This is a genomic window from Flavobacterium cupriresistens (assembly GCF_020911925.1).
Taxonomy (GTDB): Bacteria; Bacteroidota; Bacteroidia; order Flavobacteriales; family Flavobacteriaceae; genus Flavobacterium; species Flavobacterium cupriresistens.
In genome coordinates this window covers 4,727,904-4,785,574 of record NZ_CP087134.1, presented here as the reverse complement: position 1 = coordinate 4,785,574, position 57,671 = coordinate 4,727,904, and the positions used below count along the sequence as shown (strand labels likewise).

25 protein-coding genes (2 of these 25 cut by a window edge) are annotated in these 57,671 nt (G+C 36.2%); 20 read left to right on the top strand and 5 right to left on the bottom strand.

Going from position 1 to position 57,671, the window contains the following annotated elements:
- From LNP23_RS19075 to nagB (LNP23_RS19030), 10 genes are all read left to right on the top strand, one after another.
- Positions 1-1,084: the 3' portion of a RagB/SusD family nutrient uptake outer membrane protein gene (locus LNP23_RS19075; RefSeq protein ID WP_230002437.1), read on the top strand. It extends 488 nt beyond the left edge of the window; the window shows 1,084 of its 1,572 coding nt (coding positions 489-1,572); the start codon falls outside the window, past its left edge; its stop codon occupies positions 1,082-1,084.
- A gap of 111 nt (positions 1,085-1,195) precedes the next feature.
- Complete coding sequence (nagB, locus tag LNP23_RS19070; RefSeq protein WP_230002436.1) at positions 1,196-3,133, top strand: glucosamine-6-phosphate deaminase; 1,938 nt, start codon at positions 1,196-1,198, stop codon at positions 3,131-3,133.
- A gap of 159 nt (positions 3,134-3,292) precedes the next feature.
- Entirely contained in the window at positions 3,293-5,377 is a 2,085-nt protein-coding gene (locus LNP23_RS19065; RefSeq protein ID WP_230002435.1) for a beta-N-acetylhexosaminidase, read from the top strand.
- A gap of 470 nt (positions 5,378-5,847) precedes the next feature.
- Positions 5,848-10,842, top strand: coding sequence for a glycosyl hydrolase family 18 protein (locus LNP23_RS19060; protein WP_230002434.1), 4,995 nt, complete (start codon positions 5,848-5,850; stop codon positions 10,840-10,842).
- Between the two features lie 301 nt (positions 10,843-11,143).
- Positions 11,144-11,503 carry a helix-turn-helix domain-containing protein gene (locus tag LNP23_RS19055; RefSeq protein WP_230002433.1) on the top strand — a complete coding sequence of 120 codons (360 nt, stop codon included), beginning with the start codon at positions 11,144-11,146 and terminating at the stop codon, positions 11,501-11,503.
- A gap of 432 nt (positions 11,504-11,935) precedes the next feature.
- The gene (locus LNP23_RS19050) at positions 11,936-19,036 is read left to right on the top strand and encodes a glycosyl hydrolase family 18 protein (protein ID WP_230002432.1); all 7,101 of its coding nucleotides are present in this window, start codon (positions 11,936-11,938) and stop codon (positions 19,034-19,036) included.
- A gap of 265 nt (positions 19,037-19,301) precedes the next feature.
- Positions 19,302-20,000, top strand: a complete 699-nt coding sequence (locus tag LNP23_RS19045; RefSeq protein WP_230002431.1) for a DUF3592 domain-containing protein — start codon at positions 19,302-19,304, stop codon at positions 19,998-20,000.
- A 669-nt stretch (positions 20,001-20,669) separates the two neighbouring features.
- Positions 20,670-23,708: a SusC/RagA family TonB-linked outer membrane protein gene (locus LNP23_RS19040; protein WP_230002430.1), complete on the top strand. Its 3,039-nt coding sequence runs from the start codon at positions 20,670-20,672 to the stop codon at positions 23,706-23,708.
- Between the two features lie 148 nt (positions 23,709-23,856).
- On the top strand, positions 23,857-25,440 hold the full coding sequence (locus LNP23_RS19035; RefSeq protein WP_230002429.1) for a RagB/SusD family nutrient uptake outer membrane protein: 1,584 nt from the start codon (positions 23,857-23,859) through the stop codon (positions 25,438-25,440).
- Between the two features lie 112 nt (positions 25,441-25,552).
- Positions 25,553-27,490 carry a glucosamine-6-phosphate deaminase gene (gene nagB, locus LNP23_RS19030; RefSeq protein WP_230002428.1) on the top strand — a complete coding sequence of 646 codons (1,938 nt, stop codon included), beginning with the start codon at positions 25,553-25,555 and terminating at the stop codon, positions 27,488-27,490.
- A 140-nt stretch (positions 27,491-27,630) separates the two neighbouring features.
- Here the strand turns inward: nagB (LNP23_RS19030) and LNP23_RS19025 are convergent, their stop codons facing one another.
- Positions 27,631-28,551: a hypothetical protein gene (locus LNP23_RS19025; RefSeq protein ID WP_230002427.1), complete on the bottom strand. Its 921-nt coding sequence runs from the start codon at positions 28,549-28,551 to the stop codon at positions 27,631-27,633.
- A gap of 120 nt (positions 28,552-28,671) precedes the next feature.
- Between LNP23_RS19025 and LNP23_RS19020 the strand changes: the two genes are divergently transcribed.
- Both LNP23_RS19020 and LNP23_RS19015 read left to right on the top strand, forming a co-directional pair.
- The gene (locus LNP23_RS19020; RefSeq protein ID WP_230002426.1) at positions 28,672-29,445 is read left to right on the top strand and encodes a TlpA disulfide reductase family protein; all 774 of its coding nucleotides are present in this window, start codon (positions 28,672-28,674) and stop codon (positions 29,443-29,445) included.
- Between the two features lie 469 nt (positions 29,446-29,914).
- On the top strand, positions 29,915-31,534 hold the full coding sequence (locus LNP23_RS19015; protein ID WP_047773313.1) for an ABC-F family ATP-binding cassette domain-containing protein: 1,620 nt from the start codon (positions 29,915-29,917) through the stop codon (positions 31,532-31,534).
- Between the two features lie 86 nt (positions 31,535-31,620).
- Here LNP23_RS19015 and LNP23_RS19010 read toward each other — a convergent pair whose 3' ends face one another.
- Positions 31,621-31,794, bottom strand: coding sequence for a hypothetical protein (locus LNP23_RS19010; RefSeq protein ID WP_165579342.1), 174 nt, complete (start codon positions 31,792-31,794; stop codon positions 31,621-31,623).
- Positions 31,795-32,046: 252 nt separating this feature from the next.
- On the opposite strand from LNP23_RS19010, the gene LNP23_RS19005 reads away from it, so the two are divergent.
- The 8 genes from LNP23_RS19005 to LNP23_RS18970 all read left to right on the top strand — a co-directional run bounded on the left by LNP23_RS19005 (position 32,047) and on the right by LNP23_RS18970 (position 41,020).
- Entirely contained in the window at positions 32,047-33,252 is a 1,206-nt protein-coding gene (locus tag LNP23_RS19005; RefSeq protein WP_230002425.1) for a DUF418 domain-containing protein, read from the top strand.
- Positions 33,253-33,405: 153 nt separating this feature from the next.
- Positions 33,406-36,150, top strand: coding sequence for a fibronectin type III domain-containing protein (locus LNP23_RS19000; RefSeq protein WP_230002424.1), 2,745 nt, complete (start codon positions 33,406-33,408; stop codon positions 36,148-36,150).
- Positions 36,151-36,337: 187 nt separating this feature from the next.
- Entirely contained in the window at positions 36,338-36,877 is a 540-nt protein-coding gene (gene pyrR, locus LNP23_RS18995; protein WP_047773308.1) for a bifunctional pyr operon transcriptional regulator/uracil phosphoribosyltransferase PyrR, read from the top strand.
- A gap of 50 nt (positions 36,878-36,927) precedes the next feature.
- Positions 36,928-37,851: an aspartate carbamoyltransferase catalytic subunit gene (locus LNP23_RS18990; RefSeq protein ID WP_230002423.1), complete on the top strand. Its 924-nt coding sequence runs from the start codon at positions 36,928-36,930 to the stop codon at positions 37,849-37,851.
- A 126-nt stretch (positions 37,852-37,977) separates the two neighbouring features.
- Positions 37,978-38,310, top strand: coding sequence for a hypothetical protein (locus tag LNP23_RS18985; protein WP_047773303.1), 333 nt, complete (start codon positions 37,978-37,980; stop codon positions 38,308-38,310).
- A gap of 382 nt (positions 38,311-38,692) precedes the next feature.
- Positions 38,693-39,598, top strand: coding sequence for a ribonuclease Z (locus LNP23_RS18980; RefSeq protein WP_230002422.1), 906 nt, complete (start codon positions 38,693-38,695; stop codon positions 39,596-39,598).
- Between the two features lie 100 nt (positions 39,599-39,698).
- Positions 39,699-40,343 carry a pyridoxamine 5'-phosphate oxidase gene (gene pdxH, locus LNP23_RS18975; protein ID WP_230002421.1) on the top strand — a complete coding sequence of 215 codons (645 nt, stop codon included), beginning with the start codon at positions 39,699-39,701 and terminating at the stop codon, positions 40,341-40,343.
- A 170-nt stretch (positions 40,344-40,513) separates the two neighbouring features.
- Complete coding sequence (locus tag LNP23_RS18970; RefSeq protein ID WP_230002420.1) at positions 40,514-41,020, top strand: CAP domain-containing protein; 507 nt, start codon at positions 40,514-40,516, stop codon at positions 41,018-41,020.
- 451 nt (positions 41,021-41,471) lie between these two features.
- Here the strand turns inward: LNP23_RS18970 and LNP23_RS18965 are convergent, their stop codons facing one another.
- From LNP23_RS18965 to LNP23_RS18955, 3 genes are all read right to left on the bottom strand, one after another.
- Positions 41,472-43,397 carry an OmpA family protein gene (locus tag LNP23_RS18965; RefSeq protein WP_230002419.1) on the bottom strand — a complete coding sequence of 642 codons (1,926 nt, stop codon included), beginning with the start codon at positions 43,395-43,397 and terminating at the stop codon, positions 41,472-41,474.
- An 11-nt stretch (positions 43,398-43,408) separates the two neighbouring features.
- Entirely contained in the window at positions 43,409-44,326 is a 918-nt protein-coding gene (locus LNP23_RS18960) for a PorP/SprF family type IX secretion system membrane protein (protein WP_230002418.1), read from the bottom strand.
- 66 nt (positions 44,327-44,392) lie between these two features.
- Positions 44,393-57,671: the 3' portion of an HYR-like domain-containing protein gene (locus LNP23_RS18955; protein ID WP_230002417.1), read on the bottom strand. 2,660 nt of this gene lie beyond the right edge of the window; 13,279 of the gene's 15,939 nt are visible here — the last part of the coding sequence; the start codon falls outside the window, past its right edge — the gene reads right to left on this strand; it ends in the stop codon at positions 44,393-44,395.

Sequence of the window (57,671 nt, the reverse complement as noted above, 5' to 3'; positions counted from 1 at the left end):
TAATCCGGAATATGATTCTCAACAGCAAGTTTATACTCAGATGTTTAGTGAGTTAGATTTTGCAGTTGCTGAACTAACAAAGAGAATAGATGCTGGTGAAGCAACTTCTTTTAACAAAGGTTCTGATTTATCTAATTATAATGGTGATTATACCAAATGGGTGAAATTTGCTAATTCATTACGTTTAAGATTAGCTATGCGTATTGTTAAGGTTGCGCCGGCATTAGCAAAAACGGAGGCAGAAAAAGCAGTTTCTCATAAGATAGGGGTAATGACTGCTGTTGAAGACACATTTGTAGTAAATACGCCGAATTACAGTAATCCTGTTACTGCAATTTCTCAAGGATGGGGGAATATTTCAATGTCCGCTGATATAGAATCTATTATGGGAGGTTACGAAGACCCAAGATTGGGAGCATTTTTCACAAAATCAACTAGATATAATTCTAACGGAGAGTATATCGGGGTTCGTACAGGGATTAATATTATTAATGATTCTGATCACGCAAATCTTTCAAAAGTTGATATTGATAAGACAATTTGGATGACAGCGGCAGAATCTTATTTCTTGAGAGCTGAAGGTGTTTTAAGAGGTTGGAATATGAAAGGTACTGCACAAGATTTGTATGAAGCAGGTATTAAAGCATCTTTTGATCAGCATGGAGTTTCAGGCGCAGCGACTTATACTGCGGATAATGTTAAAACAGCTAAGAATTATGTTGACCCGGCTGATGCTACAAATAATGGTATAGCAGTAAATAATGTAACGGTTGCTTGGGATGGTGCTGCAACAAATGAGGTGAAACTTCAAAAAATTATTACTCAGAAGTGGATTGCAAACTTCCCTGAGGGACAGGAAGCTTGGTCTGAATTTAGAAGAACTGGCTATCCAAAGAAGTTTGATGTTCTTAAAAACACAAGTGGTGGAGTGATCGATTCACATTTAGGAGTTAGAAGAGTAAATTTTGTTACGTCTGAAAGAAATGCAAATCCAGGTGGTGTGGCATCAGGAGTTGCGAAATTGGGAGGGCCTGACAATGGTGCAACCAGACTTTGGTGGGATGTTAACGCACCTAACTTTTAATACAAGCTAAAAAAAAGAGAATATTAAGTTTGGTTAGTAAATGGTATGGGTGATGAAAGTTGCTTATACCATTTCAAAAACCAAAAGGGTAAATAGTATAAAAGAAAAGAAATGAAAAGTGCTTTAGAAATAAAACCTGATATCAGCTATAAAAGCGCGGGGAAATTTGAAGAGACAAGATTTGAAAAAATTCACAACGAAATCTTCAAAAATTCTACCGAAGCTTCCCTAATTGTAGCACAGGAAATCGCTCAATTAATCCGATCGAAACAAGAGAAAGGAAAATCTTGCGTTTTAGGTTTAGCGACAGGTTCCTCTCCTATAAAAGTATATGAGGAATTAGTAAGAATGCACAGAGAAGAAGGGCTAAGTTTTAGCAATGTAATCACTTTTAATTTGGATGAATATTATCCGATGACCAAAGAGAACAATCAGAGCTATCATCATTTTATGCATCAGCATCTTTTTAATCATATTGATATCAATCCTGATAATGTTAATATTCCAGACGGTACAATCGCTATTGATGAATTAAATCAATATTGTATCGATTATGAAATGAATATTAAAAATGCAGGAGGTCTTGATTTTCAATTATTAGGTATCGGTCGTACAGGTCACGTAGGTTTCAACGAACCGGGATCCCATATCAACTCCGGTACTCGTATTATTACACTGGATCACATTACAAGAGTAGATGCTTCGTCCGATTTTAATGGTATAGATAATGTTCCTAAAAGAGCTATTACCATGGGAGTTTCTACCATTATGAGATCTAAAAGAATTGTATTAATGGCGTGGGGTCAGAACAAAGCTGACATCATAAAAAGAACAGTTCAAGGAGATATTTCTTCAGAAGTTCCGGCCACCTTTTTACAAAATCACCCTAATGCGACTTTCGTATTAGACCAATCCGCAGCTTCAGAGCTGACACGTTTCAAAACACCTTGGTTAGTCGGAGAATGTATTTGGACACAAGAATTAAAAAGTAAAGCGATTGTTTGGTTGTGCCAAAAAACAAAACAATCCATTTTAAAATTAACAGACCGTGATTACAACAATAACGGTATGTCAGATCTTTTGGCGCAAGAAGGTTCTGCTTATGACTTGAACATCAACATGTTTAATGTTTTGCAGCATACCATTACAGGATGGCCAGGCGGAAAACCCAACACGGATGATTCGCATCGTCCTGAAAGAGCCGATCCTGCAAAAAAGCGAGTAATCCTTTTTAGTCCGCACCCCGATGACGATGTTATTTCAATGGGAGGGACTTTTTCAAAATTGATAAAACAAGGACATGATGTACATGTTGTATATCAAACCTCAGGAAATATTGCAGTAACAGATGATGAAGCTTTAAAATTTGCAGAAGTTGGCAGCGACTTTATTGGTACCGGAGCAGCGGATATTAATTTTAAATCCGTAATTGAATTTTTGAACAACAAATCAGAAAATCAAATCGATTCATTAGAGGTTCGAAAATTAAAGGGACTTATCAGAAGAAGAGAGTCTTATGCTGCCACAAGATACATCGGTTTAAAAGATGAAAACACTCATTTTTTAGATCTTCCTTTTTACGAAACAGGACAAGTTAAGAAAAACCCATTGGGACCTGATGATATTGCGATCGTAAAGGATATCATTGCTAAAATAAAACCACACCAGGTTTTTGCAGCAGGAGATCTAGCAGACCCGCATGGAACACATGAAGTTTGTCTAAATGCTATTTTTGCCGCAATGGCCGCTTTGAAACCACAAGCTTACATGGATGATTGTTGGTTGTGGCTGTACAGAGGAGCGTGGCACGAATGGGATATTCACGAAATTGACATGGCCGTTCCGTTGAGTCCATCAGAAGTATTATTAAAACGTCATGCGATTTTATACCATCAATCACAAAAAGACAGAGTTATGTTTCAAGGAAATGACTCGAGGGAATTTTGGGTTAGGGCAGAAGATCGCAACAAAAATACAGCTGTCCTTTATGACGATTTAGGTTTGGCTGAATACGAAGCAATCGAAGCCTTTAAACGTTTTGATTATTAGCGTTGTTTTTTAAAGATTCGGTTAGAGCGAATCAAATGACAAAATTCAGATTGATTTTATTGTAATTAGTGAGGTTCAATTGAAGTCCTTCTGAGTTTTGTCTCTATTATCTATTTATTAATGTTGTCTCAGGATAACATCTTTACAAAAAACATTAAAATGAAATATTTACTAGTCCTACTATTAGCGGGTTTGACCTCTAGTGCTCAAGTTCAAAAAGAGCAGCTAAATCTTATGCCGTGGCCTCAAAGTATCGTATTAAACGATGGAAGTTTTACTTTAACTAAAAATTTTAAAGTAAACATTACCGGAAATCCAAATCCAAGAATTTTTGGTGGTGTCACTCGTTTCTTGCGTCGCTTAGATGGTAGAACAGGTATTTTTTTTGAACAAGGTTTTATTACAAAACTAAATGAATTTCCTACTGCTGAATTACAGATCAATTGTGATAAAAGTGGTAAAATTGGTTTGTACGAAGATGAAAGTTATCATTTAGATATTAAAAAAGACAAAATTACAATTAATGCAACCAGCGATTTAGGGGCTTTACATGGCCTTGAAACGTTATTGCAAATCATGCAGAATAATAACACTTCGTTCTTTTTTCCAAATGCTCAAATTTCAGATTTTCCAAGATTTACTTGGAGAGGTTTAATGTTGGACGTTTCAAGACATTTTCAGCCTGTAGATGTTGTTAAAAGAAATTTGGATGGATTGGCCGCTATGAAAATGAATGTTTTTCACTGGCATTTAGTAGACGATCAGGGATGGAGAATTGAAATGAAAAAACACCCAAAGTTAATAGAATTAGCTTCAGATGGGATGTATTACACACAAGAGGAAATAAAAAATATCGTTAAATATGCTGATGAGCGCGGTATTTTAATAGTTCCGGAAATCGATGTTCCGGGCCACGGATCAGCCATTTTAACTGCTTACCCCGAAATTGGCAGTAAATTGATAACGCTGACTGGCGGAACTACAGAAAAAAATATTCAGGGAACTGCTATTGCAACCTATGGAATTGAGAGAAATGCGGGTATTTTTTCACCAACATTAGACCCTACAAATCCTAAAACCTATCAATTACTAAGTGAATTGTTTGACGAAGTATGTCCCCTATTTCCCGGGTCTTATTTTCATATCGGGGGAGATGAAAACGAAGGGAAAGACTGGGACTCAAATCCTAAAATTCAAGAATTTAAAAAGAAAAATAACTTAGCAACCAACCACGAGTTACAAACTTATTTTACCATGAAATTGATACCGATGCTTAAAAAACACGGTAAGCAATTAATGGGTTGGGAAGAGATTTTGACTAAAAACATGTCAAAAGAAGCTATTATACATGCCTGGAGAGGTCCTAATGAAGGAGTTGTGGCAGGTCAGTCTTTGATTGATGCCGTAAAAAAAGGATACAAATCAGTTATGTCAAATGGTTTTTATATCGATTTGATGTACCCAATCGAAAGTCATTATTTGAATGATCCGATGCCCAAGGGAGCCAATTTATCAGCAGAAGAAAAAGCAAGAGTGTTAGGAGGCGAAGCTACAATGTGGTCCGAACTTGCAACACCAACAACTATAGATTCAAGAGTTTGGCCTAGAACAGCTGCAATTGCAGAAAGACTTTGGTCATCAGAGAATATTACAGACGTAGCCAATATGCGCAAGCGTCTTGAAGTGGTTTCATTCAGACTGGAAGAACTTGGATTGACACACATTCGTAATAAAGATGTTATTTTAAGAAATATCGCTAACAATCAGAATGTAGAAGCATTGAATGATTTTAGTAATGTTTGTGAACCATTAAAAGGATATAAAAGAAATAAAGGCGGAACAGAATATCAGATGTATTCTCCGTTTACACTTTTTGCAGATGCTTGTACTCCGGATGCCAAAGATGCTTTAGCTTTTGATGCTACAGTAGATCAGTATTTGGGAAATAAATCACTGGAAAATAAAATAAAAGTAACTGCATTTTTAAATAAATGGATTGCAGTGAATAAAGGATTAAATGAATTGAGTGCAAATGCACCTTTAGTTCAACCCATTTTGCCTTTAGCTAAGAAATTGAGCGATGCATCAGAACAATTAGTACTTGTTTTAGATAATAAATCAACTTTAAAAGCAGAAGAATTGAAAAATCTGATCGAACAATGTGATGCTAAAGATCATGCCGATGTTGAATTGGCAGTTTTTAAAAGTTTGAAAAAATTAATGCAAAATTTTGATTTGAATTAGGAGTTAGTAAGTTTAGTTTAAGTTACCAAGATTGTTCCTGTCTCTGCCAGAAGTTTTCTGGTGGAGATGATTTTGGTAAACTGCTGAGCTAATCCGTTAAAGAATTAATAAGAGTAACCAAATAAGTATTTACATTTAAAACCAAATAAGAGAATATAACAAAACATGACAAAAAGTAGAATTTTAGATTGATGAATTACCCCCCAAATTTATCCATTTTATTTATTACAATTTTTTTAAAAAAGAAGTTATACATAAATATCAATCAATGCTATTCGCTAATGATTATGGTCGAAATCAGTAATAGTAATATTTATTTATAGAAATGAATCGAATTAAAGTACAACGATTGCAATGTTTTCTATTTGCAATTGATTGAACCCTGATTGTTGTTTGTCAGATGCTGATTTTCAGTAGCTGATGTATTGCGATTGGAATATTTACTTTCTATTAACCAATATTTATTAATTATGAAACATTATTACAGATTACTGTTTTTGTTCTTGTTGTTTCCCTTACTTGCGTTAGCCCAACCAGCTCACGGTAAAAAAGTAGTAGGGTACTATGCACAATGGGCCATTTATGCCCGGGATTACAACGTTCCCAAGATAGACGGGAGCAAGTTAACCCATTTAAATTATTCTTTTTACGGGACCACTTTTGATCCTGCCCGTCCGGAGAATACAAAGTTAAAATGTTTGGATACCTATGCTGACTTTGAGCATACAGAAGGTGGAATTCCATGGGATGCTCCTGTAAAAGGGAATTTTTATGACTTGAAAAAGTTAAAAGAAAAGTATCCGCATTTGAAAATATTAATTTCTGTTGGAGGATGGACTAAAGGTCAGGATCTTTCTCCAATTGCCGCAAGCCCGGTGGCAAGAGCTGCTTTAGCTGCAGATATGGCAAACTTCATTGTAACGTATCCATTTATTGATGGATTTGATATTGACTGGGAGTATCCGGTTATAGGAGGGACAGACGGAACTGAAGTAATTAACGGAGCTCCTATTCCTCCACAAAAACACAGTCCGGACGACAATAAAAACTTAGTTTATTTATTGAAAGCAATGCGCCAGGCAATGCCAAATAAATTAGTTACTATCGCAGCAGGAAATAACGTTAGAAATGTTGTTTCTCAGTATTTAGGACCTTTGAACAGAGGGCAATACGGAATGACTGAAGATATTTCGACTTATTGTGATTACATTACTTATTTTGGATATGATTTTGGTGGAAACTGGTACGATAAAACCTGTTACAACGCTCCTTTGTATGCAAGTGGAAATCCAAACGATCCTTTGTACGGTGCAAGCCAATCTGAATCATTAGATGAGTTAACCAATCAGTATTTGAATGTGATCGGTTTCCCTGCGAACAAATTGATCATGGGATTACCTTATTATGGTAAGATTTTTAAGAATGTTGCTAATAATGGAACTACACCTAATTTTCCGGGTTTATTTGTTGCAGCACCAAGAGATGCTACTTCGGGATGTGCTAATCCACAACCACCGGCAGGAACTTGGGATGGTCCTGCAGCCTGTGAAAAATCAGGAAGTATAGAGATTTGTGATTTAGTTGGAAATCCGGTTACAAACTCACACCCTTATCTGGATCCGAATACCATGATGGTTACACCAACTGCAGCAGCTGCAGGATGGGTTAGATATTTTGATAATACTACCAAAGTTCCTTATTTATACAATGCTGCTTTAAAACAGTTTATCACCTATGAAGATAAACAATCGATGGACTTAAAAGTGCAGTATATTAAATCGAGAAACCTTGCCGGTGGTATGGTTTGGGAACTATCTCAAGATACCAGAGGTGCAATACCTAACTCTTTACTGACTCAGGTAGATACTTCATTTGGAAGCATTGTTCCGGGGACAGTAAGCATAGCGGGTTCTGTAAAAAGCGGAACAGCTTTAGTACCTAATGTTGCCATAGAAGTAAAAAACTCAAGTAATGTGGTGGTAGATAATGTAGTTTCCGTAACAGGTAATTTTACATTCAATAATTTAGTCTCAGGTCAAAATTATACGCTTACTGCTACAAAAGCGGCTTATAACTTTACACCTGTAGTTTTAACAAATGTAACGGTTAATCAAACAGGAGTAGTAATTCAGGGAACACAACCTTTATATACGGTAAGCGGAACTGTAGTAGTTGGAACTACCACTACACCGGTTTCCGGAGTTACGGTTACAGCAACTTCAGGAACAACAGTTTTAACAGCTGTTTCCAGTGCAACTGGTACTTATAGCGTTACAGGTTTAACAGCAGGACTTAACTTTACAGTTACAGCAGCTAAAACGGGTTTTCCTTATACTCCGGCTTCAACGGTTTATAATGCAATAAGTGCTAATCAAACATTGAATTTCTCACAAGGTTCGGCAATCGTATATTACACAGTAAGTGGTACTATTTTAAATGGAACTACACCGGCTGCGGGAGTTACGGTTACAGCAACTTCTGCAGGAGCGCCTGTTTCAGCAGTTTCTAATGCAAGTGGGGCTTATAGTATTTCTCTGCCATCTGGTTCAGATTATACGGTAACGGCTGCTTCAGCAGGAAAAACATATACTCCGGCTTCAACGGTTTATACGAATTTGATAGCCAACAAAACTTTGAATTTTACAGAGTATAACGTTGGAACAAATAAAATTAGCGGTACAGTTAAAAACGGTACAGTTCCGGTTTCGGGAGCGAAAATAGAATTGATCGTGCCTTGGACCGATAATGCACACGGATGGAAAAGTGTTCTTGCCACAACAGATGCGCAAGGAAATTACAGCTTTGCTAATTCAGTAATAGACGGATATGCAATTATCTCAAGTTTGAAATTGAATTCATGGCAAAATAATGAAGTTACTTATTTACCAAGTAATTTAGCAAATTTTGCAGTTCCGACTACGCCACAAGTATATAATTTTAATACATCTGCGACGGCTAAAGTTGCTTCTTATGCAATAAATGGAAGAGTTTTAAACGGATCTACTCCGGTTTCCGGTGCTGTAATTTCGGCAGTTTCGGGTACTAAAACGTTAACTGCGACGACAGATTCTAAAGGAGCTTATACTTTTTCAGATTTAGCTTTAGGATCAGATTATAAAGTGACAGCTGTAAAAACAGGTTTGACATTCGTTCCGACTTCAACAGCTTTGACAACTACATCAGGTAACAAAACAGTAGATTTTGCACAAAGTTTGGCCAGTACAAATTTAATTAGTGGTACTGTAAAAAATGGTTCTACTCCGGTATCAGGTGCTAAAGTAGAATTGGTTGTGCCTTGGACTGACAATACACACGGATGGAAAAGTGTTCTTGCTACAACAGATGCGCAAGGAAACTTCAGCTATGATAATACGGTTGTAGCTGGTTATGCGCAGGTTTTAAGTTTAAAATTGAACTCTTGGCAGAATGGGGAAGTAGCTTATTTTCCAAACAATCTGGCGAATTTCGCAATGCCAACAACGCCACAAGTTTATAATTTCAATACACAAGCGGTGGTTGTGACTAAACCAGTGGTTGCTATTACAGCGCCAACAGCTTCGGCGATTGCTATAAATTTAGGAGCAGCGATTAATTTTGTTGCTAGTGTTGGATTAAGTGCTGCTGATGCTACTACAATTTCATCTGTTGTATTTAGTTTAGATGGACAAAGCTTGAATGCTACCAATTCTTCTGGAACTTATACAGCGATTTGGACACCAGTAGCAAATCAGTTTTCGCTTAGTCATACCTTAACTGTTACGGCTACTGCGTCAAACGGAACAACAGATTCAAAAACATATAGTTTTACATTAACTTGTTCTGGTGCAAACTGCCCAAATCAATTACCTGTAGTTACTTGGAATTCACCATCGAATACTACTGTATACCAAAGTACTTTCCAAGTTGTGCCAATTTCGGTTACAGCGGTTGATAGTGACGGATCGGTTTCAGGTGTTACTATTACCATCAATGGTGGTACGTTCAACATGACAGCAAGTGCAAATAATACCTATACGTATAATTTTACACCTACTGCTTATCAAGATTATCCGGTTGTAATCAAAGCAACTGATAATAGATCTGCCGTAACTACATTAAACAATACGGTTAAAATTGCTCCAATAGGCACCAACAGATTTATTCCGCTTCCTCCAAAAGTTATTTTAGGATATGCGCATTCTTGGGAAAATGCCGGTGCTCCATTTTTATATTTTTCTCAAATGGTGGGAAGTAAGTTTAACGTAGTTGATTATGCTTTCGTAGAAACCGTTAATCGTGATGGTTATACACCAGTATTAACTACAAATGATACTAGATATTTGACGAATAATGTTTTCAATAAGCAATTGTTGAAAAACGATATAAAATCCTTAAGAGATAGCGGCGTTCCTGTTATTGTTTCTATTGGAGGTCAAAATGGTCATGTTGTTTTGGACAATGTAACTCAAAAAAATATTTTTGTTAATGGTTTAAAAGCAATTATTGATGAGTATCAATTTGATGGAGTTGATATTGATTTTGAAGGCGGATCGATGAATTTTAATGCAGGAGGTTTAAGAGATATTTCTTATGCGGGTATTTCTGCTTATCCAAGATTGAAAAACGTAGTAGATGCTTGCAAAGAATTAAAAGCACACTATGGCCCTGGATTCTTATTAACTGCAGCTCCGGAAACACAATACGTACAAGGAGGATATTCTACCTATAATGATACTTTTGGTTCCTTCCTGCCAATCATTCAAAACTTGCGTAATGAATTGGATTTGTTAGCTGTACAATTGTATAATACAGGTGGTGAAAATGGATTAGATGGCCAATATTATGGTTCAGCTAAGAGAGCAAACATGGTAACTGCCCTAACGGATATGATAATAAAAGGGTATAACATTGCTACAACCGGAATGCGTTTTGATGGTTTACCGGCTTCAAAAGTTCTTATTGCATTACCCGCTTGTCCAAGTGCAGCAGGTAGCGGTTTTATAACGCCGGCAGAAGGAATTAATGCGATGCATTATTTAAGAACCGGAACGACTTTTACAGGAAGAACATACACGATGCAGCCAGGCGGACCTTATCCTTCTTTAAGAGGTTTAATGACTTGGTCAGTAAACTGGGATGCTTCTTCTTGTGGTAATTCATCTGAATTATCTAAAGCTTACGCAGCATATTTTGCCTCACAAGCAGCGGCAAAAACTTTATCTCTGGATAAAATTGAAGCGAAGAGCAGTACAGTAGCTTATTTTAAAAATGATGCTTTGTCAGTTTCAAATGAAACAGAAGATATTGCTCAGGTGGATGTATTTAATACTATTGGACAACCTTTAGTAAGTCATAAAAATATTCAAAATAATAAAGAAATCCTGATTCAGAACAGAAACTTTACGACTAAACAATTGTTTGTCGTTATAGTAACGGATAGAGCAGGAAATAAAAAATCATTCAAAGTGATGAACTTTTTAAACTAAGGTTTAGAACTAAAGAATGGAAAATTTAGAAATAAAAAAATTGGGACGGTTAAAATTGAGTTTGGTTATTTATTTTTTAATCTGGTTTTTATATTTCGAATAAATGCTGCGAATTGAGGTGATTTGTTATTTGGTTTTCGCCTGAAGGAATGCATTATGAACCCGACAATTGTATTGTCGGGTTTTTTTTTGCCGTTTTTCGAGATTATATTTTATAAGTTTTATCGATTATTTAAAATTCCTACAAACATATTTCTTTTGTTATATTTGTAAATAATTTCCTATTTTTAAAAATAAAAGAATGGTCGGGGAGAATGTAAGAAAGATTAGGGTAATCAAAGGATATTCTCAGCAATACATGGCTGTTTTGTTAGAGATTTCACAAGCGGCGTATTCAGATATTGAGACTGGTAAAACAAGGATCAGCTTAGATAAATTACAGAAAATAGTTTTAATCTTAAACCTTGAGTTGAGTTATGTGGTTAATTTTCATGAGAATTCAATATTATGCTCCAATCCGAATAATTTGATGAGAAATGAAGGAGGAATAAATGAGGTTAAAACTCATTTTGATAAAGAGAGAGCACTTTACAAAGAACAAATAAATACTTTAAAAGATGAAATTGTTTACTTGAGAAATAAACTTGATGGAAAGGAGTAGGAATGATAGAATGGCTACTTTTTTAAGATAGAATTAAACCAAATTATTATTACAGTATAACTTAAAATAAAAACCTTAGAATTTGATTTTGGCTCTCTTTGTTAAGTTTCATGGCGAGATTGTTTATTAATTCATATGGTCTAGCAAAACTATGCTGGCTTTTATGGTATTCTCACTTGAAAAACATAAAAAATAATTATAAAAAGAAACATTGAGATTGAAAATCAAATAATATAAGTACAAATCATAGATTACCAAAAGCAAAGTATTTAGATTGATGAAATTCATTTTTTTTGTGCTTGAATATTCATTTTAACAGTGTTACGAATTCAATCTGTTCCTTAGATTCCTAATTTTTTTACTGATGTGTCAAATTTTGGCAGTAACGGTAATGTGATTTGGAATATTTATTTATTAACTAATTTTTTTATTATGAAACACTGTTACAGATTACTGTTTTTGTTGCTGTTTCCCTTACTTGCGTTTGCGCAGCCAGCTCATGGCAAAAAAGTAGTAGGGTATTATGCACAATGGGCTATTTATGCCCGAGATTTTAATGTTCCCAAGATAGATGGGAGTAAGTTAACGCATTTGAATTATTCTTTTTATGGGACAACTTTTGATCCTGCTCATCCGGAGAATACAAAGTTAAAATGTTTGGATACCTATGCTGACTTTGAGCATACAGAAGGTGGAATTCCATGGGATGCTCCTGTAAAAGGGAATTTTTATGACTTGAAAAAGTTAAAAGAAAAGTATCCGCATTTGAAAATATTAATTTCTGTTGGAGGATGGACCAAAGGTCAGGATCTTTCTCCAATTGCCGCAAGTCCGGTGGCAAGAGCTGCTCTGGCTGCAGATATGGCAAACTTTATTACAACTTATCCATTTATAGATGGATTTGATATCGACTGGGAGTATCCGATAATGGGGGGAACAGATGGTACTGAAGTACTTAATGGTGCTATAGTTCCTGTACAAAAACACAGTCCGGATGATAACAAAAATTTAGTTTATTTATTAAAAGCAATGCGTCAGGCAATGCCAAACAAACTAATCACGATTGCTGCCGGAAACAATGTTAAGGATGTATCTAAACAATATTTAGGACCAAACAACAGATCACAATATGGAATGACTGAAGATATCACAACATATTGTGACCATATTACTTATTTTGGATATGATTTTGGCGGAAACTGGTACGATAAAACCTGCCATAATGCTCCGTTGTACGCAAGTGGAAATCCAAACGATCCGCTTTACGGTGCCGCGCAGTCAGAATCACTTGATGAGTTAACCAATCAGTATTTAAATGTAATTGGTTTTCCAGCTGATAAACTAATTATGGGATTGCCTTTTTATGGGAAAAAGTTTGAGCACGTGGAAAATAATGGCACTGATCCAAATTTACCGGGATTGTTTGTTGCCGCACCAAGAGATGTAGTTTCGGGATGTACAAATCCACAATCCCCTGTCGGTACTTGGGACGGGTCAGCTGCATGTGAACGTTCCGGAAGTATTGAAATTTGTGATTTAGTAGGCAACCCAGTTACCAATTCACATGCTTATTTGGATGCGAATACGATGTTAGTGACACCAACTGCAGCTGCTGCAGGATGGGTGCGATATTTTGACAATACAACCAAAGTCCCATATTTATACAATGCTGCTTTAAAACAGTTTATCACCTATGAAGATAAACAGTCAATAGATTTAAAAGTACAGTATGTTAAAGCTAAAAATTTAGCAGGTGGTATGATTTGGGAGGTCTCCCAAGATACGAGAGGTTCAATTCCGAATTCATTGTTAACTCAGATCGACGCTTCATTCGGTAGTATTGTTACTGGTACAGTAAGTATTGGTGGTTCTGTAAAAAGCGGTAATGCTTTATTAACCAATATTACTGTTCAATTACGTGATGCCAATAATGCTGTTTTACAAACGATTGTTTCTGCAACAGGAAATTTTACATTTAACAATCTTGTTCCGGGTAAAAATTATGCTATTACTGCAGTAAAGACTTCTTATACTTTTGTACCAGTTAATTTAGCCAATGTCGCGGTTAATCAGACAGGAATAGTCATTCAAGGAACACAAACGTTCTATACGGTAAACGGGACTATTTTAAATAATGCTAAACCGGTTTCAGGAATTACAGTTACTGCCGCTTCTCAAGGAGTAACGTTTACAGGAGTTTCTAACGCAAGTGGAATTTATAATATCAGTCTGCCGTCCGGAGCTGATTATACAGTGACAGCAGCTTCATCAGGTTACAGCTATGCACCGGCATCGACCATTTTTGCTAATTTAATGACCAATAAAACAGTAGATTTTGAACAAAATGTAGTTCTTGCAATCATTAGCGGAACAGTTAAAAATGGAGCAAATCTAGTTTCTGGTGCTAAAGTTGAATTAACCTTGCCTTGGACTGACAATTCACATCCATATTTAAGCAAAATTGCTATTACAGATGCACAAGGAAAATATAGTTTTGATAATGCTATTTTGGCTGGATATACTACAATTTCAAGTTTAAAATTAAATAGTTGGGATAATGGTAACGTAACTTATTTACCATCAAATCTGGCAAACTTTGCTGTTCCGGCAAATGCTACAGTTTATGATTTTAGTACTAGTGCCGTTACATCAACGTATTATACTGTAAGCGGAACTGTTTTAAACGGAAGTACTCCGGTTTCTGGCGCTACAATTTCGGCTGTTTCTGGAAGTACAACTTTAACAGCTACTTCTGATGCTTCAGGAAATTATTCGGTTGCGAATTTAATTTCAGGATCAGATTATACGGTTACAATTGTAAAAACAGGATTAACATTTACTCCTGCATCAACAGTTTATACTGCTATTGCTGCTAACAAAACGTTGAATTTTACACAAACTGTTGTAACGCCAACTTACTATACCGTAAGCGGAACAACTAAAAATGGAACTACAGCTGTTTCTGGTGTAACAATCTCAGCAGTTTCGGGATCAACAACTTTAACAGCTACTTCAGATGCAAGTGGAAATTATACAGTTGCTAATTTAGTAGCAGGATTAGATTATACAGTAACAGCTGCAAAATCAGGTGTAACATTTACACCAGCTTCAACAGTTTACACAGCAATTGCTGCTAATAAAACGTTGAATTTTACACAAGTTGTTACTCCGGTATATTATACCGTAAGCGGAACAGTTTTAAATGGAGCGACTGCAGTTGCGGGAGTTACAGTTTCAGCAGTTTCTGGCGCTACAACTTTGACAGCTACTTCTAACGCAAGCGGAAATTATACAATTGCAAATTTAGTTGCAGGTTTAGATTACACGGTTACAGCTATGAAAACTGGTTTAAGTTTTACACCGGCTTCAACTGTTTATACTGCAATTGCTGCAAATAAAACGTTGAATTTTGTACAAGGAGCACCAGTTGTTTATTACACAGTTAGTGGAACAATTTTAAATACTTCAACTCCGGTTTCAGGCGTTACAGTTACAGCTACTTCTACAGGTGGAACTTTTACAGGAGTTTCAAATGCAAGTGGTGTTTATACGATTAGTTTACCGTCTGGTGGTAATTACACCGTAACTGCAGCTCTAACAGGACAAACGTATACACCAGCTTCTACAGTTTATACTAATTTAATAGCTAACAAAACTTTAAACTTCTCACAAGATGTTATTGTAGTTGGAGTAAATAAAATTAGCGGAACAGTTAAAAATGGAGCAAATCTAGTTTCTGGTGCTAAAGTAGAATTGATTTTACCTTGGACAGACAATTCACATCCATATTTAAGCAAAATTGCTATTACAGATGCACAAGGAAAATATAGTTTTGATAATGCTATTTTAGCTGGATATACTACAATTTCAAGTTTAAAATTAAATACTTGGGATAATGGTAACGTAACTTATTTACCATCAAATCTGGCAAACTTTGCTGTTCCGGCAAATGTTACAGTTTATGATTTTAGTACTAGTGTCGTTACACCAACGTATTATACTGTAAGCGGAACTGTTTTAAACGGAAGTACTCCGGTTTCTGGCGCTACAATTTCGGCTGTTTCTGGAAGTACAACTTTAACAGCTACTTCTGATGCTTCAGGAAATTATTCGGTTGCGAATTTAATTTCAGGATCAGATTATACGGTTACAATTGCAAAAACAGGATTAACATTTACTCCTGCATCAACAGTTTATACTGCTATTGCTGCTAACAAAACTTTGAATTTTACACAAACTGTTGTAACGCCAACTTACTATACCGTAAGCGGAACAACTAAAAATGGAACTACAGCTGTTTCTGGTGTAACAATCTCAGCAGTTTCGGGATCAACAACTTTAACAGCTACTTCAGATGCAAGTGGAAATTATACAGTTGCTAATTTAGTAGCAGGATTAGATTATACAGTAACAGCTGTAAAATCAGGTGTAACATTTACACCGGCTTCAACAGTTTACACAGCAATTGCTGCTAACAAAACGTTGAATTTTACACAAGCTGTTGTAACGCCAACTTACTATACCGTAAGCGGAACAACTAAAAATGGAACTACAGCTGTTTCTGGTGTAACAATCTCAGCAGTTTCGGGATCAACAACTTTAACAGCTACTTCAGATGCAAGTGGAAATTATACAGTTGCTAATTTAGTAGCAGGATTAGATTATACAGTAACAGCTGCAAAATCAGGTGTAACATTTACACCGGCTTCAACAGTTTACACAGCAATTGCTGCTAATAAAACGTTGAATTTTACACAAGCTGTTACTCCGGTATATTATACCGTAAGCGGAACAGTTTTAAATGGAGCGACTGCAGTTGCGGGAGTTACAGTTTCAGCAGTTTCTGGCGCTACAACTTTGACAGCTACTTCTGACGCAAGTGGAAATTATACAATTGCAAATTTAGTTGCAGGTTTAGATTACACGGTTACAGCTGTGAAAACTGGTTTAAGTTTTACACCGGCTTCAACTGTTTATACTGCAATTGCTGCTAATAAAACGTTGAACTTTACACAAGTGGTTGCTCCAGTATATTACACTGTAAGTGGATCAGTATTAAACGGAGCGACTGCAGTTTCGGGAGTTACAATTTCAGCAGTTTCTGGATCAACTACATTAACGACTACTTCAGACGCAAGTGGAAATTATACACTTGGTAGTTTAGTTTCAGGGTCAAATTATACAGTTACAGCTGCAAAGACAGGATTAAGTTTTACTCCGGCATCGACAGTTTATACTGCTATTGCTGCTAATAAAACATTAAACTTTGTGCAACAAGTTGTTGCAGGTGGAACTTTAATCAGCGGAAGTGTTAAAAGCGGATCAAGTCCAGTTTCAGGCGCTAAAGTAGAATTGATTTTACCTTGGACAGACAACACACACGGTTATGTAAGTATTATTGCTACTACTGATGCTTCAGGAAATTTCAGCTATGCTAATTCAGTTTTATCTGGTTATACTACCATAACAAGCTTAAAAATGAATTCTTGGCAGAATGGGGAAGTAGCTTATTTTCCAAATAATCTGGCGAATTTCGCAATGCCAACAACGCCACAAGTTTATAATTTTAATACACAAGCGGTGGTTGTGACTAAACCGGTGGTTGCTATTACAGCGCCAACAGCTTCGGCGATTGCTATAAATTTAGGAGCAGCGATTAATTTTGTTGCTAGTGTTGGATTAAGTGCTGCTGATGCTACTACAATCTCATCTGTTGCATTTAGTTTAGATGGGCAAAGCTTGAATGCTACCAATTCTTCAGGAACTTATACAGCGGTTTGGACACCAGTAGCAAATCAGTTTTCGCTTAGTCATACCTTAACTGTTACGGCTACTGCGTCAAACGGAACAACAGATTCAAAAACATATAGTTTTACATTAACTTGTTCTGGTGCAAACTGCCCAAATCAATTACCTGTAATTACTTGGAGTTCACCATCGAATACTACTGTATACCAAAGTACTTTCCAAGTTGTGCCAATTTCGGTTACAGCGGTTGATAGTGACGGATCGGTTTCAGGTGTTACTATTACCATCAATGGTGGTACGTTCAACATGACAGCAAGTGCAAATAATACTTATACGTATAATTTTACACCTACTGCTTATCAGGATTATCCGGTTGTAATCAAAGCAACTGATAATAAATCTGCTGTAACTACATTAAACAATACGGTTAAAATTGCTCCAATAAGCACCAACAGATTTATTCCGCTTCCTCCAAAAGTTATTTTAGGATATGCGCATTCTTGGGAAAATGCTGGTGCTCCATTTTTATATTTTTCTCAAATGGTGGGAAGTAAGTTTAACGTAGTTGATTATGCTTTCGTAGAAACCGTTAATCGTGATGGTTATACACCAGTATTAACTACAAATGATACTAGATATTTGACGAATAATGTTTTCAATAAGCAATTGTTGAAGAACGATATAAAATCCTTAAGAGATAGCGGCGTTCCTGTTATTGTTTCTATTGGAGGTCAAAATGGTCATGTTGTTTTGGACAATGTAACTCAAAAAAATATTTTTGTTAATGGTTTAAAAGCAATTATTGATGAGTATCAATTTGATGGAGTTGATATTGATTTTGAAGGCGGATCGATGAATTTTAATGCCGGAGGTTTAAGAGATATTTCTTATGCGGGTATTTCTGCTTATCCAAGATTGAAAAACGTAGTAGATGCTTGCAAAGAATTAAAAGCATACTATGGCCCTGGATTCTTATTAACTGCAGCTCCGGAAACACAATACGTACAAGGAGGATATTCTACCTATAATGATACTTTTGGTTCCTTCCTGCCAATCATTCAAAACTTGCGTAATGAATTGGATTTGTTAGCTGTACAATTGTATAATACAGGTGGTGAAAACGGATTGGATGGCCAATATTATGGTTCAGCTAAAAAAGCAAACATGGTAACAGCCCTAACGGATATGATAATAAAAGGGTATAACATTGCTACAACCGGAATGCGTTTTGATGGTTTACCGGCTTCAAAAGTTCTTATTGCATTACCCGCTTGTCCAAGTGCAGCAGGTAGCGGTTTTATAACGCCGGCAGAAGGAATTAATGCGATGCATTATTTAAGAACCGGAACGACTTTTACAGGAAGAACATACACGATGCAGCCAGGCGGACCTTATCCTTCTTTAAGAGGCTTAATGACTTGGTCTGTAAACTGGGACGCTTCTTCTTGTGGTAATTCATCTGAATTATCTAAAGCTTACGCAGTATATTTTGCTTCACAAGCAGCGGCAAAAATGTTATCTCTGGATAAAATTGAAGCGAAGAGCAGTACAGTAGCTTATTTTAAAAATGATGCTTTGTCAGTTTCAAATGAAACAGAAGATATTGCTCAGGTGGATGTATTTAATACTATCGGACAAGCTTTAGTAAGTCATAAAAACATTCAAAATAATAAAGAAATCCTGATTCAGAACAGAAACTTCACGACTAAACAATTGTTTGTCGTTATAGTGACGGACAGAGCAGGAAATAAAAAATCATTCAAAGTGATGAACTTTTTAAACTAAGGTTTAGAACTAAAGAATGGAAAATTTAGAAATAAAAAAATTGGGACGGTTAAAATTGAGTTTGGATATTTATTTTTTAATCAGGTTTTTATATTTCGAATAAATGTTGCGAATTGAGGTGATTTGTTATTTGGTTTTCGCCTGAAGGAATGCATTATGAACCCGACAATTGTATTGTCGGGTTTTTTATGGAAAAAAAGTAAGGAAGTAATAATTGTAATTTATTTTCGAATAATTTTGTAATAGTATCAAGAAACAACGAAGTATGAAAGCGCTATCATTTATTAAATATACCTTTTTAACTATTGGCTTAGCTTTAATCGCCGCAGCTCTTTATTTCTACCAAAAGCAACATGCTTTTCAGGAAAAAGCACTTACAGCACAAGGCACAGTTATTGAATTACTCGAATCAACATCAGATAATAGTATCGTATATAAGCCACTCGTTTTATTTAAGACAAAGGAAGGTAAAGAAGTAAAATTCACCACTTCTTTTAGTACTAGTCCACCAAGTTATAGCATGGGAGAAAGTGTTGAAGTGTTATACGATTCAGCCGAACCCAATTCTGCTTCTATTAACGGATTTACATCTTTATGGCTTGGCCCTTTAATCTGCGGGGTTTTGGGAATAATTTTCTTTTTAATAGGTTTCTTTATTATTTTGTTTGATAAAGTAAAACAAAGAGAAATTCGATACCTGCGTGAAAATGGAAAACGTATTTCAACAAAATTTGCTCACGTGAAGTTTAATAACGGACTGGCCGTAAATGGTAGAAACCCTTTTTTGATTTATAGTCAGTGGCTTGATACAAATACAAATGAATTGTATGTGTTTAAAAGCGATAACATTTGGTTTGATCCTACCGATTTTATAGGAACCGAACCTATTAAGGTTATGATTGACCCAAAAAATCCAAAGAAATACTATATGGATATTTCTTTTTTGCCTGCGATGAAGAATTAACTTAAAGGACAAAGGGGATTGAACGTTTGAATATTTCTACTGCTTAATTTTCTTTTTAATAAAAATGGATAAAAATGCAATTTTAAATGGAATACAAAAAAAGAAAATCCTAAACTTATTCTTCAGTCTAGTTTTAACAATGCTTAAAAATTACAATCTATTCTTAGAAGTTATTCAATATTGATTAACTGTTTTTCATTGTTTATAATTGCAAAACATAGCTGCGGGTAATTGTTTTTATCTTATTATTAACAGTTTATTTTAGTGACCCTGTTTTAAAGGAATTATAACTTTAATTAATGAATATTGTTATGCTAGTCAAAGTAAAACAATATTAGTTCTTCGAGTGTAAGAGTTAACATGAATTCTAATATTTTGTTAAATTTCTAGTAAGGAAAAGAGTTTTGTGGCTTGTTTAGTAAAGGATTTTTGCTTGTTTACTACTGTTGGCTTTTTAAGATTTTATCTTCGCTTAGTGTTAATATTGCTGATTAATTATTGTTAATATGTGAAAATGTTTAGTATATCTTATTTATTTGTGTTTTAACAGAGCATATTGTTGATTGTTTTATGTCGTTTGTTTAAAGTTTGTGGCTGTTTGTATAAAATATTTTTTTTAACAATATTTTAAGAATAGTTTTACCTTAATAACTAACAAAATAAATAAACATGAAAAAAATTTTCTTAATCTTTATGATTGTTTTTACGGCGCAGGTTTCGCTTGCACAGGTAAAAAATGTTAAAGGTGTGATTACAGATTCTAATGGGGTGCCGTTACCAGGGGCATCTGTTGCTGTACAGGGAAGTCAAAAAGGTACTTCAACCGATTTTGACGGATTGTATGCAATTGAAGTACAGAAAGGGCAAACATTGGTTTTTACCTATGTTGGTCTGGAAACACAAAGTATTGTTGTAGGAGATGCCGCTACAATCAACGTAAAGCTGCTACAAAGTGCGTCAAATAATTTAAATGAAGTTGTTGTTACTTCATTAGGTCTTAAGAAATCAAAAAAATCTTTGACTTATTCAGCACAAGAGGTTAAAGGAGACGAGGTGACTCGTGTTAAAGATGCGAACTTAATGAACAGCTTGTCTGGTAAAGTTGCAGGTTTAATAGTAGGGAAAAGTTCAGCTGGAGCAGGTGGTGCAGTTAAAGTAACTATTCGTGGTAACTCATCAGCGACAAGTAATCAACCCTTATATGTTGTGGATGGAATTCCAATGTTAAATTCGAATTCTTCTCAGGCAAATCAGGTTTTTGGAGATACAGCCGGAGGTAACAGAGATGGTGGAGACGCAATCTCAATGATTAACCCGGATGATATTGAGTCTATGACAGTTCTTAAAGGAGCTTCTGCAGCTGCTTTATATGGTTCTCAAGGAGCTAATGGGGTCATTGTTATAACTACTAAAAAAGGTAAAGAAGGAAATGTAACAGCAAATTATAACACAAGTGTATTTGTGGATAACGTAGTTTCATTACCGGAATTTCAAAATAATTACGCTGCAAATCCATCATCTGATTTATCTTGGGGTCCTCAGAAAAAGTCTCCTGATCACGTTAAAGGTTTTTATGACACAGGTTTAACGATGATTAACTCTATCGGTGTGAATGGAGGGACAGATAAAATGTCAACTAGTCTTACTTATGCCAATACTAGAGTTGATGGTGTAATTCCGACCAATGAATTTAAGAAGAACAATATTGCACTTCGTCAGAGTATCAAAATGTTCGGAGATAAAGTCACTATTGATGGTGCGTTGTCTTATGCGGAACAAAAAATTGAAAATAAGCCTACAAATGGATTGTATTTCAATCCTTTAACAGGAGTGTATTTGTTTCCAAGAGGTAATGATTTTAAAGATTATGAAAGTAATTATGAGTATTTTGAGCCTTCCAGAAACTTAATGCTTCAAAGATGGCCATCTGCTACATCTGATATCATTCAGAACCCGGGCTGGATCTTAAACAGAAATGCTTCTATCGATACAAATACCTCGTTAATATCTTCTGTAGCGATAAATTATAAAGCGAATAGCTGGTTAAGTTTTAAAGCAAGAGGGGGGTATAATAAATTTAATAACACATTCGATAAAAGAATGTATGCGGGAACAAATCTAACGTTGGCTCCATCTACAGGTCGATATATTTATTCAGATAGTGAAAGCTCTCAGTTGTATGGTGATTTGATTGCGACTATTAATACAAAATTCAATGATGACTTTTCATTTAATGCTGTTATTGGTACAAGTATTACTAAATCAACAATTAATGAAGCTTTTACAAGTGATTCCGGACAAAAAGGCGGATTAGTTAATGCGAACTGGTTTAATACAGGAAATTTTGTATCTGCCGAAAGAAATGCACAAAATACGGGTAGTAAAAGAGAAGTGCAATCTGTTTTTGCAAGTGCAACTTTTGGTTATAAAGAGATGTTGTTTCTTGATGTTACAGGAAGAAACGATTGGTCATCTACTTTAGTAAATACTGATAATTTAGGATTCTTCTATCCTTCTGTAGGTATGTCGGCTATTTTAAGCCAGATGGTAACATTACCAAAGGCAATTAGTTATGCAAAAGTAAGAGCTTCTTATGCTCAGGTGGGTAATGATATTGGTGCTTTTTTAACATCACCGGTAAATACTTTTGTTGGTGGTATCGTTACATATCCAGTAACTGGCCCAAAACCGGGTACTTCTTTAAAACCGGAAATACAAAATTCGTTCGAATTTGGTACAGAGTTGAGATTTGTCAATAACAGAATTGGCTTTGATTTTACTTATTATAGAAACGAGACGAAAAATCAATTAATTACTGCTCCGGCTCCAATTCCAAATACTACAGGATATACAAACTATGCATTTAACGCAGGTAGTATAGAAAACAAAGGTTTCGAGATTAGTTTAACCGGTAAAGCAATAGTTACCGATAATTTCTCTTGGGATATTGGAGTGAATTATGCTTCAAATAAAAATACTGTTCTTAGCTTAGGTGCTGGTGCTAATGGAAATATTAATACTGTTATTTTAACTAATGGAGATCCGAATAGTTACAGATATGTTTTACAAGTTGGAAAGCCTTTTGGTGAAATTCAGGGAAAAAATATCGTAAGAAATGATAACGGTCAAATTGTACTGGATGATAAAGGAAACATTCAAAAAACTGACTTTGTAAATCTGGGAAGTTCAAATCCGGATTTTATGTTAGGTTTCTCTAACTCATTCAAATACAAAAAAGCATACCTAAATATACTTATTGATGGTAGATTTGGAGGGCACGTAATGAGTATGACTGAGGCTATGTTGGATTATTATGGAGTGTCTAAAGCGACCGGTGATGCAAGAGATGCTGGCGGAGTTAAGATAAATGCTGTAGATATTAATGGAAATGCAGTGACATCAATGGATCCTAAAAAGTATTATGATGTAGTTGGTAATAGAGCAGGTACTACTGGTGAATATATGTACAAGGCTACAAACATTAGACTGGGAGAAATTTCGTTAGGATATACTTTTGATTTCAGTAAGGAATCAATTTTCAAGACTGTGAATGCTTCTCTTGTTGGTAAAAATTTATTTTTCTTCTATAAAGATGCTCCGTTTGATCCAAACGTAACATTAAGTAGTGGTGAAGGTTTGCAAGGTGTTGATATTTTTGGAGCGCCTTCAACGAGAAGTGTAGGTGTTAATTTAAATTTAACTTTCTAATAGTATAATAAAAGGACAAAACCTTATTGGTTGTTGTAAGATGTTTTGTTTGTCAATAGAATATGAAATATTCGACAAACAATAAAACCCTGAGTGGGTGGCTTATAAGTCAATAAAAATGATTTCAATTAACAATAAAAATTCACAAATGAAAAATAAATTATTAGTATTTGGTTCAGCTTTAGCCCTTTTACTAGGTAGCTGTACAAGTAATTTTGAGGATATAAACACCAATGAATCCGGTTTTAGTAACAACGATTTAGAGCAAGACTTTAATCGTGTTAAAGCTCCAATCAGAGCAATGGAAAGAGGTATGTATATCTTAGTTGCAGATGACTGGCAAGGAGATATTCAATTCAACTTAAATGCAGATATCTTTTCAGGGTATATGGGAACACCAACTGCTTTTGAGGGGAATAGAAATAATTCAACCTATGTTCTTTTAGATGGTTGGAATGGTGCAGAATGGGTTCAGAAATATCAAAGAGAGATGGTTAATGCCTATAATTTGGAGCGATTAACAAAAGAAAAATACCCTCAGTTTTATGCTTGGTCTCTGATTTTAAAAGTATATGCTATGCATAAAACCACTGATTATTATGGGCCAATTGTGTATTCCGGTTTTGGAAATGCTGATGGATCAACTCCATATGACTCTCAACAAGCGGTTTATAATAAGTTTTTTGCAGAGTTGAAAACTGCAGTAGATATTCTGACTCCGATCGCAGCTGATAAAACGGCTACTTTTTTTCCTGATAAAAAAGATGCAACAGACGGAACTACAGGTGTTGGTAATGTACAAAAATGGGTAAAGTTTGCTAATTCTTTAAGGTTACGTCTAGCAATGCGTATTTCTAACGTAGATCCGGTAAAAGCAAAAATAGAAGGAGAAGCTGCTTTGGCTGGTATAGGAATTATTACTTCTAACGAAGATAATATGGCCTATAAAGCTGAACATCCTGTTTTGACTTATACAGGACCATGGACAGATATCAATGCAGGAGCTCCAATTGTGTCAATTATGAATGGTTATAACGACCCAAGAAGAGCAGTATTTTTTCATAAAACTAAGACAGGAACTTATCAAGGAATTAGACTGGGAAGTATAGTGGACTCTGATTACGAAACGGCAAAACAAGATCAATTTTCTCAAATTGGTGCAATTGTAGAAAATAATTTGATTCCATGGTTTAATGCTTCTGAATCTCACTTTCTGAAAGCCGAAGGAGCGTTGAAAGGCTGGAACATGGGTGGGGGAACTGCTCAATCGTTTTATGAGTCAGGAATTGCAACTTCTTTTGCACAATTAGGTGCAAGTGGTGCTGCTGATTATACAAATGATGATACTTCAATATCAACAGGTTTTACAGATCCGTTAAATGCAGCGAATAACATTGCAGCACAGAATCTGGTAACAATAAAATGGTCTGATGCCGTTTCTAACGAAGTGAAATTGCAGAAAATCATTACTCAAAAATGGATTGCAGGTTTCCCTGATGGTCAGGAGGCTTGGGCTGAAACCAGAAGAACAGGATATCCAAAACTATTTTTACCTACAAATAATTTTTCAGGTGGAAAAATTCCAGAAGGTACTTTTGTAAGAAGATTGAATTTCTTTGTAAATGAAAAAACTTCTAATCCAACCGGATATGCGCAGGGAGTTCAGCTTTTAGGAGGTGTAGATACCGGCGCAACAAGACTTTGGTGGGATACCGGAGTTAACAAATTCTAATAAACAAAAGATTTAAACAATATTTAAGTTTGGTTAGTAAATGGTATAAGTGACTAAAGTTGCTTATACCATTTCAAAAACCAAAAGGGTAATTACTATAAAAGATAAAGAAATGAAAAGTGCTTTAGAAATAAAACCTGATATCAGCTATAAAAGCGCAGGGAAATTTGAAGAGACAAGATTTGAAAAAATCCACAACGAAATCTTCAAAAATTCTACCGAAGCTTCCTTAATTGTAGCACAGGAAATCGCTCAATTAATCCGATCGAAACAAGAGAAAGGAAAATCTTGTGTTTTAGGTTTAGCGACAGGTTCTTCTCCTATAAAAGTATATGAGGAATTAGTAAGAATGCACAGAGAAGAGGGGCTAAGTTTTAGCAATGTAATCACTTTTAATCTGGATGAATATTATCCGATGACCAAAGAGAACAATCAGAGCTATCATCATTTTATGCATCAGCATCTTTTTAATCATATTGATATCAATCCTGATAATGTTAATATTCCAGACGGTACAATCGCTATTGATGAATTAAATCAATATTGTATCGATTATGAAATGAATATTAAAAATGCAGGAGGTCTTGATTTTCAATTATTAGGTATCGGTCGTACAGGTCACGTAGGTTTCAACGAACCGGGATCCCATATCAACTCCGGTACTCGTATTATTACACTGGATCACATTACAAGAGTAGATGCTTCGTCTGATTTTAATGGTATAGATAATGTTCCTAAAAGAGCTATTACCATGGGAGTTTCTACCATTATGAGATCTAAAAGAATTGTATTAATGGCTTGGGGTCAGAACAAAGCTGACATCATAAAAAGAACAGTTCAAGGAGATATTTCTTCAGAAGTTCCGGCAACCTTTTTACAAAATCACCCTAATGCGACTTTCGTATTAGACCAATCCGCAGCTTCAGAGCTGACACGTTTCAAAACACCTTGGTTAGTCGGAGAATGTATTTGGACACAAGAATTAAAAAGTAAAGCGATTGTTTGGTTGTGCCAAAAAACAAAACAATCCATTTTAAAATTAACAGACCGTGATTACAACAATAACGGTATGTCAGATCTTTTGGCGCAAGAAGGTTCTGCTTATGACTTGAACATCAACATGTTTAATGTTTTGCAGCATACCATTACAGGATGGCCAGGCGGAAAACCCAACACGGATGATTCGCATCGTCCCGAAAGAGCCGATCCTGCAAAAAAGCGAGTAATCCTTTTTAGTCCTCACCCCGATGACGATGTTATTTCAATGGGAGGGACTTTTTCAAAATTGATAAAACAAGGACATGATGTACATGTTGTATATCAAACCTCAGGAAATATTGCAGTAACAGATGATGAAGCTTTAAAATTTGCAGAAGTTGGCAGTGATTTTATCGGTGCCGGAGCAGCGGATATCAATTTTAAATCCGTAATTGAATTTTTGAACAATAAATCAGAAAATCAAATCGATTCATTAGAAGTTCGAAAATTAAAAGGGCTTATCAGAAGAAGAGAGTCTTATGCTGCCACAAGATACATCGGTTTAAAAGATGAAAACACGCATTTTTTAGATCTTCCTTTTTACGAAACAGGACAAGTTAAGAAAAACCCATTGGGACCTGATGATATTGCGATCGTAAAGGATATCATTGCCAAGATAAAACCACACCAGGTTTTTGCAGCAGGAGATCTAGCAGACCCGCACGGTACACACGAAGTTTGTCTGAATGCTATTTTCGCAGCATTAAAAGAATTAAAACCACAAGCTTACATGGATGACTGCTGGTTATGGTTGTACAGAGGAGCTTGGCACGAATGGGACATTCACGAAATTGACATGGCCGTTCCGTTGAGTCCATCAGAGGTATTATTAAAACGTCATGCGATTTTATACCATCAATCACAAAAAGACAGAGTTATGTTTCAAGGAAATGACTCTAGAGAATTTTGGGTTAGGGCAGAAGATCGCAACAAAAATACAGCTGTCCTTTATGACGATTTAGGTTTGGCTGAATATGAAGCAATTGAAGCTTTTAAACGTTTTGATTATTAGTGTTGTTTTTTTAAGATTCGGTTAGAGCGAATCAAATGACAAAATTCAGATTGATTTTATGACAAGTGTTAGTTTTCATTAAAGTCATTTTGGATTTTGTCTTTTTCTTTGAGGTTTAAAACAGTAACCTATGAAGAGTGTTATTTTTTAAGATTCTTTTTAATCCATTTGTCTACAAGGATTTTTTTCTCGACATATTCCAGATATTCCTTACTATGAAAAGAATCTAAGTAAACGGCGTAGAATTTTTTCCCGTCTTCAGAGACTTTAAAATTCTTAAAATCATCATAGTTCTCATTAGAGCTGTGGAGATAAGAACCACATAATTCAAAGGTTGCTATCTTATAAAAAGGGTCAAGTTCAGACGGTTTTCCAACAATTTCAAAATAGATTTCTGTGCCCTTACAATCAGAACCATTTATTTGAAGGATTTGCTTTTTTCTTTTTTCAAAAAAAGCGACTACCTGTTTTTCCTTTTCATTGTGCTCAAATTGATATGGGATAAATTGATGGTTTTCTATTTCAAAATCTTTAGGGTGATTTCGTTTCTCAGTTGGTTGTATTTCAACTCCATTTTTACCAACATATCCCCAAGTTCCACCAACTAATTGCGGATGCTCAGGGTCTTTTGTATAATCAAAATGACAGCCGTTGCAAAATTGAGCAAAGCCAAATTTTATTCGAGAAATCCAATCGTACTTGGCCGGAATAATTTTCTCGCCCTGATCACTGTATAAACCACTTTTTTTATTTTCAGTATACCGAATAAAACCTTCATTAATATCATCCGGGCCTTCAGAAGTTAAATAAACATCAAATAAAAAATCTCCTTTTCGATTGTAGTATTGATGAAAATTCAGGTTGAAAATCATAGTTTTTATTTCCTGTCCATTAAGATAAGAATCTGCAAAATGGGAAGGTTGCAAGGGAATAATAATCTTTCCGTTTTGATTTTTCACTCCTAATAAACTGTCCTTTTCGGTATAATAAAATAATTTTTCTGTTTGTGAGAAACTAAATAGACTGCTTATAATTAGAAGTGAAGTAAATAATTTTTTCATTTAAAAAAAGCTTATAATAGTGAGGATGTAAATAATGGAAAATCCTATTGTATTCAAAAGTACTAATAAAGTTTTTAGAATTTTAAGTACTTTTGAATTTGATTTATTTTATACAATTTCATGAAAAAACTACTTAGTATTGTTACTGCAATTTTTATTTCTATTTCTTGCTTCGCGCAGTCAAAATACGGAAATCCTGAAGTAGATCCTATTACCATTCAAAGCAAATTTTCGGATTGGTGGGCGTATCAAAATAAAAAAATAATGCTCTCCAGAGATTTTACACCACTTGATTCTCTTTCTAATGCAATGACAAAAGAAGCTTTTCTGGAAGAGCTTACAAAAGGAAATTTTATTCCGATACGTTTACTTTCAGAAGAAGCTATTTACAATTATAAGTTGTTTAAAATTAAACCGGATTCGGATACCAGTATAAAAGCGACAATCGTTCAGGAGGCTTTTGATGCGGACAAGAATTTAAAAATGGAAGGAACCGCGTTTCCAAAGTTTTCTTTTAAAGATTTAGACGGAAATATAGTTTCAAATGAGACAATGAAGGGTAAAATAGTTGTCATTAAATGCTGGTATATTCATTGTGCAGCCTGTATTAAAGAATTTCCACATGTCAATGCATTAGCTTCAAAGTATAAAGACCGAAAAGATATTGTTTTTGTGAGTCTGGCCGAAGATAATCCGCAGCAGTTAAAAGTATTTTTGGCTAAGAGACCTTTGTCGTATTCCGTGATTCCGAATATGAAAATTTATATGAATGAAACGTTACAATTAAATGCTTTTCCAACCCATTTTATTCTCGATAAAGAGGGTTTAATCAAAAAGGTAGTCTCAAATTATGAGAGTTTGGAAGTTGCTTTAGCGAAAGAGAGCAAAATGTGATTTTTTTTAAACCATATAAGTTATGTAAGGAAATATAAGTTTTGTTTAAATTTAGTTTGTAGTGGAAGTTTTGTGTCAAAATAAGAAGCATTGAAAAGATGAAAATTAGCGACTTGGCGCCTTTGCGAGAGATAGAATTTAGCAAGAAGTTAAACTATCCGGTTAGCTTAAATGGACTTCTATAACTTATATGGTTTAAAAATTTGCGCATGTAAGAAAATATAACTTTTGTTTAAATAAAGTTTGTAGTGGAAGTTTTGTGTTAAAATAAGAAGTATTGAAAAGATAGAAATTAGCGCCTTTGCGAGAGATAGAATTTAGCAAGAAGTTGAACGATACGGTTGGCTAAAATGGACTTCTATAACTTATATGGTTTAAAAAAATACATATCTAAACTTAGCCTCTTAGTTTCTTTGCAGCTCTGAACCTTTTTCCTTACTTTTGCACAAAATTAATTAAAAAGACATTCATGTTAACAGTCAATAATTTATCAGTTCAATTTGGCAAACGAATTTTGTTTGACGAAGTAAATACCACTTTCACGCACGGAAATATTTATGGAGTTATTGGAGCCAATGGTGCTGGGAAATCTACTTTTCTTAAAATCATTTCAGGTGATATCGATCCAACTTCTGGCCATATTCATTTAGAGCCGGGAAAACGTATGTCGGTTTTAAACCAGAATCACAACATGTTCGATGAGCATACTGTTTTGGAAACCGTTTTGATGGGGAATAAAGTGCTGTACGCTGTTAAGAAAGAAATGGATGAACTTTATTTAGACTACAACGATAAAAATGCAGACAGGATAGGGGAGCTTCAGGTTCAATTTGAAGAAATGAACGGTTGGAATGCCGATTCTGATGCAGCATCAATGTTGTCTAACTTAGGAATCAATGAAGAGCATCATTATACTTTAATGGGCGATCTTGAGGGGAAAATTAAAGTTCGTGTGCTTTTGGCGCAGGCTCTTTTTGGAAACCCGGATATGCTGATCATGGATGAGCCTACCAACGATTTGGATTTTGAAACCATCGCTTGGTTAGAAAACTTCTTAGCAAATTATGAAAATACTGTAATTGTAGTATCTCACGACCGTCACTTTTTAGATGCCGTTTGTACTCATATTTCTGATATTGATTTTGGAAAAATAAACCATTATTCAGGAAATTATACGTTCTGGTACGAGTCAAGCCAATTGGCTGCAAAACAACGTGCACAGCAAAACAAAAAAGCAGAAGAAAAGAAACAAGAATTAGAAGAATTTATTCGTCGTTTTAGCGCCAACGTAGCAAAATCTAAACAAGCTACATCTCGTAAAAAAATGATTAGTAAATTGAATATTTCAGAGATCAAACCTTCAAGCCGTCGTTACCCTGCTATTATTTTTGATCAGGATCGTGAAGCAGGAGATCAAATTTTGAATGTTGAAAATTTAAGCGCTTCTGTAGACGGAGAATTATTGTTTAAAGATGTGGACTTGAACATGGCAAAAGGCGATAAAATCGTTCTTTTCTCTAAAGATTCACGTGCAACTACAGCGTTCTATGAAATCTTAAACAATGAACAAAAAGCAGATTCCGGAACTTTTGATTGGGGAATTACAACCAACCAAGCGTATTTACCGGCTGAAAATCATTCGTTTTTTGAAAATGATTTAAGTTTAGTAGACTGGTTGCGTCAATATGCAAAAACAGAAGAAGAGCGTGATGAAGTATTTATTAGAGGATTCTTAGGGAAAATGATTTTTTCAGGAGAAGAAGCGTTAAAAACTAGTCGTGTATTATCAGGAGGAGAAAAAGTACGTTGTATGTTGTCTAGAATGATGATGGAACGTGCCAATATCTTAATGCTGGATGAGCCAACGAATCACTTGGATTTGGAGTCGATTACTGCTTTTAACAACTCATTGAAAAACTTTAAAGGTTCGGTGATTTTTACCACTCATGACCACGAGTTTGCACAAACAGTTGGTAACCGAGTAGTAGAGTTAACACCAAATGGCGTTATCGACCGTTACATGACTTTTGATGAATATTTGGATGATGAAAAAATTCAAGAACAAAGAAAGAAAATGTACAATTTGTAATTGAAAAGAGTTCGTCTTGAAAAAAGAAGGACTCTCTACTATAAAAAGATAAAACCTGTTCCGTTGTTGAACAGGTTTTTTTATGCTTATTTTCCACCAAGGAATTTACTGATTATAAAAACAACTAGGGCAATGATAAGAACAACTAGAAAAATACCAAAGCCCATTCCTGCTTTAAAAATATCTCCAATCACTTCGCAGCTTGTAAATGTCAATAGTATAACGAATACTAGTGTCAATTGTAGTGTTTTGTTTTTCATGATTTTACTATTTTAATTCTAAAAAAAAACAAGTATTATTCTAACATGAAGTTACTGACTGTTATGAAATTAGGTGTTACATAATTTTCCGAAATTGTTTTATTATTTAATTTCTATTATTTATGAAACTTAATTGAGAATAGTTAAAAATTAGATTTATAAATGCTTGATAATTGAGGATTTAGATTGTAGATTTTGATGAAATAAAATTATTTTTGAGAGATATACCTTTAATTAAATCCTTTATATCTTATGTCAGAAAACGCTTTTAGTTTAAAGTCACCTCGAATAGAAGTGATAGATGCCTTACGTGGTTTAGCCATCATGGCTATTATGTTACTTCATAATTTAGAACATTTTGATTTTTATCATTTACCTGAGTATCTGCCCGAATCTATAAAAAGATTAGATAAGGTGATTTGGGATACTTTATTTTTCCTTTTTGCGGGAAAATCATATGCTATTTTTTCTCTACTGTTTGGATTTAGCTTTTTTATTCAAAATGATAATCAGGCTAAAAAAGGAAATGATTTTAGAGTAAGGTTTGTTTGGAGACTTGCTATATTGTTTGTTTTTGGACTGGTAAATACCCTCTTTTTTTCTGGTGATATATTAATGATGTATGCGGTTTTAGGATTGATTTTGATTCCGGTTTGTAATCTGAAAACGAAATATGTATTGATTATAGCAATTTTTTTAATGACATTGCCTTTAGAATGGTACAATTTTTTTAATATTCTTTATAACCCTGATTATGTACTTCCTGCTAATAGGTCAAATGCCTATTATGGTGATATGTATGCGTATTTAAGAGACGGCTCGTTTATGGATCATGCAGTAGGCAATGTAACAATAGGCAGATGGGCTTCTGTGTTCTGGTCTTGGGAAAATGGAAGATTTTTTCAGGCTCCGGCACTATTCATGTTTGGAATGATAGTAGGAAGAAAGCAACTTTTTGTAGCCTCGCCGGCGAATAATGCGTTTTGGAAAAAAGCATTACTATATGCGTCAATATTATTTATTCCGATTTTTGGATTCAAAACTTTTTTGCCGGATGTTGTTGCTAATAAGGATTTAGTAAACAGCTTATTAATCATTTTTACTTCGTGGTCAAATGTTACTTTTATGGTGGTGTTGGTAAGCACATTTGTGTTGTTGTACCAAAAAGAAGCCGTAAATAAGGTTTTAACAAAATTGATTCCTTTTGGAAAAATGAGTTTGACTTGTTATTTTACACAATCTATTTTAGGCTCTTTTATATACTATCGTTTTGGTTTAGGGCTTTACCAATATACCGGAGCAACATTCGGATTGTTGATTGGTATTGTTTTGTTTTTATTACAATTGAGTTTTTGTACGTGGTGGCTTAAAACACACCGACAAGGACCATTGGAGTCGCTTTGGCACAAACTTACATGGTTTTCTTTTGCAAAAGAAAAGAAGCCAGTTTCAACATAATTGTGCTGGTATTGACTGGAATAGATTTCGGTAATTTTAATAGTTAACTTTACAATAAAGAGAAGTAAAGATAAAAGAAGGGTAATGTTGTCTTAAAAGTATTTGCATTTTGGTAGAATACTTTTGTGTCGTCTAAACAACGAAAAACAACTTATGAAAAAACTTTACTATCTACTACTATTTTTAGGAATAAGTTTAGCTTCACGCGCACAAACGCTATTTCCTTATTTGCAAAATGCAACACCGACCTCTATTTACGTTAACTGGAAAACCAACAGTAATCCCGAATCTATTGTAGAGTACGGAACGGCTGCAACCAGCCTTAATGTAACTGTTACGGGTAATACGAATGTCTTTACAGATTCAGGTTATCCGGGGAATTATTTTTATCACAGTGCGAAGCTGATGAATCTTTCGCCTAATACTAAATATTATTACAGAATAAAAACCGGAGCTGAAGTGTCTTCGGTTTATTCTTTTAAAACGCTGCCTAATCCGGGGCAAGCTGCTACAAAAGATGGTCATATTCGCTTTTTGATTATGGGGGATAATCAATTGAAAGCAGTACCTCGTTATGATTCTTTAGTGTCGGCTGCCAAAAGAAAAATCAGACAGAAATGGGGAGCAACCCTATCTCCGGACGATAATATTGCAATGACATTTATGGTGGGCGATCAGGTCGATGTAGGTACTTTGGATCATTATGAGAATGTACATTTTAAAAAGAACAGAGGTTTATCGGGTAATATTCCTATTCAGACAACAGTAGGAAACCATGAGACTTACGGAACACTTGGAATGAATTCGTATTATGATCATTTTTATATTAGTGAACTTTCTTATAAAGGAATTTCATCAGGAACAGAGAATTATTATGCACAACAAGCAGGTAATGTTTTGTTTATTAGTTTAAGTTCAGAACATACAGGAGCTGAGCAGTTAGCGTGGTTACAAAAGGTTGTGGCAGCAGCCAATACGGATACTACGGTAGAGTGGATTTTTTCTTTGAGCCACAGACCGTATCAGGCAGAGCAATACGTGGGTGATATTTCTACTTGGGTTCGTAATACCGCAGTTCCTTTGTTGGTGACTTCACCGAAATATTCGATGCATATTGGAGCGCATCACCATCTTTACCATAGAGGACAATTAAAGAATACACCGACCTATAATATCATTTCGGGAGGTACAGCATGGGATCAATATTGGGGATCTTCGACTGAACAGGATTTTGATGATGTCCAAAAAACAATCTGTAATTGGATTTACCAAATTGTTGACATCGATGTGGCAAATGGTAAAATGGACATCGAAAGTTATTCTATCGGAAGCGTTGATAAATGGAAAAATAACCAATTAATGGATGAGTTCCACAGATATAAAAACAAAGCAGCTCCCGTAAAACCATCGATCACGAATACCTTTACAGGAAATGTGACATTGCCATTAGCGATATCCGGTTCAGCCTATAGTACCACAACGAATGAGTTATTGAATACCAGTCAGTTTTTAATTTCACAAACACCGACATTTGATATCGTTAAGAAAGAAGTATACCGTGACTTCGAAAATTTGTACGGGAAATATGGTACTAAAAAAGACTCTACGGTTAATATAAATCTGGGTGTAGATATTACCAAAATGAATTTGGCTTCTAATTCACTTCCAAATGGAAAGTATTATGTGAAATTAAGATACAGAGACCGCAATCTGGAATGGTCTCCCTGGAGTGATGTACAGACCTTTACGGTTACAGGAAGTACTACTATAAATACAGAGATAATCACTGATGCTTTAACTTATTTACAAAATGCCCCTATCAAGGTTAATTTTACAGACGCTCCGGCGAGTACATCAACTTGGGTAGGATTATACAAAGAGGGGCAGACACCGGGAGCAATAACGCCTTCGTTGAGCTGGCAGTATACCGACGGGAATCCAAGTGGGTTTATTAATTTTCCAAAAGGATTAGCGAATAAAGGACGTTATTATGCTGTTATATTTTCCAATGGCGGTTACACAGAAATTGCTCCACGTAAATATTTTTATGTTGGACTAGTTCCGGTCTTAACTACCGATAAGACCGAATATTCTGTTGGGACTCCTGTAGTTGTGAATTACAGCAATGGACCGGAATTAGCGAAAGATTGGATTGGAATATACAAAATGGGAGTTAATCCGGGATCAGGTGTTGCCGCTTCAAGCTGGCAATATGTTACAACTGCTACAGGCGCTAAATCATTTACTAATTTGCCAAAAGGATATTATTATGCCGAGTATTATTTGCAAGATGGTTTTAACGCTATTGGCAATAAAGTGTACTTTAAAATTGGAGCTGTTGTTACCGAATTATGGATCAACAAACCCGTGTATGATCTTGGCGAACAAATCACCGCTTCCTGGACAGACGCTCCGGGAATTGTAAAAGACTGGTTAGGAATTTATCATGACGGAGATAATCCAAACAGTAAACCATTGGTGAGTTATACTTATTTTGAAGGGCTTTCTCAAGGAACTAAAAACATTGTAGCTCCTGAATTGCCTACAGAAAAAGGAAAGTACTTTTTGGTTATGTTTACAAATGATTCTTATAACGAAGTATCAAACCGAGTTTCTTTTGAAGTAATCGAAACGAAATTAGGTAACGATAAATTTAAAATTGATAATGGTTTAAAAGTATATCCAAATCCTACGGGTAGTAATGGAGAAACATTTATCCAATCAGAATATCCTATTGATGAAATTGAAATTTACAATATGGAAGGAAAATTATTGTACGCTACAAAAAATGTAAACAACAATCAATTTTCTTTAATAAATCAGGATTTGCCAAAAGGAGTTTACATCCTAAAAATACATTCCCGTAAATTGTTTACTGCTAAGTTGGTAGTGAATTAATTAGGGTTTACATAAAGATTTTTAAGTTTAAGAGCCTCTGCGATTGCAGGGGCTTTTTTTGCTTGAAATGCGAAATCAAAGACATGATTTAAATAGAATGATAAGTGATCTTTTATTTTTCAAATAATCAAAACAACAGATTCATAAAATTATTGTACTTTTGCCCAACCAAACATTACACTTTACTATGAGCCAAAAAGTATTACTTAATTCAAAAGAAGTTACTATCATACTCCATCGTTTGGCTTGTCAGTTGATTGAAAAACACTTAGACTTTTCGGATACTATTTTGGTTGGAATACAACCAAGAGGTGTTTTCTTAGCAGAACGTCTGAAACAATTATTAGAGAACGAGTATAAAACGCCCGAGATTCCTTTGGGATATTTAGACATCACTTTCTTTAGAGACGACTTTCGCAGAACTGATAAACCGCTTGAAGCCAATAAAACTCAAATCAATTTTATCGTCGAAAACAAAAAAGTCATTTTTATAGATGATGTTTTGTTTACCGGACGTAGTATACGTGCGGCTTTAACTGCCATTCAGTCTTTTGGTAGACCGTCAGAAATTGAATTGTTAGTGTTAATCGACAGGCGTTTTAGCCGAAATTTACCTATTCAGCCTGATTATCGAGGCCGTCAGGTAGATGCCATTAATGGTGAAAAAGTAAAAGTAAGCTGGAAAGAAAATGAGGGAGAAGATGTTGTTCATTTAATAACGAGCTAGTTTATTCTTCATTATAAAAAGTACAATTAAAAAAATATAATCGAAACAAAATGAAAGAATTAAGCGTAAATCATTTATTAGGAATTAAATATATCAATGAGAATGATATTAACCTAATCTTTGAAACTGCCGATCATTTTAAAGAAGTCATCAACCGACCAATTAAAAAAGTTCCTTCGTTACGAGATATTACCATTGCCAACATCTTTTTTGAAAACAGTACCAGAACCAAACTTTCTTTTGAGTTAGCTCAAAAACGATTATCAGCCGATGTCATTAGTTTTTCTGCAGCCCAGTCTTCTGTAAAAAAAGGAGAGACGCTGATTGATACTGTAAATAATATCCTTTCGATGAAAGTGGATATGGTCGTAATGCGCCACTCCAATCCCGGAGCGGCTTATTTTTTGTCTAAAAATGTCAAAGCAAGTATTGTGAACGCCGGAGACGGGGCACACGAACACCCGACTCAGGCTTTGTTGGACAGTTATTCAATCAGAGAAAAATTAGGAGATGTTGCCGGTAAAAAAGTAGTTATTGTTGGTGATGTTTTACACTCCAGAGTGGCATTATCGAATATATATGCTTTGCAAATGCAAGGTGCTGAGGTAAAAGTTTGCGGACCCAAAACACTTATTCCGAGATATATCGAATCGCTTGGGGTGACAGTCGAACCCAATTTGAGAAAAGCACTAGAATGGTGTGATGTGGCCAATATGCTACGGGTACAAAACGAACGTATGGATGTTAACTTTTTCCCTTCTACAAGAGAATATGCACAGCAATACGGAGTTGACAAGCCGTTACTGGATTCGCTAAGCAAAGAAATTGTTATTATGCACCCGGGTCCAATAAACAGGGGAGTAGAGATTACCAGTGAAGTAGCAGATTCGAATCAATCTGTGATTTTAAATCAGGTGGAGAATGGGGTTGCAATCAGAATGGCTGTAATTTATCTTTTAGCGTCTAAGCTTTAAGCTTTAGTTTACGGTCTCAGCGGGCAGTTACAGTTCACATTTTACAATTCACAAAACTCTAAAAAATCTTCGTACCTTAGCAGTCAGGATTATTATTTTATTATACAAGCCTCTATAAATTATAAAATGAAAGTAGATCAAAAAGGACATACCGTTACAATTAAAGATACTCAGGGAGATTTTAATTCTTTCCTGGAAAAAGTAACGCAACAATTTAAAACCTTTGAAAAACAAAATATTATAATAGATTTATCCGCAGATACCGAACTTTCTGAAAAAGATGTAAAGCTGTTTTTACCACTTTCGAAACAGCAAAAAAAGGCGAAAAAATCATTTGTAATTGTAGTTTCTGATCTTGACTTTAATGCTATTTCAGATAAGTTAATTGTGGTTCCTTCTTTATTGGAAGCACATGATATTATCGAAATGGAAGAAATTGAAAGAGACTTGGGATTTTAGATTTTTGAGTTCAGATTTTAGATTTAAATCGGAGAGAACACTATTTTTTATAAAGCATTTATTTCGTTAAGTTTAAAATAAAAAACTTAGCGACTCTGCGTCTTTGCGAGAAATAATGCCCATCCAAAGATCAAAAAAAAACTTACCAACTAATGGTAAAATAAACCTCGAAATCTGTTAATTCTAATAATGGAAAGGGTCTACACAAATTACTCCACAACTTTTGGCTTGATCCTTTAGCAACAGTTTAGAATGTTATTTTCAAAATAAAAATGATTTGGTAGTTTAGAGTTCGGTTTTTAGATTTAATTTTGAATAAATTATGATTGAGTATTGCCTTAATGGACAATCTAAAATCTAAAATCAACAATCTGCAATCTAAATGAAACTAACCATACTCGGCTGTTATGCAGCCACTCCAAGAACAATTACGAACCCTACTTCACAGGTTTTAGAAATCAAAAACAGAATGTTTTTAATTGATTGTGGAGAGGGAACTCAGGTTCAGCTGCGCAAGAATAAAATCAAATTCTCGAAAATCAACCACATTTTTATTTCGCATTTACATGGGGATCACTTTTTTGGATTAATTGGTACTATTTCGACTTTTGCGCTTTTAGGACGTACTACAGATTTACACATCTACGGACCAAAAGGAATCAAAGAAATTATCACTTTGCAATTAAGACTTTCAAATTCGTGGACCACCTATGAATTGTTTTTTCATGAGCTGGAGTCAAAGGAAAGTGAAATTATTTTTGAAGATCAAAAGGTTATTGTAAAAACAATTCCGTTAAAACACCGTGTTTATACCAACGGATTTTTATTTCAGGAGAAACCGGGAGACAGAAAACTGAACGTCGATGCTGTTCAAAATTATAATATAGATACCTGTTACTATCAGAAAATAAAAGGTGGTGGAAATGTTACACTTGAGGATGGGACTATTATTGAGAACGAAAAGTTATCATTTGATCCGATTCCGCCAATGAGTTATGCGTTCTGTTCAGACACCGGTTATCATGAGGCAGTAATCCCACTAATTGAAAATGTAGATGTTTTATACCATGAGTCCACTTTTTTGGATTCTGAAGAAAGCTTGGCGGGAAAAACGCTTCATTGTACTGCCAAAGAGGCAGCGACAATTGCTTTAAAAGCCAATGTCAAACAGTTGGTTTTGGGGCATTATTCTACGCGTTATGGCGATATTACAGTTTTTAAAGAAGAAGCCGAAACAATTTTTCCCAATGTACTTCTTGCTGATGATGGAAGAAGTTTTGAATTTTAAAGGAAGTTATGAGTTACGGGGGAGGTGTGCTCTATTTTGGATTATTCATCCCTAATTCAGCAATCTAAAATCTACAATATACAATCTAAAATCAAAAAATATGAATGATTTAAGTAATTATAGAAAATCTTACGAAAAAAGCGAATTGCTTGAAAACACGATCCCCGAAGATCCGATTAATCTTTTTAACCTATGGTTTCATGAGGTAGAAGATTTTGGAGCAAATGGGGAGGTTAATGCCATGACCGTTTCTACAATTGGTTTAGATGGTTTTCCGAAATCGAGAGTTGTTTTACTGAAAAAATTTTCTGAGGAAGGTTTTATCTTTTATACGAATTATAATTCTGAGAAAGGAAAGGCCATCGCAGAGAATCCAAACGTTTGTTTGTCGTTTTTCTGGCAGGAGATGGAGAGACAGGTAATCATAAAAGGAATTGCGCAAAAGACGTCTGAAAACATTTCTGACGGTTATTTTGATTCCCGACCAGACGGAAGTAAATTGGGCGCGATTGTTTCGAATCAAAGTGAAGTAATTCCGTCAAGAGTATTTTTGGAAGAAAACCTCAAAAAACTGGAAAAAGAATTTGAGGGAAAACCAATTCCAAGACCTGAAAATTGGGGAGGTTTTTTAGTGACTCCTTTGGAAGTAGAATTTTGGCAAGGAAGACCCAATAGGTTGCACGACAGAATTAGATACAAAATTCAGTCGGATTTCTCATGGAAAATAGAAAGACTGTCATCTTAATGTGAGAAAATTACCTTAAATTGGAATTTTATTACGTATTTCATCGAGTATTTTTGCTTTTTAGCGATATTTTGAATATGTTTGATCTATAAAGTGATAACTATTTTATTAAAATAATTTTAAAGGATTTGCCCCAACATCTACTTTAAGACGCTAAAATGCTAATGACTATGAAAAAGATTTTCTACGGCATGATGTTCGTTGTGATTTTGATCACAATGAGCTCATGTTCTGCTGATACCGCAGACGGGAAAGCAGATGATGCTACTACAGCTGAAGCCTTAACTTCAAACTACACCTACAATCCTTCCGAGTTGGAATTGATACAGCGTATAAATGACTATCGTGTAAGTGTTGGTTTAAATGCATTAGAAAGAATCAATTTTATTTCTAATAAATGTGAACAGCATAACGAGTATATGATTGCAAACAATGTTGCGGATCATAACGATTTTATGTCGAGATCGGAAAGTATTATGAAAGCTTTGTCAGCAAAAAAGGTCGGTGAGAATGTGGCCCGTAATTATAAAACTTCTGAAGCCGCTCTAAAAGCGTGGTTAGACAGTCCGGGACATAAGAAAAATATAGAAGGTGATTTTACTCACTTTGGGATTTCTGTTTCGACAGATTCCGCTACAGGTTATAAATATTACACGAATATATTCGCGAAGATATAAAATGTATTGAATTGGATTAGTTAGTCGTTGTAGCTCTAAGTTGCAGCGGCTTTTTTTGTTAAAAATGACTTTGGTTTACGTAGATTTAAGCTCATTTTTGTCCTTTCTAAGAAGGAGAAATCACACACGCTGAGTAGACACTACATGGAATATTGGATGTGATTTCTCCTTCTTAGAAAGGACACACGAAACTCGCAAACGATTAAATGCATTTTATTCTTTTTTTGATAGAATAAGATTACGGCTATAGTCTCACGCAGATTACGGCTCATTTTTGTCCTTTCGACGAAGGAGAAATCACACACTCTGAGCACACAATACATGGAATATTGGGTGTAATTCTCTAGCCCAAAAGACAGGAAAAAGAATAAAAGACTGGTTCTTAAACAGAAAAAGCTGTCTAAACGAATAGACAGCTTTTAGAAACGTGATCATCTTATTGTAATTCAAATTACAATGCCGTAATAATAAACTCACTTCGTCTGTTTTGTTGGTGTTCTTCTTCTGTACAAGGAACTCCATCAGCACATTTGTTTACGAGTTCTGTTTCTCCATATCCTCTTCCGGTTAATCGGTTTGGTGCAATGCCATTTTTAATTAACCAGCTAATAGTAGATTTAGCTCTGTTGTTTGACAAAACTTCATTGTATTTAAAAGTGGCACGACTATCGGTATGAGAACGAATATCTATTTTCATTGTTGGGTAATCATTTAATGTAGCCAATATTTTTTCTAAATCCAAAGCAGCTTCGGGACGGATGTTATATTTGTCCAAGTCAAAATAGATCATTTTTATACCAAAACATTTTCCTAAATCATCTCCCACAGTTACTTTACAGGTAGATTTTTCAAGAGCAATAGATAAGGTCGTTTTTCCGGTTGTTTTTTCGATAGTAATGCTTACTTCTCTAGTGGTATAGTCGGTTTTTTCGGCTCTTACATTATAAGTTTTACCACATTCGACAGGAAAACTATAAGATCCCTTATCATCTGCAATTGTTGTACCTTCTGCTTCCATTTGATTGTTAAACAAAGTTACTTTTGCTCCGGGTAAAATGGCTCCTGTTTCAGCATCAGTAATAAGTCCGCTTAGTTCTTGGATGCATCTTAGCCTTTTGGTTTCCAAAAATTTATAAATATCATCAGAACCTTGTCCGCCGTCTTTATTGGAGCTAAAATACCCTTTTCTCGAAACAGGATCAATTACGTAAGCAAAGTCATCTTTTGGAGAATTAACATCATTTCCGAGGTTTTGAATGTTACGGATAGTTCCGTCTTTTGCAATTTCACCCACAAAAACATCCAGACCACCAAGTCCGGGATGCCCGTCAGAGGCAAAATAGATTTCATTCTCATTGGTCACATACGGGAAAGTTTCTTTACCCTCGGTATTGATACTGTTACCTAAGTTTTCAGGCGTTCCGAAATCACCGTTACTGTTTATGGCTACTTTGAAAATATCAGACTGTCCCAATGTTCCGGGCATATCAGAAGCAAAGTATAATGTTTTTTCGTCCGGACTCAGAGCAGGATGAGCAGTACTGTAATTGTCACTGTCAAAAGATAATGGTGTTACATTGGCCCATTTACCATTTTCGAGAGTCGCTTTGTATATTTTTATTAAAGTAGTTTTATTGACATCTTTTCCTTTTTTTCCTGTTAGATAATTGTTTCTTGTGAAATAAATGGTTTTACCATCTTTGGTAAAGACCGGCGAAGATTCATGAAATTTTGTGTTTAACGCATTTTTTATCTTTGATACTTTAACAGAATCCACATCGGCCATGTAGATGTTGGTAAAATATTCATTTGTCCATTTGTGTTTGCGTTGTGAAAAATTTCCGGTGTCTCTAGCCGAAGCAAAATAGACTTTATTGTCGTGTACAAAAGTTCCATAGTCTGAATACTTTGAATTAATACCTGCATTTTCAATGGTATAACGACCGGAGTTTTCTTTAATCTGATCCAGATAGTTTAAATTTCCGGCATAAAGTTTACCTCTGCTGTCATTTTTGAATTTTGAATCAAATTCATCCAAAATTTTGTTTGCTTTATCTATTTGTCCGGTTGACTTTAAAGATTGAGCATATCTGTAATAATACTCCGATTCTACATTGGTATTCATGGCAAATAATTCGCCGTACCATTTTGCCGCACCTTCAAATTCAGAGTTAAAATAATAGGAATTACCTAGTTTTTTGAACATATCTTCAGACTTGTATCCTTTTTCGGCCACACGTTCATAAGTCTTTATGGCATCGATATAGGCATAATGATCGTATTTTTTATCGCCGGAATTTACTTTCGACTGCTGAGAATAACTGTCAAATGAAAAAACAATAATAATTGTCAGACAAAGTAGGATATAATTTTTCATGATTATCATTTTTAGAAGAAACGAGGAGTTGTCATTTTACCTTTATTGGAGAAGAATTCATATCGTAAGAATATTTCATGCGATCCTGAATTGTAGTTGTTTAGTCTCGTAGTTTCACGATCGTAACCATATCCAATATATAAACCATCTGTGACTTGAAATCCGACCATCGCACTGAGTGAAGCGCTCCATCTGTAGGCTAAACCGGCAACAAATTTATCGTTGAACATAAAATTGGCAGAAACATCTACTTGTAAAGGAGCACCTTGTACCATTTTAACCAGTGCAGCCGGTTTGAATTTGATGTATTGGTAATGATCTAAATTAAAAACGTAACCGGTCATGAAATAATAATTGATTTTATCTTTGTAGATCGCGATATCATTGTCATCATAACGATTGGTTTCAATAAAGTTTGGTACCGATAGTCCAACATAAGCTCTATCAGAATGCCAGTAAACCCCGGCTCCGATATTAGGAGAGAATTTACTGCTGAAATCTTGAAATTGTGGATCTCCCTGATCAGCCGGGTTCAATTTATTAATATCTAAATTAAATAAATTCGCAGACCCCTTGATTCCAAACGAAATTTTGGATTCGGCAGAGACCTGAATGCTATACGAGAGATCTGCAGAAAGCGTGTTTTCATTGGTAGGTCCGATTTTGTCGCTGACCAATGAAACTCCAACTCCCAGATTGCTATTGTTTATAGGTGTATTTACCGAAAGAGTACCCGTCTCAGGTGCGCCGTCAAGTCCCACCCATTGTGTACGATATAAACCGAAAACACTTAATACTCCTCGGGATCCCGCATAAGCCGGATTGATGTTTATGGTGTTATACATGTATTGCGTATACTGTGCATCTTGTTGTGCATGACTGGCAATTGCAGTAAACATTATGACGAATAAAATTAATTTTGTTCTCATAGCAGTTATTTATTATACCAATTGTTTTTATCAATGTTTGTGATTCGATCTCAGGGAAGTCTGTTTTTATTTGGATAAATACAGATAACCACTTTCTTTATGATTTTGAGCTACGTTATTTCCATCTAACGATTTATAGGTAATGATGTAGAAATAAGTACCTGTTGGCAAACCATCAGATTGTTTAATGGTTGTTCTTCCTCTGGAAGTTCCGTCGAATGCATTGGTTGTGTTATTGTAATTAGTAGTATCAAAAACTAATACTCCCCAACGATTGTATATTTCTACCGTATTTTCAGGATAACAAGTTGTTTCATCGATATTGTCAATTTGGAAATAATCGTTTTTACCATCACCATTTGGAGAGAAAGCATTGTGTATTAAAACTCTTTGACAGGCCAGTACACTACAATCATCGTTTATTTCCATAGTTAAGGTAATACTTTTTGGACAATTTTCATCATTTATTGTATATTCAAATGTATAAGTGCCTATTGCTAATCCAAACGGGTTGAGTGTGTTACCTTGTAAAGCGTTACTGTTACTGGTATCAATCCATGTTCCGGTCAACGGAGTGTTTGGAGGAAGTAAAGTATCTAAATTAAGAGGAGTTGAATCCGCTTTACAAGCTGTACTGTTGATATTGATTACTTCTTGTGGAACTACCGTTATAGTAACAGTTGCTGTGTCACAGATGTCCGGAATCGCTTTAATACAAATTTGATAGTTATACGTATACGTTCCGGCAGGAGTTAAACTCGATACCGTTACATTACCCGAAGCATCAATTGTTATATTCGGATCCGTTTTAGAATTAGCATTGTTTGTATCACTCAATAAGGTGAAGTTTACTAATTCTATTGTAGTTTTTGTAGTGCCAATGAAGTCATTATCAAGAACATTACCCACTACTCCGAAAGTACCGCAACCAATATTAGAATACGTATCATCATTAGCTAAAATAGCCGGTGGAGCAATGATAGTTACCGTTACAGTTGCTGTATCACAGTTACCTGCATTGTCAGCCTCACAAATTTGATACACTAAGGTCAACGTACCTATTGGTGCATTTGGAAGAATATTAACACTACCATCTGAATTTAATTGCAAGAACTCGTTTGGTGTTACGGTTGAAATAATAACATCCGATGGTTTTACAACTACACCTTCAATAGTATCATTTGGTAATACATTCAGCACATTTGGAGTGATTTGATTTACACTAGGAAATGGACCGGCAGTATCATCATTGGCCACTATGTCTCTAACTAATTTGCAATTAACACCAAAATCAGCATTTAGATGAATCAAATCTTGAGGAGTTACAGTGACCATATAACTGCTTGGACTTGTTATTTGACAAACGTTATGCAATTGTGCCTGGTTTACTTTAGAGGTAATATTTTTACCTGCTCCTGATGGAAGCACTTTTACTAAACCAGTTGCTCCGAGTGCTGTAGCAACAGCATCCAGATTAGCATCTTTTACCAATTTTATCGTATAATCTCCATTAGGATTTGCTGTTTCTGGTCGGTCTCTCCAGAATCCTGTTTGGCTTACAATAACTTCTTTATGATAACCGTTAGGCCCATCAATAATCACATTAGGTGTTAACGCATTACCAAAACCTCCTTCATTTAATTCTCCAACATTTTGAGGACCGGTAAAATTACCATCGCCATTAAGATCAATCCATTCCCATTGGCTATAGTCGATTGCACCATTTGCGTCAGGAGTATTTTTGGTTACAATTCCATCATTATTGGCATCGTACCATTCGTCTTGAATTCCGTTACCGTTGGTGTCGTACCAAACATAATCTCCTAAAACAGGTCGAGTTGATGGTCCATATAAGAAATTATGCACTTGAAATTTACATTCTTCAAGAGTAGTAAGGAATACATTTGAATCCACCGGATATAATTGGTGTACGCTACTTAAATTAGCGTCCTGAACCTGAACCAGGTAGCTTCCTGTCGGAACACCTGAGAAATTGTATATACCATCTGCACCAGTGATGCGCAATAGAATTGGACCTGTTGTAGTACCTTGTGGAATTAATGTTACCGGTACGTTGGCAAGAGGTGTATTCGTATCAGCATTAATAATTTGTCCGGATATTTTTACTTTGTAATCCGGTTGTGTTATGACAACGGTAGTTGTTGCTGTACAAGTTTGGTTTCCATTGTTAACTGACGATGTTGCAGTTAAGGTATAAGTACCAGCCGGTAAGTTTGTATTTCCAACAACTTCATTGTTTTGATTTCTAATTACAACTGTAGCACCAGGACTACTTGTAATCATGATTGAACCATCAGTACCACCAAGACAAGTTACGTTCGAAGCAATTCCGCTCACAGACACTTTATTTTCGACAGTAAAGGTTTGTACCAGTTCTGTTTTATTACCAGCACAATCTGTAAGGGTGTAAGTTCTGGTTAAGATATAAGCATTTCCATCACAACCACTTCCTCCGTTATTGGTGTCAGTTACGGTGATTGTTACATTTGAATCACAATTATCAGAAACATTTGTTACATCTTGTGGTGTACCGGCTGGGATAACAGCTATGCTCTCTAAACCGGTAACATCTGCAGGAACAGTCCCCGTTGGAGCTGTTGTATCTCTCACGGTTATAATTTGAACATAAGATGTAGTGTTACCAGAGCAATCAGTTGCTGTCCAGGTACGTGTTAAGGTATAATTAGAATCACATTGATTTTGAATATCACTTTTTGTTTCAGTGAAAACAATTGGTAAATCTGAAGTACAACTGTCTGAAACTACTAGTTGAGCAGGGGCAGGAACAGCGTCACAAGAAACAGTACTATCTTTTGGAAGATCTCCGATAAATATTGGTTTACTGGTATCTTCAATTGTAATCACTTGCGTGAAAACATCAGAAGTATTTCCACAATCATCTTTAACGGTCCAAGTGTTAGTATAAGTTCCAGCGTTAGCACAACCTTCAGAGGCTACAAAAGCACCGCTTGTTTTTACGATATTAGAAACATCACCATCACAAGAATCAGTAGCAACCGGGAATTGTGTTTGAGCAGTAGTCAAAGCTGTTGCATCACTACACTGAACAGTTACGTTTAATGTTCCGGCCTCAGTTGTCCAAGTTGGAGCAGTGGTATCTTCAATTGTAATCACTTGAGTGTAAACATCAGAAGTATTTCCACAATCATCTTTAACGGTCCAAGTATTAGTATAAGTTCCAGCGTTAGCGCAACCTTCAGAGGCTACAAAAGCGCCACTTGTTTTTACGATATTAGAAACATCACCATCACAAGAATCAGTAGCAACTGGGAATTGTGTTTGAGCAGTAGTCAAAGCTGTTGCATCACTACATTGAACAGTTACGTTTAATGTTCCAGGTTGAGTTGTCCATGTTGGAGCACTGGTATCTTCAATAGTAATCACTTGAGTGTAAACATCAGAAGTGTTACCACAATCATCTTTAACAGTCCAGGTATTGGTATAAGTTCCAGCGTTAGCGCAACCTTCAGAGGCTACAAAAGCACCGCTGGTTTTTACGATATTAGAAACATCACCATCACAAGAATCAGTAGCAACCGGGAATTGTGTTTGTGCAGTAGTCAAAGCTGTTGCATCGCTACATTGAACAGTTACGTTTAATGTTCCAGGCTGAGTTGTCCAAGTTGGAGCAGTGGTATCTTCGATTGTAATCACTTGCGTGAAAGTATCAGAAGTATTACCACAATCGTCTTTAACAGTCCAAGTGTTAGTATAAGTTCCAGCGTTAGCGCAACCTTCAGAAGCTACAAAAGCACCGCTGGTTTTCACGATATTCGAAACATCACCGTCACAAGAATCAGCCGCAACAGGGAACTTCGCTTGAGCAGCATTTAAAGCTGTTGCATCACTACATTGAACAGTAGCGTTTAATGTTCCGGCTTGAGTTGACCAGGTTGGAGCAGTGGTATCTTCGATAGTAATTACTTGAGTGAAAGCGTCAGTGATATTTCCGCAGTCATCTTTTGCAATCCAAGAGTTGGTATAAGTTCCAGCATTTGCACAACCTTCAGAGGCAATAAAAGAACCACTTGTTTTGGTGTAAGTTACAATTGAACAATTGGCTGTAGCTGCAGGAGCTTGATTTTGAGCAGCAGTTAATGCTGCAGCATCACTGCATTGAACAGTTACGTTTAATGTCCCAGCCTGAGTAATCCAAGTTGGAATTGCAGTATCCTGAACGGTAATTACCTGAGTAAAGACAGTTGAGGTATTATTGCAAGTATCGGTTGCAGTCCAGGTGTTGGTGTAAGTACCAGTACTTCCACAACTTCCTTTTTGCAATTGACCAGTTACTTTAGTATAAGTTATAGTTCCATCGCAATTATCTGTTGCAATTGGAGCTTGGTTTTGAGCAGCTGTCAATCCATCAGTATCGCTACATTGTAAAGTAACATCTAATGTTCCGGCTTGAGTTGTCCATGTTGGAGCAGTAGTATCTTCGATTGTAATTACTTGAGTGAAAGTATCAGAAGTATTTCCACAATCGTCTTTAACAGTCCAAGTATTAGTATATGTTCCTGCATTTGCACAAGTTTCAGAAGCTACAAAAGCACCACTTGTTTTCACGATATTCGAAACATCACCATCACAAGAATCAGTAGCAACTGGGAATTGTGTTTGAGCAGTAGTCAAAGCCGTTGCATCACTACATTGAACAGTTACGTTTAATGTTCCAGGCTGAGTTGTCCAAGTTGGAGCAGTGGTATCTTCGATTGTAATCACTTGCGTGAAAGTATCAGAAGTATTACCACAATCATCTTTAACAGTCCAAGTATTAGTATATGTTCCTGCATTTGCACAAGTTTCAGAAGCTACAAAAGCACCACTTGTTTTCACGATATTAGAAACATCACCATCACAAGAGTCAGTAGCAACTGGGAATTGTGTTTGAGCAGTAGTCAAAGCTGTTGCATCACTACATTGAACAGTTACGTTTAATGTTCCAGGCTGAGTTGTCCAAGTTGGAGCAGTGGTATCTTCGATTGTAATTACTTGAGTGAAAGCATCCGTAACGTTTCCACAATCATCTTTTGCAATCCAAGAGTTGGTATACGTTCCAGCGTTAGCACAACCTTCAGAGGCAACAAAAGTGCCACTTGTTTTGGTATAAGTTACAACTGAACAATTGGCTGTTGCAGTCGGAGCTTGATTTTGAGCAGCAGTTAATCCGGTTGCATCACTACATTGCAAAGTAACGTTTAATGTTCCTGCTTGTGTAATCCAAGTTGGTACTGCGGTATCCTGAACGGTAATTACCTGAGTAAAGACAGTTGAGATATTATTGCAAGTATCGGTTGCAGTCCAGGTGTTGGTGTAAGTACCAGTACTTCCACAACTTCCTTTTTGTAATTGACCGGTTACTTTAGTATAAGTTATAGTTCCATCACAATTATCTGTTGCAATTGGAGCTTGGTTTTGAGCAGCTGTCAATCCATCAGTATCACTACATTGTAAAGTAACATCTAATGTTCCCCCTTGAGTTGACCAAGTTGGAGCAGTAGTATCTTCGATTGTAATGATTTGAGTGAAAGTATCAGAAGTATTTCCACAATCATCTTTTACAGTCCAAGTATTAGTATATGTTCCTGCATTTGCACAAGTTTCAGAAGCTACAAAAGCACCACTTATTTTCACGATATTAGAAACATCACCATCACAAGAATCGGTCGCAATCGGGAATTGTGTTTGAGCAGTAGTCAAAGCTGTTGCATCGCTACATTGAACAGTAACGTTTAATGTTCCAGGTTGAGTTGTCCATGTTGGAGCAGTGGTATCTTCGATTGTAATGATTTGCGTGAAAGTATCAGAAGTGTTACCACAATCATCTTTTACAGTCCAAGTGTTAGTATAAGTTCCAGCGTTAGCGCAACCTTCACTAGCTACAAAAGCACCACTTGTTTTCACGATATTAGAAACATCACCATCACAAGAGTCAGTAGCAACCGGGAATTGTGTTTGAGCAGCATTTAAAGCTGTTGCATCACTACATTGAACAGTTACGTTTAATGTTCCAGGTTGAGTTGTCCATGTTGGAGCAGTGGTATCTTCGATTGTAATCACTTGCGTGAAAGTATCAGAAGTATTACCACAATCATCTTTAACAGTCCAAGTGTTAGTATAAGTTCCAGCGTTAGCGCAACCTTCAGAGGCTACAAAAGCACCGCTTGTTTTTACGATATTAGAAACATCACCATCACAGCTATCAGTTGCAACCGGGAATTGCGTTTGAGCAGTAGTCAAAGCTGTTGCATCACTACATTGAACAGTTACGTTTAGTGTTCCAGGCTGAGTTGTCCAAGTTGGAGCAGTGGTATCTTCGATAGTAATAATTTGTGTGAAAACATCAGAAGTATTACCACAATCATCTTTAACAGTCCAAGTGTTAGTATAAGTTCCAGCGTTAGCGCAACCTTCAGAGGCTACAAAAGCACCGCTGGTTTTTACGATATTCGAAACATCACCATCACAAGAGTCAGTAGCAACCGGGAATTGTGTTTGAGCAGTAGTTAAAGCTGTTGCATCACTACATTGAACAGTTACGTTTAATGTTCCAGGCTGAGTTGACCATGTTGGCGCAGTAGTATCTTCGATTGTAATCACTTGCGTGAAAACATCAGAAGTATTTCCACAATCATCTTTTACAGTCCAAGTGTTAGTATAAGTTCCAGCGTTAGCACAACCTTCAGAAGCTACAAAAGCACCGCTTGTTTTTACGATATTAGAAACATCACCATCACAAGAATCAGTAGCAACTGGGAATTGTGTTTGAGCAGTAGTTAAAGCTGTTGCATCACTACATTGAACAGTAACGTTTAATGTTCCAGGCTGAGTTGTCCAAGTTGGAGCAGTTGTATCTTCGATTGTAATTACTTGTGTGAAAACATCTGAAGTATTACCACAATCGTCTTTTACAGTCCAAGTGTTAGTATAAGTTCCAGCATTTGCGCAACCTTCAGAGGCTATAAAAGCACCACTTGTTTTCACGATATTAGAAACATCAGTATCACAAGCATCAGCTGCAATAGGGAATTGAGCTTGAGCAGCATTTAAAGCTGTTGCATCACTACATTGAACAGTTACGTTTAATGTTCCGGCTTGAGTTGACCAGGTTGGAGCAGTTGTATCTTCAATAGTAATTACTTGAATAAAGGCATCCGTAACGTTTCCGCAATCATCTTTTGCAATCCAAGAGTTGGTATAAGTTCCAGCATTAGCGCAACCTTCAGAGGCAATAAAAGAACCACTTGTTTTGGTATAAGTTACAATTGAACAATTGGCTGTAGCTGCGGGAGCTTGATTTTGAGCAGCAGTTAATCCTGCAGCATCACTGCATTGAACAGTTACGTTTAATGTCCCAGCCTGAGTAATCCAAGTTGGAATTGCAGTATCCTGAACGGTAATTACCTGAGTAAAGACAGTTGAGGTATTATTGCAAGTATCGGTTGCAGTCCAGGTGTTGGTGTAAGTACCAGTACTTCCACAGCTACCTTTTTGTAATTGACCAGTTACTTTAGTATAAGTTATAGTTCCATCACAATTATCTGTTGCAATTGGAGCTTGGTTTTGAGCGGTTGTCAATCCGTCATTATCGCTACATTGTAAAGTAACATCTAATGTTCCCCCTTGAGTTGACCAAGTAGGAGCAGTAGTATCTTCGATAGTAATGATTTGAGTGAAAACATCAGAAGTATTTCCGCAATCATCATTAACCGTCCAAGTATTAGTGTAAGTTCCGGCGTTAGCGCAACCTTGAGAAGCTACAAAAGCACCGCTTACTTTTACAATGTTTGTGACATCAGTATCACAAGCATCAGCAGCTACAGGGAATTGAGCTTGAGCATTAGCCAAAGCTGTTGCATCACTACATTGAACCGTAGTATTTAATGTTCCCCCTTGAGTAGACCAAGTTGGCGCAGTAGTATCTTCGATGGTAATGATTTGCGTGAAAACATCAGAAGTATTTCCACAATCGTCATTAACCGTCCAAGTATTAGTATATGTTCCAGCGTTAGCACAACCTTGAGAAGCTACAAAAGCACCGCTTACTTTTACAATGTTGGTCACATCAGTATCACAAGCGTCAGTAGCTACAGGGAATTGAGCTTGAGCATTAGCCAAAGCTGTTGCATCGCTACATTGAACAGTAGTATTTAATGTTCCCCCTTGAGTAGACCAAGTAGGAGCAGTAGTATCTTCAATGGTAATGATTTGCGTGAAAATAGCAGAAGTATTTCCGCAATCGTCATTAACCGTCCAAGTATTAGTATATGTTCCAGCGTTAGCACAACCTTGAGAAGCTACAAAAGCACCGCTTACTTTTACAATGTTGGTCACATCAGTATCACAAGCGTCAGTAGCTACAGGGAATTGAGCTTGAGCATTAGCCAAAGCTGTTGCATCGCTACATTGAACAGTAGTATTTAATGTTCCCCCTTGAGTAGACCAAGTAGGAGCAGTAGTATCTTCAATGGTAATGATTTGCGTGAAAATAGCAGAAGTATTTCCGCAATCGTCATTAACCGTCCAAGTATTAGTATATGTTCCAGCGTTAGCACAACCTTGAGAAGCTACAAAAGCACCGCTTACTTTTACAATGTTGGTCACATCAGTATCACAAGCGTCAGTAGCTACAGGGAATTGAGCTTGAGCATTAGCCAAAGCTGTTGCATCGCTACATTGAACAGTAGTATTTAATGTTCCCCCTTGAGTAGACCAAGTAGGAGCAGTAGTATCTTCAATGGTAATGATTTGAGTGAAAATAGCAGAAGTATTTCCACAATCATCACTAACAGTCCAAGTATTAGTATATGTTCCGGCGTTAGCACAACCTTGAGAAGCTACAAAAGCACCGCTTACTTTTACAATGTTGGTCACATCCGTATCACAAGCATCAGTAGCCACTGGGAATTGCGCTTGAGCATTAGCCAAAGCTGCCATATCACTACATTGAACCGTAGTATTTAATGTTCCCCCTTGAGTAGACCAAGTTGGCGCAGTAGTATCTTCGATAGTAATGATCTGAGTGAAAACAGCAGAAGTATTTCCGCAATCATCATTAACAGTCCAAGTATTAGTATATGTTCCGGCGTTAGCACAACCTTGAGAAGCTACAAAAGCACCGCTTACTTTTACAATGTTTGTCACATCTGTATCACAAGCGTCAGTAGCTACTGGGAATTGCGCTTGAGCATTAGCCAAAGCTGTTGCATCACTACATTGAACAGTAGTATTTAATGTTCCGGCTTGAGTAGACCAAGTAGGAGCAGTAGTATCTTCGATGGTAATGATTTGTGTGAAAATAGCAGAAGTATTTCCGCAATCGTCATTAACAGTCCAAGTATTAGTGTAAGTTCCGGCGTTAGCACAACCTTGAGAAGCTACAAAAGCACCGCTTACTTTTACAATGTTTGTCACATCTGTATCACAAGCGTCAGTAGCTACTGGGAATTGCGCTTGAGCATTAGCCAAAGCTGTTGCATCACTACATTGAACAGTAGTATTTAATGTTCCGGCTTGAGTAGACCAAGTAGGAGCAGTAGTATCTTCGATGGTAATGATTTGTGTGAAAATAGCAGAAGTATTTCCGCAATCGTCATTAACAGTCCAAGTATTAGTGTAAGTTCCGGCGTTAGCACAACCTTGAGAAGCTACAAAAGCACCGCTTACTTTTACAATGTTTGTCACATCTGTATCACAAGCGTCAGTAGCTACTGGGAATTGCGCTTGAGCATTAGCCAAAGCTGTTGCATCACTACATTGAACAGTAGTATTTAATGTTCCGGCTTGAGTAGACCAAGTAGGAGCAGTAGTATCTTCGATGGTAATGATTTGTGTGAAAATAGCAGAAGTATTTCCGCAATCATCATTAACAGTCCAAGTATTAGTATATGTTCCAGCGTTAGCACAACCTTGAGAAGCTACAAAAGCACCGCTTACTTTTACAATGTTTGTTACATCTGTATCACAAGCGTCAGCAGCCACTGGGAATTGAGCTTGAGCATTAGCCAAAGCTGTTGCATCGCTACATTGAATAGTAGTATTTAATGTTCCGGCTTGAGTTGACCAAGTAGGAGCAGTAGTATCTTCGATGGTAATGATTTGTGTGAAAATAGCAGAAGTATTTCCACAATCGTCATTAACCGTCCAAGTATTAGTATATGTTCCAGCGTTAGCACAACCTTGAGAAGCTACAAAAGCACCGCTTACTTTTACAATGTTTGTTACATCTGTATCACAAGCGTCAGTAGCTACTGGGAATTGCGCTTGAGCATTAGCCAAAGCTGTTGCATCGCTACATTGAACAGTAGTATTTAATGTTCCGGCTTGAGTTGACCAAGTTGGAGCAGTGTTATCCTGAACAATAATTGTTTGACTAACAGGAAGAGAAGTATTTCCACAAGCATCTATAGCGGTCCAAGTTCTGGTTTTTGTATAGGAACCGGTGCAATTGCCTGGTATTGTTGTGTCCTGGAAGGTTAAAGAAGAAACAGTTCCACTATCATCTGTTGCGGTAGCTTGTGCAAAGACAGGCACTTCCGGACAGTTGATTGTTGTAGTTGAAGGTAAAGGATCAATTACCGGTTTTACAGAATCTCCATCAAGAATTACAAAAGATTCACTGATTGTACAACCTTTAGCATCTGTGATTGTTACGCTATAATTTCCTGCTAAAAGAGCAGTAGCAGTATCCGAAGTTTGTGCTGGAGTTGTATTCCATAAGTAAGTATAAGGTGTTGTTCCTCCTGATACCGTTACAGTCGCAGAACCAGTTGCATCACCTCCACAAACAACATCAATTTGTGTTTTTGTAGCGCTTAGCGCTTTTTGTGGTTGTCCGATTGTTACGGAGCAAGTAGTAGTGTAACCTAATTTGTCAGTTACGGTTACCGTATGTTGACCTGCAGTTAAAGAAACTGCTTGTGAAGTTGTTTCATTATTATCCCATAAATAAGTATAATCACCATTTCCTCCTATGGCAGTTACAGTCGCTTTTCCATTACTGTCACCAAAACATTTGGCAGGATCATCTTGAGAAATACTACAAGACAAAACATTTGGTTCAGAGATGGTGATGGTACAAGTTGTAGTACAACCTTTTGCGTCTGTTACGGTTACAGAGTGTAAACCTGCATTTAGTAATACCGCTTTTTGTGTTGTTTCATTATTATCCCATAAGTAGGTATAACTTCCATTTCCACCAAGTGCAGTTACAGTAGCTTCACCATTACTTAAACCATTAGCAGTAACTGCTTTGTTTTGTATTATTGAACAGCTTAAAGCAGCGCTAGGTTGACCAATTGTAACCGAATTAGATTGAGATGAACAAGAATCCGTAACGGTTAAAGTATAAGTTCCCGCAGGAAGATTGGATACTGTTGCTGTAGTTCCAACTACGGTGTTAGAGCTGTTTTTCCAAGAGTATGTTACCGTTCCAATAACGTTTGTAACAGTACCCGCAGTTACTGTTCCGTTACTATTTCCAAAACAAGCTGCATCCGTTTCAGAAGAAGCTGCTAAAGCTAAAGCTGCACTCGGTTGCCCGATTGTAACAGAATTAGTTTGAGAAGAACAAGAATCTGTAACAGTTAAAGTATATGTTCCGGCAGGCAGGTTTGATACTGTTGCTGTGGTTCCTACTACAGCATTAGAGCTGTTTTCCCAAGAGTATGTTACCGTTCCAACAGCGTTTGTAACAGTACCCGCAGTTACTGTTCCGGTGCTGGCGCCAAAACAAGCCGCATCTGTTTTAGAAGAAGCTGCTAAAGCTAGTGCTGCACTCGGTTGTCCGATTGTAACAGAATTAGTTTGAGAAGAGCAAGAATCTGTAACAGTTAAGGTATATGTTCCGGCAGGAAGATTTGACACTGTGGCCGTAGTTCCTACTACTGTATTTGAGCTGTTTTTCCAAGAGAAAGTTACTGTTCCAACTGCGTTTGTTACTGTACCTGCAGTTATAGTTCCGGTGCTTGCACCAAAACAAACCACATCTGTTTTAGATGAAGCCGCTAATGCTAAAGCTGCATTCGGTTGTCCGATTGTAACAGAATTAGTTTGAGAAGAGCAAGAATCTGTAACGGTTAAGGTATAAGTTCCGGCAGGAAGATTTGACACTGTGGCGGTAGTCCCTACTACTGTATTAGAACTGTTTTTCCAAGAGAAGGTTACTGTTCCAACAGAGTTTGTCACGGCACCTGCAGTTATAGTTCCAGTGCTGGCACCAAAACAAACCACATCTGTTTTAGATGAAGTCGCTAATGCTAAAGCTGCACTTGGTTGCCCGATGGTAACAGAGTTAGTTTGAGAAGAGCAAGAATCTGTAACAGTTAAGGTATAAGTTCCGGCAGGCAAATTTGAAACTGTTGCTGTGGTTCCTACTACTGTATTAGAGCTGTTTTTCCAAGAGAAGGTTACTGTTCCAACAGAGTTTGTCACGGCACCTGCAGTTATAGTTCCAGTGCTGGCACCAAAACAAACCACATCTGTTTTAGATGAAGTCGCTAATGCTAAAGCTGCACTTGGTTGTCCGATGGTAACAGAGTTAGTTTGAGAAGAGCAAGAATCTGTAACAGTTAAGGTATAAGTTCCGGCAGGCAAATTTGATACCGTTGCTGTGGTTCCTACTACTGTATTAGAACTGTTTTTCCAAGAGAAAGTTACTGTTCCAACGGAGTTTGTCACTGCACCTGCAGTTATAGTTCCAGTGCTGGCACCAAAACAAACCACATCGGTTTTAGATGAAGCTGCTAAAGCTAGTGCTGCACTTGGTTGCCCGATGGTAACAGAGTTAGTTTTAGAAGAACAAGAATCTGTAACGGTTAAGGTATAAGTTCCCGCAGGAAGATTTGAAACTGTTGCTGTCGTTCCTACTACTGTATTAGAGCTGTTTTTCCAAGAGAATGTTACAGTTCCAACGGAGTTTGTCACGGCACCAGCAGTTACTGTTCCGGTGTTGCCACCAAAACAAGCCGCATCTGTTTTAGAAGAAGCTGCTAAAGCTAGTGCTGCACTTGGTTGTCCGATAGTAACAGAATTAGTTTGAGAAGAACAAGAATCTGTAACGGTTAAAGTATAAGTTCCCGCAGGAAGATTTGAAACTGTTGCTGTCGTTCCTACTACTGTATTAGAGCTGTTTTTCCAAGAGAATGTTACAGTTCCAACGGAGTTTGTCACGGCACCAGCAGTTACTGTTCCGGTGTTGCCACCAAAACAAGCTGCATCAGTTTTAGAAGAAGCTGCTAATGCCAAAGCTGCACTCGGTTGTCCGATAGTAACAGAATTAGTTTGAGAAGAACAAGAATCTGTA

What these genes read in the sequence shown, in the direction of transcription:
- nagB (WP_230002436.1), top strand. Translation starts at nt 1,196, where the DNA reads ATGAAAAGTGCTTTAGAAATAAAACCTGATATCAGCTATAAAAGCGCG.
- LNP23_RS19065 (WP_230002435.1), top strand. Translation starts at nt 3,293, where the DNA reads ATGAAATATTTACTAGTCCTACTATTAGCGGGTTTGACCTCTAGTGCT.
- LNP23_RS19060 (WP_230002434.1), top strand. Translation starts at nt 5,848, where the DNA reads ATGAAACATTATTACAGATTACTGTTTTTGTTCTTGTTGTTTCCCTTA.
- LNP23_RS19055 (WP_230002433.1), top strand. Translation starts at nt 11,144, where the DNA reads ATGGTCGGGGAGAATGTAAGAAAGATTAGGGTAATCAAAGGATATTCT.
- LNP23_RS19050 (WP_230002432.1), top strand. Translation starts at nt 11,936, where the DNA reads ATGAAACACTGTTACAGATTACTGTTTTTGTTGCTGTTTCCCTTACTT.
- LNP23_RS19045 (WP_230002431.1), top strand. Translation starts at nt 19,302, where the DNA reads ATGAAAGCGCTATCATTTATTAAATATACCTTTTTAACTATTGGCTTA.
- LNP23_RS19040 (WP_230002430.1), top strand. Translation starts at nt 20,670, where the DNA reads ATGAAAAAAATTTTCTTAATCTTTATGATTGTTTTTACGGCGCAGGTT.
- LNP23_RS19035 (WP_230002429.1), top strand. Translation starts at nt 23,857, where the DNA reads ATGAAAAATAAATTATTAGTATTTGGTTCAGCTTTAGCCCTTTTACTA.
- nagB (WP_230002428.1), top strand. Translation starts at nt 25,553, where the DNA reads ATGAAAAGTGCTTTAGAAATAAAACCTGATATCAGCTATAAAAGCGCA.
- LNP23_RS19025 (WP_230002427.1), bottom strand. Translation starts at nt 28,551, where the DNA reads ATGAAAAAATTATTTACTTCACTTCTAATTATAAGCAGTCTATTTAGT.
- LNP23_RS19020 (WP_230002426.1), top strand. Translation starts at nt 28,672, where the DNA reads ATGAAAAAACTACTTAGTATTGTTACTGCAATTTTTATTTCTATTTCT.
- LNP23_RS19015 (WP_047773313.1), top strand. Translation starts at nt 29,915, where the DNA reads ATGTTAACAGTCAATAATTTATCAGTTCAATTTGGCAAACGAATTTTG.
- LNP23_RS19010 (WP_165579342.1), bottom strand. Translation starts at nt 31,794, where the DNA reads ATGAAAAACAAAACACTACAATTGACACTAGTATTCGTTATACTATTG.
- LNP23_RS19005 (WP_230002425.1), top strand. Translation starts at nt 32,047, where the DNA reads ATGTCAGAAAACGCTTTTAGTTTAAAGTCACCTCGAATAGAAGTGATA.
- LNP23_RS19000 (WP_230002424.1), top strand. Translation starts at nt 33,406, where the DNA reads ATGAAAAAACTTTACTATCTACTACTATTTTTAGGAATAAGTTTAGCT.
- pyrR (WP_047773308.1), top strand. Translation starts at nt 36,338, where the DNA reads ATGAGCCAAAAAGTATTACTTAATTCAAAAGAAGTTACTATCATACTC.
- LNP23_RS18990 (WP_230002423.1), top strand. Translation starts at nt 36,928, where the DNA reads ATGAAAGAATTAAGCGTAAATCATTTATTAGGAATTAAATATATCAAT.
- LNP23_RS18985 (WP_047773303.1), top strand. Translation starts at nt 37,978, where the DNA reads ATGAAAGTAGATCAAAAAGGACATACCGTTACAATTAAAGATACTCAG.
- LNP23_RS18980 (WP_230002422.1), top strand. Translation starts at nt 38,693, where the DNA reads ATGAAACTAACCATACTCGGCTGTTATGCAGCCACTCCAAGAACAATT.
- pdxH (WP_230002421.1), top strand. Translation starts at nt 39,699, where the DNA reads ATGAATGATTTAAGTAATTATAGAAAATCTTACGAAAAAAGCGAATTG.
- LNP23_RS18970 (WP_230002420.1), top strand. Translation starts at nt 40,514, where the DNA reads ATGAAAAAGATTTTCTACGGCATGATGTTCGTTGTGATTTTGATCACA.
- LNP23_RS18965 (WP_230002419.1), bottom strand. Translation starts at nt 43,397, where the DNA reads ATGAAAAATTATATCCTACTTTGTCTGACAATTATTATTGTTTTTTCA.
- LNP23_RS18960 (WP_230002418.1), bottom strand. Translation starts at nt 44,326, where the DNA reads ATGAGAACAAAATTAATTTTATTCGTCATAATGTTTACTGCAATTGCC.